Source organism: Streptomyces sp. NPDC002886, assembly GCF_042888445.1.
Lineage (GTDB): Bacteria > Actinomycetota > Actinomycetes > Streptomycetales > Streptomycetaceae > Streptomyces.
Map to the genome: position 1 here is coordinate 368,765 of NZ_JBIAPV010000005.1, position 54,788 is coordinate 423,552.

The following is a 54,788-nucleotide window of genomic DNA, read 5'->3' on the forward strand; positions in this document are numbered from 1 at the left end:
GCAGGGGGGTGTGATCGAGGACCCCGGAATGTTTGGTAATGTTTTCCACGTCGGAACGGCCCGCGAGGGACGCGAGACAGACACCTTGTCCGGGTGGCGGAATGGCAGACGCGCTAGCTTGAGGTGCTAGTGCCCTTTATCGGGCGTGGGGGTTCAAGTCCCCCCTCGGACACCAAGCGAAAACCCCACTTCACGTGGGGTTTTCTGCGTTTGGCGGCAGCTTCGGCGCGGAACGTCCTGGTGGGCGGTTCGGGATATTCTGTCCGGGTGAACGAGAATCTTCCCCCTTGTCCGAAATGTTCCTGCGCGTACACCTACGAGATGAACGCGCTCGTGGTGTGCCCCGAGTGCGGGCACGAGTGGGTGCCCGCCGAGAGTGACGCCGAGGGCGGCGGGGACAGCGGTGAGCAGGTCGTGAAGGACGCCGTCGGGAACGTGCTGAGCGACGGCGACACCGTGACCGTCGTCAAGGCGCTCAAGGTCAAGGGCAGCCCCTCCGGGATCAAGGCCGGCACCAAGGTGCGCAACATCCGGCTCATCGACGGCGTCGACGGGCACGACATCGACTGCAAGATCGACGGCTTCGGAGCCATGCAGCTGAAGTCCGGCGTGGTCAAGAAGGCCTGATCCGCGCCCGCGTACGGAGAAGCAGGAGAGGGGCCCCGCCGCGGCGGGGCCCCTCTCCTGTTGCGTACGTCCGGTACGGGTCAGCCGCGCGGGGCCGGGACGGCGGCCTCGGCGGACTCCGCCGCCTGGTCGAGGCGGAAGGCCTCGTTGCCCAGGCCGATGCGGGCGTGCGCCGCGGGGCGGCGGGAGCGCAGGAAGAGGCCGTACGCCAGGCCCACGAGGGCGGCGGCGGCGATGATGCCGGGCAGGGCCCAGCTCAGCGCGGAGCCCTCCGCGGCGCCGACCAGGACGCCGAAGTCCTTGACCGTGTAGACGGCGATGGCGAGCAGGGCGAGGCCGGCGAGGCCCGCCGAGCCGAGCCGCCAGACCTGGGCGCCGGCGGTGCCGCGGCGGACGAAGAAGGCGATGACCGCGAAGGAGGCGGTGGCCATGAGGAGGGTGATGCCGAGGGCGCCGACGTTGCCCATCCAGGTGAACAGGCGCAGGACGGGCACGGTCGGGTCCCCGGCCGGTGTGTCGTCGGTGAACGCGAAGGCCAGCACGACCACGGCGGAGATCACGGTCTGCAGGAGCGAGCCGGTGGCGGGGGCGCCGGTGCCCGCGTTGGTGCGGCCGAAGGCGGCCGGGAGCAGGCCCTCGCGGCCCATGGCGAAGGCGTAGCGGGCGACGACGTTGTGGAAGCTGAGCATCGCCGCGAACATGCCGGTCACGAACAGGAAGTGCAGGACGTCCGTGAAGGTGGTGCCCAGGCGGCTCTCGGCGAGCTGGAAGAGCAGGCCGGGGCCGGCCTCGGCGGAGGCCTTGACCACCTCGCCGGGGCCGGTGGCCACGGACAGGGCCCAGGCGCTGAGGGCGAAGAAGAGCGCGACGAAGCCGACGGCGAGGAACATCACCCGGGAGACGACGATGTGCGGCTTGCTGGTCTCCTCCGCGTACACCGGGGACTGCTCGAAGCCGACGAAGGCGGCGATGCAGAAGCACAGGGCGGTGCCGAGGCCCGCGCCGGTGAGGGTCTCGGGGTTGAAGGCGTGCAGGGAGAGGCCTTCGGGGCCGGGCTTGCCGATGGCGGCGACGTCGAAGACGACGACGAGCAGGACCTCGATGAGCAGGAGGACGCCGAGGACCTTGGCGTTGAGGTCGATCTTGAGCCAGCCGAGGGCGCCGGTGAGGACGACGGCGGTCAGGGCCGGTATCCACCAGGCCAGTTCGGTGTCGAGGTAGGTGGCGAAGAGGCCGGAGATCTCGAAGCCGAGGATGCCGTAGACGCCGACCTGCATGGCGCTGTAGGCGACGAGGGCGACGAACGAGGCGCCGGCGCCCGCGGTGGGGCCGAGGCCGCGCGCGATGTAGGCGTAGAAGGCGCCGGCGTTGTGGACGTGCCGGCTCATCTCGGCGTAGCCGACGCTGAAGAGGGCGAGGACGGCGCCGAGGATCACGAACAGCAGGGGCTGTCCGACGATGCCCATGACCCCGAAGGTCGTGGGCATGACGCCCGCGACGACCATCAGGGGCGCGCTCGCGGCGAGCACGGAGAGCAGCAGGCCCGCGGTGCCGAGGCGGTCGGCGCGCAGGGCGCGGTCCTGGCCCTTGTACGTACGGATCTCGGCCTGGCCGGCCGGGTCGGTGAGCGTGGTGGATCTGCCCGTCGGCATGGCGGGGCGTCCTTTCGGGGCGGGGACTGAGCGGCACTTGCTGAGCGGTACTGGCGAAGCGGTACTGGCGGAGCGGGGCGTACTGAGCGGTACTGACGAGCGGGACCTGCCGAGCCGGACGTGCGCGGTGGCGGCCGGGCCGGGGGTGGGTCAGGCGGTGCCGAGCGCGGCGCTGCGTGCGGCGAGGAAGGCCTTGTGCGGGTCACGGTCCGGGTAGGACCACGGGGCCTGGGTGGCGTGGCTGCCGATGCGCTGGAAGAGGGCGGCCGCCTCCGCGGGGCGGCCCTCGCAGAGCTTGGCGTGGGCGAGGAAGTTGAGGTCCACCCGGTTGCGGGGGTGGTCCTCGCGCTCCCACTCCAGCCACCAGTCGAAGGCGGAGCGCAGCACCTGGCGGGCGCGGCGCCCGGACCAGTGCTCGGCTCCGGCGTCCGGGCCGTGGCCCTGCCCGGCGGCGAGGACGCGGTAGCGCTCGGCGTGGGCGATGACGGGGAGGACGGCGAGCGGGGAGTCGGCCGGGGACTCCTCGGCGGCCCAGGCGGCGAAGTCGTAGACCTCGTGGAGCGGGTCGCGGCCGGCGGCCGGGGCCCGCTCGGCCAGCCGGGAGACCATCAGGTGGTGGGCGTGGTGGTGTTCGCGGTGGCGGGCCCTGACCTGGTCGAAATGGCGGCTGAACTCCTCTTCGGTGCCGAAGGCGCGGGTGAGGAGCAGCAGGCCGAGCCAGGGGGTGGGGTCGGCCGGGAGCAGGGCCGCGGCGCGGCGGCAGGCCTCCTCGGCGGCCTCGGGGGTGCCCTTGCGGCGCAGGGCGCCGAAGACGGACGCACAGGCGAGGAGGGTGACGGCGTCGGCGCTCTCCGGTTCGGCGAGGAGCCACTCGCGCGCCCACGCGGTCGCGGCCGGGGTTTCGGCGAGGACCACGAGGCGGTGCCCTCGGCGGTCCCAGTCGTCTCCCGTGGCGACGAGGAGGGAACGGGCCTTGGCCCAGCGGCCCTGGGTGAACTGGGCTCGGACGTCGACGAGTTCCAGGTCGCAGAGGGCGGGGTCGAAGAGCTGGGCGTCCCGCTTGCGGGCGCGGCCGAGGGGCGGCGGAGGGGGCGACATCCGCGGGTTTCCCTCCAGGACGCGGGCAGTTGGACGGTGTGGCCGGAAGATCACGCACAGCAAAGCGGTACGCACAGCTCCGCGTCAAGGTCCAGTCCACTGCGTGGCTCGTTTCAACTGGTCTTTCACACGGGTGAGTTGATGGGGTTGTTCCGGTTCGCGGCGGGTTGTCGGCAGGCCGGGGCCGCCCTCGGGCCGGATCGCGCGCAGGGTCGTAGGCTGGCCGCCATGACGGCCTACGAGGATCTCCCGCCCATCGAGTTCGCCTTCCCGGGTCCGCTGCGGGACGCGCTGGTGGCGGCCGTGCTGAGCGGCGCCAAGACCACGACCACGGCCGTCCTGGCCGACTACGAGGCGGCGGGGGACCCGCTGCCCGTGGCGGGCGAGCGGATGGTGATCGTGGACTCCGCCGGGCGTCCGGTGGGCGTCCTGGAGGTGACGGACGTAAGGATCCTGCGGCTGGCGGACGTGGACCTGCGGCACGCGCTGGACGAGGGCGAGGGATTCACGTCAGTGGCCGAATGGCGCTCCGGGCACGAGGATTTCTGGCACGGTCCGCAGATGCGGGAGGCCCTCGGCGACCCGCACTTCACGGTCGACGACGACACCCCGGTCGTGGCGGAGCGGTTCCGCCTGGTGACCCGGCTGCCCTGAGCGCGGGCCCGCCGCCCCTGGGCGCGGGCCGCTGCCCGGCGCGGGCCGGGTACGACGACGGCAGGGCCCGGACCGCGCGTCGCGGTCCGGGCCCTGGCCCGTGCTGCGCCGCCCTGCGGCGGCGGTGCTTCAGCTCTGCGCGGTGGCGTCGCCCGCCTGGGCGTCGCCCTCGGCCGCGCCCGCCTTCTCGCGCATCTTGCGCAGCAGCTCGGCCTTCCGGTCGGCCGCGCCGCTGCGGTCGAGGTTGCGGTGCGGGCCGTTGTTCTGGCGTTCGGCGCGCGACTGCCGCTTGCGCTGGCCGCCGCCCTGGCCCACGGGGTTGTTGATGTTCTTGCTGACGGTCATGACAAAGACGGTACCCCGTCCCGTCGGCCCCGCGGACCACCCCTTGTGCCGCCCCGGCAGCGGCCGCCCCGGCAGCGCCCGCGCCGAGGGGCGGGCCCGGCGCCGGTCAGGAGACGGCCGCGGCCGCCGCCCGGCCGGCCGCGCGGCCCGAGAAGATGCAGCCGCCGAGGAAGGTGCCCTCCAGGGCCCGGTAGCCGTGGACGCCGCCGCCGCCGAAGCCGGCCGCCTCCCCCGCCGCGTAGAGGCCCGGGAGGGGTTCTCCCGCGGCGGTCAGGACGCGGGAGGAAAGGTCGGTCTCCAGACCGCCCAGGGACTTGCGGGTCAGGATCGAGAGCCGGACGGCGATCAGCGGGCCCGCCGCCGGGTCCAGGATCCGGTGCGGGGCGGCGGTGCGGATCAGTTTGTCGCCGAGGTACTTGCGGGCGCCGTGGATCGCCGTGACCTGGAGGTCCTTGGTGAAGGGGTTGGCGATCTCCCGGTCGCGGGCGACGATCTCGCGGCGGACGGTCTCCTCGTCGAGCAGTCCGTCCTTGGTGATCGCGTTCATGCCCCGCACCAGCGCGGAGAGGTCCTTCTCGACGACGAAGTCGGCGCCGTTGTCCATGAAGGCCTGCACCGGCCCGGGGACCGCCTGGCGGGCCCGCTCGATGACCCCGCGGACCGATTTCCCCGTCAGGTCCGGGTTCTGCTCGGAGCCGGAGAGCCCGAATTCCTTGCCGATGATGCGCTGGTTGAGGACGAACCAGGTGTGGTCGTGGCCGGTCTTCATGATGTGGTCGAGCGTGCCGAGGGTGTCGAAGCCCGGGAAGAGCGGTACGGGCAGCCGCTTGCCGGTGGCGTCCAGCCAGAGCGAGGACGGACCGGGCAGGATGCGGATGCCGTGCTTGGACCAGATCGGGTTCCAGTTCTCGATGCCCTCGGTGTAGTGCCACATCCGGTCCTTGTTGATGTGGCTGGCGCCCGCCTCCTCCGCGATGCCCAGCATCAGGCCGTCCACGTGGGCCGGGACCCCGGAGAGCAGCCGCGCGGGCGGCGTGCCGAGCCGGGCCGGCCACTGGGCCCGCACGAGGTCGTGGTTGCCGCCGATGCCGCCGCTGGTCACGATCACGGCCTGGGCGCGCAGGGAGAACTCCCCGGTGGCCTCGCGGCCGCTCGCGGTGCCGCGGACGGCGTCGGAGGGGGCCAGGACCTCGCCGGTCACCGTGTCGAGGGTGCCCGCCGTACGGGAGAGCCCAGTGACCCGGTGGCGGAACTTCAGCTGGACCAGCCCGCGGGCCACCCCGGCCCGTACGCGGCGCTCGAAGGGCTCCACGAGGCCGGGTCCGGTGCCCCAGGTGATGTGGAAGCGGGGTACGGAGTTGCCGTGGCCGTTGGCGTCGTAGCCGCCGCGCTCCGCCCAGCCGACGACGGGGAAGAAGCGGACGCCCTGGGCGTGCAGCCAGGGGCGCTTCTCGCCGGCCGCGAAGTCCACGTAGGCCTCGGCCCAGCGGCGCGGCCAGGCGTCCTCCTCGCGGTCGAAGCCGGCGGTGCCGGCCCAGTCCTGGAGGGCCAGCTCACGGGTGTCCTTGATCCGCATGCGGCGCTGTTCCGGCGAGTCGACGAAGAACAGGCCGCCGAAGGACCAGTGGGCCTGGCCGCCCATGGACTGCTCCGGCTCCTGGTCGAGCAGGATGACCTTGCGGCCGGCGTCGACGAGCTCGGCGGTGGCCACGAGGCCCGCGAGCCCGGCCCCGATCACGATCACGTCTGCGTCGTACGTCATGTGGAACCCGTCCTCCGTCGGTGGTGGGGCGATCCTTTGCTACGGAGCGGTAACCAGTCAATGGGAGCGGAGGATCACGGCATGAGCGCGGCCGACGAGGTACTGGACGTGGTGGACCGGGAGGACCGGGTGACGGGGCGCGCCCCGCGGGGCGAGGTGTACGCGAAGGGGCTGATCCACCGCTGCGTTTTCGTCCTGGCCCGGGACGGGGAGGGACGGATCTTCACGCACCGGCGGACGGATTCGAAGCTGGTCTTCCCCTCGCACTACGACATGTTCGTGGGCGGGGTGGTCGGCGCGGGCGAGAGCTACGCCGAGGCGGCCCTGCGGGAGGCGGAGGAGGAGCTGGGGGTGGCGGGGCTGGAGCCGCCCGAGCCGCTGTTCAAGTTCCTCTACGAGGGGCCGGGCGGGGCTTGGTGGAGCTACGTGCACGAGGTCCGCTGCGAGCTGCCGGTGCGCCCGCAGGCCTCGGAGGTGGCCTGGCACGCGTGGCTGCCCGAGGGGGAGGTGGCGCGGCGGGTCGCGGACGGCTCGTGGCCGTGGGTGCCGGACGGGCTGGAGGCGTACCGGAGGCTGCGGGAGTTCCTCTCGGAGCGGGGGTAGGCCGGCTCCGTGCGGGGTGGGGGCGGCCAGGAGCGCCGGTGGGGCGGGTCCGGGCGGCGGTAGGCGTCCGGGAAACCCGCAGGTCGGCTCCGGGGGGCCTGCGGGGCGGCTCCGGGGGCCGCCCGCGCGGGGCGCCAGTAGATTGGGCGGGTGCTCGACTTCGTCAAGGACGTGCGGCTGTGGTTCGCGCCGGCTCGGGTGAGGGACGAGGGCGAGACCCCCGACTACCGCTTCTCGCTGGCCAACGAGCGGACCTTCCTGGCCTGGATCAGGACCGCCCTGGCCCTGATCGGCGGCGGGTTCGCCGTGGACCAGTTCCTGCCGGACCTGCGGTGGGCGGTGCGCGTGGCGATGGCCTTCGCGCTGCTCGCGGTGGGCGCGGCCTGTTCGCTGCGCGCGGTGAACCACTGGGTGCGGTGCGAGCGGGCCATGCGGCGCGGCGAGGACCTGCCGATGTCCCGGTTCCCGGTGGTGCTGAGCCTGGGGGTGGGGCTGGTCGCGATGGCGATGGTGGTGGTCGTCCTGCTGGGCTGGACGAAAGGGCGGTGACGGGCCGGTGAAGGGGCGATGAGCGCCTCGGCCGACGCCGCCGACCGCGAGGGCCCCGGCGGCCGTGACGCGGGACTGCAGCCCGAGCGGACCCGGCTCGCGTGGCGGCGTACGACCCTGTCCTGCGCGGTGGTGGCCGTACTGGCGCTGCGCCAGGCCCTGCACGGGTCCGGCTCCCTGGTGGCCGTCGCCGGGGTGGCGGTGATCGCGCTGTTCTGGCTGGCCTTCATGGGGGTGGCGCACCGGCGGGTGCGGGAGCTGGCGGCGGCGCGGCCGGCCGGGCTGGCGGTGGGCGCGGCGCTGGCGGCGACGGCCTGCACGGTGGGCCTGGCGGTGTTCGCGATGGCGCTCATCGTGTGAGGGACCGGCCCACCGGCCCCCTCGGGTCGGCGGGTCTGCGGGTCGGCGGGTCGGCGCCCCACGGTCGTCCGGCTCCCGGGCCGTCGGCCAGGGGACCGGCCTTTCCCGGCATATACCCCTAATGGCGAACACATCGGTGGATTCGGGGTGCATCTCCACTATCCTCGGCCGTCATGACGACCATGCACCAGGAACACCCCACGCACGAGCACTCCCACGGCGCCGACTGCGGGCACACCCCGGTCCAGCACGGCGACCACGTCGACTACGCGCACGACGGCCATCTGCACCGCGAGCACTCCGGCCACTGGGACGAGTGCGAGCCCGCCGGTCACGCCGAGCACGCCGCCCACGCGCACGCGCACGGCCCGGACTGCGGGCACGAGTCCGTCCAGCACGGCGACCACGTCGACTACCTGCACGACGGGCACCGGCACGCCCAGCACGACGGCCACGTCGACGAGCACTGACGAGCGCTGACAACCCGAACCCTCCCCCCGCGGCCCGGTGACTGGCAGGATGCCGAAAGCCCGTCACCGTGACCCGGGGAGAGACCGGATGCCCGCCGAAGAGCCGTACCTCGTCCAGCCCGCGCCCGGGGTGCACGCCTACGTGCAGCCGGACGGTGGCTGGTGCCTGAACAACGCCGGCTTCGTGACCGGCGGCGGCCGGACGCTGCTCGTGGACACGGCGGCCACCGAGCGGCGGGCGCTGGCCCTGCGCGCGGCGGTACTGGCCGCCGGGGCGCCGCTCCCCCGCACGGTGGTCAACACCCACCACCACGGCGACCACACCTACGGGAACGGCGTGTTCACCCCGGAGGCGCTGGTCCTGGCGCACGAGAACGCGCGCGCGGAGCAGCTCGCCGCCGGGCGCCAGCTGGAACTGATCTGGCCGGCGACCGACTTCGGCGCGCTGGACATCACCGCACCCGATCTGACGTACACCGACCGGATGACGCTGCACGTCGGGGAGACCGAGGTACGGGTCCTCCACCCGGGCGTGGCGCACACCACGGGCGACTCCGTCGTGTGGCTGCCCGGGCAGCGGATCGTCTTCACCGGCGACCTGGTCTTCGCGGAGGGCACGCCGTTCCTGGCGATGGGCTCGCTGGCCGGTTCGCTGCGGGCGCTGGAGCTGCTGCGCTCGCTCGACGCGGAGACGGTCGTGCCGGGACACGGCCCGCTGACGGACCCCGGCGCGTACGAGGCCACCGAGCGCTACCTGCGGTACGTGGCCGAGCTGGCCCGGGAGGGGCGCGCGAAGGGGCTGACCCCGCTGGAGGCGGCCCGGCAGGCCGATCTCGGCGAGTTCGCCGCCTGGCGGGAGAGCGAGCGGCTGGTGGCCAACCTGCACCGGGCGTACGCGGAACTGGCCGGGGAGCCCGAGGGGGTACCTCTGGACATCCTGGCGGTGCTGCGGGACATGACCGTGATGAACGGCGGGACGCCGATCCTCTGCCACGCCTGACCGGGCGGTACGACCGAAGACGCGCACTTCGCCGCCTCCACCCACTGGACGGCATACCGACTGGTCGGCATGATGGTGTGCGTCCGTTCCGTCGTCGTCAACTCCGCACGGAGGCGCGCACCATGACCTCAGCTCCCTCCCCTGACCCTTCCGGCGCCCCTTCCGGCCCGCGAGGGCTCGATCTGGAGCGGCTGCGCGGCCATCTCGACCGGGCGCTGCCGGGCCTGGTGGCCGGGGCGCTGACCGGCCGGCTGATCGAGGGCGGCCGCTCGAACCTCACGTACGAGGTGGGCGACGGGAGCTCCCGGTGGGTGGTGCGCAGGCCGCCGCTGGGGCACGTACTGGCGACCGCGCACGACATGCGGCGCGAGCACCGGGTCATCGCGGCGCTGCACGGCACCGCGGTGCCGGTGCCCGAGCCGCTGCTGCTGTGCGAGGACGAGGCCGTGCTGGGGGCGCCGTTCTACGTGATGGAGTACGTGGACGGGGTGCCGTTCCGCACGGCCGGGCAGCTCGCCGCACTGGGTCCCGAGCGGACCCGGCGCGCGGTGCTGGGCCTGGTGGACACCCTGGTCGACCTGCACGCGGTGGACCCGGAGGCGGTGGGTCTGGGGGACTTCGGGCGGCCCGAGGGGTTCCTGGACCGGCAGCTGCGCCGCTGGGGCAAGCAGCTCGCGGCCTCCCGGGGGCGGGAGCTCGCCGGGATCGACGAGCTGCACGGCGCCCTCGGGCGGACCCTGCCCGAGTCGCCCGCGCCCACGGTGGTGCACGGGGACTTCCGGCTGGACAACGTGCTCATCGGCGACTCCGGCGACGGTACGGACCGGATCCGGGCGGTGCTGGACTGGGAGATGTCCACGCTCGGCGATCCGCTGACGGACCTCGGGCTGCTGGTGATGTACAGCTCCGACCTGGGCCTGACCGACTCCCCGGTCAGCACGACCAGCGGGGCCCCCGGCCATCCGGCACCCGCCGAGCTGATCGAGCGGTACGCGGCCCGTTCGGGCCGGGACGCCTCGCAGGTCGCCTGGTACACGGCCTTCGCCTGGTTCAAGCTCGCGGTGATCCTCGAAGGCATCCACTACCGCTTCACGCTCGGGCAGACCGTCGGCGCGGGCTTCGACCGGATCGGCGAGCTGGTCCCGGTCTTCATCGAGCACGGTCTGACCACCCTTCAGGAAGGTTGAGGAACCCCCGATGGACTTCGCATTCGACGCCCGCACCGAGGAACTCCGCGGACGGCTCCTCACGTTCATGGAGGAGTACGTCTACCCGGCGGAACCCGTCGCCGCCGAGCAGCGCGCGCGGCTGGCCTCGCCCTGGGACACCCCGGCCGTGTTCGGTGAACTGAAGGCCGAGGCGCGCCGCCAGGGACTGTGGAACCTCTTCTTCGTGAACCAGCACGGCCTGCCGGATGCCGCGTACGGCGCCGGGCTGACCAACCTCCAGTACGCCCCGCTCGCCGAGATCACCGGCCGCAGCCCGCACCTGGCGCCGACGGCGACGAACTGCGCGGCTCCGGACACCGGGAACATGGAGCTGCTCGCGCAGTTCGGCAACGAGGAGCAGAAGAAGCAGTGGCTGGAGCCGCTGCTGGCCGGGGAGATCCGGTCCGCGTTCGCGATGACCGAGCCGGAGGTGGCCTCCTCGGACGCCACGAACATCGAGACCCGCATCGAGCGTTCGGCGAGCGGCGACGAGTACGTGATCACGGGCCGCAAGTGGTTCATCTCCGGGGCCATGAACCCGGACTGCAAGATCTTCATCGTCATGGGCAAGACCGACCCCGGGGGCGCCGACCCGCGCCGCCAGCAGTCCATGATCCTGGTCCCCCGGGACACCCCGGGGGTCGAGATCCGGCGCGCGATGACGGTGTACGGGTACGAGGACCACGACCACGGCGGTCATGCCGAGGTCGTCTTCGACGGGGCCCGGGTGCCGGCGGCGAACCTGATCGGCGAGGAGGGCGGCGGCTTCGCCATCGCCCAGGCCCGCCTCGGGCCGGGGCGGATCCACCACTGCATGCGGCTCATCGGCATGGCGGAGCGGGCCATCGAGCTGATGTGCCGGCGCGCGGTGGGACGTACCGCCTTCGGCAAGGAGCTGGCCGCGCAGGGCGTCGTACAGAACTGGATCGCGGACGCCCGGGTCACCGTGGAGCAGCTGCGGCTGCTGGTGCTGAAGACGGCCTGGCTGATGGACACGGCCGGCAACCGGGGCGCGCACACCGAGATCCAGGCCATCAAGATCGCGACCCCGCGGGCGGTGGTGCGGATCCTGGACGACGCGGTGCAGCTGCACGGCGCCGGCGGGGTGAGCCAGGACTTCCCGCTGGCGGAGCTGTGGGCGGCGGCGCGGACGCTGCGGCTGGCGGACGGGCCGGACGAGGTGCACCAGCGCTCGCTGGCGCACCGGGAGCTCAAGCGGTACCGGTAGCCTCCCGCGGGCACGGCGGGACGCGCTGCGGCGCGCGGGGCCGGGGACTTCGGCGGGCGTGGAGGGGGACTTCGGTCCCCCGGGACCGGACCTTTAATGGTCCAGACCACTAGGGAAGTCCGATATATTCGGTATTTCCCCCAGTGAAAGTGCCCTCTGCCATGCCCAGCTCCACCCTGGCCCCCGCCGCCGCGCCGCACGCCACGGCCTCCCCCGTCACCGCGCCGCAGGTCATGGCGAATCCCGGACCGCTCGGCCTGGCGGCGTTCGCCCTCACCACCTTCGTGCTCAGCCTCTTCAATTCGGGGCTGATCTCGAACACCGCGCTCAGCGCCGTCGTGCTGCCGCTGGCGCTGTTCTACGGCGGCCTCGCGCAGTTCGTGGCGGGCATCCTGGAGTTCCGCCGCGGCAACACCTTCGGGACCACGGCGTTCGTCTCGTACGGCGCGTTCTGGATGTCCTTCGCCGGCTACGTGAAGTTCGTCGTCCCCACGCTGCCGGCCGACCAGGCGCACGTGGCGACCGGCTGGTTCCTCGTGGGCTGGTTCATCTTCACCGCGTACATGTCGATCGCCGCCATGAAGCTGGACGTCGCGCACCGCGTGCTGTTCGTCTCGCTGGCGCTGACCTTCCTGTTCCTCGCCCTCGGCGACCTGGCGCAGAGCACGGCGCTGGGCCACACGGGCGGCTTCCTCGGACTCTTCACCGCGGGCGTGGCCTGGTACATCTCCTTCGCCGTGGTCGCCAAGGAGACCTGGGGCCGCGAGGTCGCACCGCTCGGCTAGGACCGCTCCGCGGTCGCGGGCGCGGCGTCCGGCACGGTGTTGCCCGAAGCCGCCTCGATGACCTCGTCCAGCACCTCGCGGGACCGGATCAGATCGGCGATCAGCCGGTCGATCCGGTCCCGTTCCGTTGCCAGCTCGGCGACGAGCGCGGGCGTGGCCCGTACGTCCGGCCCGCCGTCCGCGTCGCGCATGCAGGGCAGGATCTGCCCGATCTTCGCGCTGTGCAGTCCGGCCGCGTAGAGCTCCTGGATCCGGATGACCCGGTCCACCGCCCGCTCCGCGTAGTCGCGGTGGCCGCCGGGCGTCCGGTCGGAGACCAGCAGCCCCTGGGTCTCGTAGTACCGCAGCGAGCGCTCGCTGACCCCGGTGCGCGCCGCCAGTTCACCGATCCGCATGCCCTGCCCCCGCCGTCCCCGGACTTGAATCTGACATCCATGTCAGGTTTTAGGTTACGGGCATGACGCAGACGCAGCAGGTCCTTCCGTCCGTTTCCCGCCTCTTCGAGCCCGCCTCCCTCGGCGGGCTGGAACTCCCCAACCGCCTGGTGATGGCGCCCCTGACCCGCAACCGGGCCGGCGCCGACGGGGTCCCCGGGGAGCTGATGGCAGTCCACTACGCCCAGCGCGCCACCGCCGGCCTGATCATCGCCGAGGGCACCACACCGAGCGCCGTGGGGCAGGCCTATCCGAACATCCCCGGCATCCACACCCCGGAGCAGATCGCCGGCTGGCGCCGGGTCACCGACGCGGTGCGGGCGGGAGCCGGCGGCCGGGGCGGCGGCGCGGCGATGTTCCTCCAGCTCGAACACGGCGGCCGGGTCGGGCACCCCGACACCAGCGGTCACGTACCGCTCGCGCCGTCCGCCGTACGGCTCCCCGAGCGGCTGCAGACCCCCGGTGGGCTGCGGGACGCCCCCGTTCCGCGCGCGATGACGGCCGGGGACGTCCGGTCCGCCGTCGCCGACTTCGCCACCGCGGCCCGCAATGCCGTGGAGGCCGGGTTCGCGGGGGTGGAGGTGCACGCCGCCAACGGGTTCCTGCCCCACCAGTTCCTGGCGCGGGGCACCAACCTGCGGACCGACGAGTGGGGCGGCCCGGTGGAGAACCGGATCCGGTTCACCGTCGAGGTGGTCCGGACCGTCGCCGGGGCCATCGGCAGGGAGCGGGTCGGCGTGCGCGTCTCGCCCGGGGTCGGCGTCAACGGCATCGAAGAGGGTGACACCGAGGCGATCTACCCGGCGCTGCTGGCGGCCCTGGCCGAGATCGACCCGGTCTATCTCCACGTCCTCTACGCCCACGGGCAACGGCGCGGGATCGCGGAGCACCGCGAGGCCTGGCGGGGCACCCTGATCGCCAACCAGCAGCTCTCCCGGGAGGAGTTCGCGGCCGACGGCGGCAAGGCCGTCGCCGAACGGCTCCTGGCCGAGGGCGCCGACCTGGTCTCGCTGGGCCGGGGCTTCCTCGCCAACCCCGACTTCGTGGAGCGGCTGCGTGCGGACGCCCCGCTCAACGAGATCCGCTCCGAGTTCCTGATGCACGTACAGGGGCCGGAGGGGTACAACGACTACCCCGCCCTCCCCCCCGCGCCCGCTACGGGCGCAGCGCCCGCATCAGCAGGTCCGCGAGGTGATCGGCGACCTGCTGCGGCGTGAGCGGGCCGTCCTCGCGGTACCAGGTCGACAGGTGGTGGACGGATCCGAAGTGGTAGTCCACCACCAGGTCGGCCGGGGTCGCGTCGGAGAAGACCCCGGCGGCCTGGCCCTCCTCGACCAGGGCGCGGAAGCTCTCGTGGTAGCGCCGGCGCTCCGAGCGGACCTGCTTGAACTTCTCCGGGCTCAGCTGGTGCATGGAGCGGAAGAAGATCGCCGCGTCGTCCAGGTTCTCGATCGTGGTGACCACCACGTCGGCGGCCGCGGCGCGCAGCCGCTCCTCCACCGGGGCGTCGGAACCGGCCACCGCGTCGAGCCGCTGCTGCTGGAGCCGCAGCATGCGCGCGTACACCTCGTGCAGCAGATCGTCCTTGGATCCGAAGTAGTGGTAGAGCGCGCCCTTGGTGACCCCGGCCGCCTCGACGATCTCCTGGACCGAGGTGCGGTCGTAGCCGCGTTCGGCGAACAGCCTGGTCGCGACGGCGAGGAGCCGGCGCGGTACCGGGGCCTCGTGCGCCCCGACGGTGTCCGTCGTGGTCTTGGCGGCCATGGCTGTCGCCTCCCTTTCGTGGTGCTCGCGTGTGGGGCGCGGCGCGGACGGGGTCCGGCCGTTTTCAGCCGTGGTCGCGCATCCGTAGTTCCCGTCGCAGGATCTTGCCACTGGTCGTCTTCGGAAGGACAGGCAGGATCTCCACCCGGCGCGGGTATTTGTACGCGGCGAGGCGCTCGGCGCAGTACGCGGACAGCTCGGCCGGGTCCGCCTCCGTCCCGGGGCGCAGGCTGACGTAGGCCTTCACGCTCTCCCCGCGGTAGGGGTCCGGGATACCGACGACGGCCGCTTCGCGCACGGCGGGGTGGGTGTAGAGCACGTCCTCCACCTCGCGCGGCCAGACCTTGAAACCGGAGGCGTTGATCATGTCCTTCTTGCGGTCGACCACGTAGAGCCAGCCCTGCGGGTCCATGAACCCGACGTCTCCGGTGCGCAGTTCGCCGCCCGGGAAGGCCTTGGCCGTGTCGGCGGGCAGGCCCCAGTAGCCGGGGACGACCTGGGGTCCGCGGACGGCTATCTCACCGGTCTCGCCGAAGGGGACCTCGGCGCCGCTCTCGTCGAGGATCCGTACGAGGGTGTCGGCGCCGGGCACGCCCACGGAGAGGGTGCCCGAGGCGGGGTCCACGGGGGCTTCGAGGTGCGCGGGTACGGAGGCGCAGGGCGCGGTGCACTCGGTGAGGCCGTAGCCGTTGCGCAGGTAGAAGCCGTAGGCGACGCGCAGCCGCTCGACCAGGGCGGGCGGCAGCGGGGCGCCGCCCGAGGAGACCACCCGGAACGAGGCGAAGTGGTCCGGGGTGGCCCCGGGGTGCGCGGCGAGCGCCATGAAGGCGGTGGCCGGACCCACGGTGTACGCGGGGCGGTGTTCGAGGAAGGCGTCGAGGACGGCTCCGGCGTCGAAGCGGTGGGCGAGGACGAGGGTGCCGGCGTTGGTGAAGCAGGCGGCGAGTTCGCACACCATGCCGGTGATGTGGAAGAGCGGGGCGAGGGCGAAGTAGGAGGCGCCTTCGGGAAGGGGGTGGCCGGTCACCTGGCGGACGGCGTTGTGGGTGAGGGCGCCGTGCGGGTTCATGGCGCCCTTGGGGGTGCCGCTGGTGCCGGAGGTGTAGCTGATCAGGGCGGTGTCCGCGGCCGTGAGGTCCGGGTCGGGCGGGGCGGGGCGGCCCCGGCGGGCCACGGTGTGCAGGTCGGCGGCGTCGGCCGGCTGCTCCGGGCGGCCCGGCGCGAGGACCCGTACGTCGTCGCGGGTCTGGAAGTCCAGGTCGCAGGCGGTCAGGACGGTGCGTACGGCGGTCTCCCGCGCGGCCCCGCGCAGGTACGCGGACCAGGCGCGGGCCTCGCAGACCAGGGCGGTGGCCCCGGAGTCGCGCAGGATGTGGCCGACCTCGCCGGACTTGTACATGGGGTTGAGCGGGACCACGACCGCCCCGGCCTTCCAGGCGGCCAGGACGGCGAGCACGAAGTGCGGGGTGTTCTGCAGCATGACCGCGACCCGGTCCCCGCGGCGGATGCCGTCTGCGGCGAGGTGGCCGGCGAGGGAGTCGGAGAGGGCGTCGGTCTCGGCGTAGGTGAGGCGGCCGTCGAAGTAGGCGAGGGCGGTGTGGCCGGGGGCGCGGGCGACGGCGGCGCGGAAGGCGTGCAGCACGCTGGGCGGGGGCGCGATCGGGGCCCGCTGGACCGGGCTGAGCAGGCCGAGCCAGGGCTTGGCGGCATAGGGGGAGGTCGGGGCGGGGGCGGACGGGTCCGGGTCCGAGGGGAGGGCCGGGGGCGTGGTGTCTGCGGTCACCGGGTCTCCCACTTGCGCTGGAGGTGGTTCATGCCGCTCAGCCAGCGGTCCGGGTCGGTGGCCCGGGACGCGTAGAAGTCCGCGACCTCGGGGTGCGGGAGGATCAAGAACCGGCCCTTCTCCATGCCGTCGAACAGGGCGTCCGCGACCGCTTCCGGCGTGATCGCGGTCGGCGCGAGGACCAGCTCGCCCGCCGATCCGGCCGCGGTGAGCATGTCGGTCCGGACCCCCTGCGGGCAGATGGCGTGGACCTGGAGCCCGCGGTGGCGGTAGGTCAGCGAGAGCCATTCCGCGAAGGCGAGCGCGCCGTGCTTGGTGACACTGTACGGGGCCGCTCCGATCATGGTCAGCAGACCGGCGGCCGAGACGGTGGACACGAAGCGGCCGCTCCCGCGCTCCAGCCAGTCAGGCAGCAGCAGCCGGGCGGCGCGGACGTGGGCCATGACGTTGGTGTCCCAGGCCGCCTCCCAGACGGCCTCGTCGGCGAAGGCGTCGCCACCGGAGGCGAGGCCCGCGTTGGCGCAGTAGACGTCCACGGTGCCGCCGAGCGCCTCGCGCGCCTGCGCGGCCACGGCGGAGGCGTCGCCGGGCACCGCGACGGCGCGGGCGCCGATCGCCTCCGCGACCGAGGCGGCCTTGGCGGCGTCGAGGTCGTTGACCGCCACGGTCGCCCCCTCGGCGGCGAAGCGGTGGGCGAGGGCGGCGCCGATGCCGCCGCCCGCGCCGGTGACGACGACTCGCTGGTCCTGGAACGCGTTCACGGGTCCGCCCTTCGTGGTGGTGGTGCCTTGCCTTGGTTGCCCCGGCGCCCTGGGTGCCCTGTGCGCCCGTGCCGCCTGCCGGGGCCTCGGTCTCGGGCAGACTAACCAGTCGGTATGTCCGGGCGGAAGGGTGCGGAGCCCTACTTTGGCGCGATGACGCTGTCGCGACGCGGGTTGCTGGGTCTGGCCGGGGCGGCGGGCGCCGCGGGCGCCCTGGGGGCGGGAGCCCCGGGAACGCAGGTGCCGGGGACGCAGGTGCCGGGGACGCAGGTGCCGGGCGCGCCCGGCGGCCGGGTGCGGACCGGGTTCGAGGGGCTCTCCGCGGACGGGTACGCCGTACTGGCCGGGCAGCGGGTCGGGGTGATCACCAACCCGACGGGGATCACCGCGGACGCCCGCCACCTGGTCGACGTCCTGCACGCGGACGCCGCCGACGGACACTTCGACCTGGTCGCGGTGTTCGGCCCCGAGCACGGCTTCCGGGGCACGGCCCAGGCGGGCGGTTCGGAGGGGGCCGGGCGGGATCCGGCGACCGGACTGCCCGTGTACGACACGTACGACAAGAGCGGGCAGCGGCTCGCGGACGTCTTCACGGCGGCCGGAGTCGACACGGTCGTCTTCGACATCCAGGACGTCGGCGCCCGCTTCTACACCTACATCTGGACCCTCTACGACTGCATGCGCGCGGCCGCCCTCGCCGGCAAGGCGGTGGTGGTGCTGGACCGCCCCAACCCGGTCGGCGCCCGGCGGGCGGCCGGGCCCGTCCTGCAGCGCCCGTACGCGAGCTTCGTGGGCCGCGAGCCGATCGCGCTGGCGCACGGGATGACGGCGGGCGAGCTGGCCGGGCTCTTCGCGGGCGAGTTCCTGCGGGAAGCCGGCGCCGCGCCGCGGCTGGAGGTGGTGCGGATGGCCGGCTGGCGGCGGGCGTCCTTCTTCGAGGAGACCGGGCTGCCCTGGGTACCGCCGAGCCCGAACATGCCGACGCCGGGCACGGCCCTCGCGTACGCCGGGACCTGCCTGTTCGAGGGGACGAACCTGTCGGAGGGGCGCGGTACCACCACCCCCTTCGAGCTGGTCGGCGCGGAGGGCGTGGACCGGCGCTGGGCCGAGGCGGCGAACGCGCTGGAGCTGCCCGGGGTCTGGTTCCGGGAGGCCTATTTCACGCCTTCTTTCTCCAAGTACTCCGGGAAGACCTGCGGCGGCGTCCGGCTGCTCGTCCACGACCGGGAGGCCTTCGATCCGGTACGGGCCGGGATCGGGCTGCTCGTCACCGCGCGGCGGGTGTGGAGCGGCTTCGCGTGGCGCTCCGACCAGTGGATCGACCGGCTGACCGGCTCGGACCGGGTCCGGCGGATGGTCGACGCGGGGGCGGGCGTGGAGGAGGTCGCGGGCGACTGGGCGGCCGGGCTGGCGCGGTTCGCGGCGGTGCGGGAGGAGTACCTGCTGTATCCGTGAACCGGCTGGTGCGCGGGGGCTGGCCGGGCGGCCTGTTCCGCAGGATGCTGCGGAACAGGGACACGGCGTGGAGGGGGACGTCATGGTGCACATCGGCGGGGCGGTGCCCGCGGCGGCTACGGGGACGGCGGCGGGGATCGGGGCCCGGCCGTACGTGGAGCTGACCTTCGACGCGCAGGGCGACGCGGGCCCGGGCGCGCGGGAGGCGGTCTTCGGGATCGAGGCGACGGACCTGCTGGTCTTCGCCCACGGATGGAACTCCGACCGCTCCACCGCGATCCGGCTCTTCGACCGGTTCTACGCCCCCTTCGCGGATCTGGTGGGGACCGGGGTGCGGCTGGGGTACGTGGGGGTGGTGTGGCCCTCGATCCGGTTCTCGGACGAGCCGATACCCGACTTCGACGCCCGTGGAGCCGTGGGCGGCTCCGGGGCCGGGGCCGGAGAAGTGGCCGGAGAAGGGACCGGGTGCGTGGGGATCGCCGGTGAGCCGGGCCACGGTACGGCCCTGGATCCCGTCACCCGGCGGGCCCTCGGCGCGTTCTGGCCCGGCCGGGCGGCGGAGCTGGACCGGATCGCCGAGCTGCTGGAGGAGCGGCCCACGCACGACGGCGGCTTCACCGAGTTCGGCGCGCTGGTACGGGAGCTGGCCGGCGTGGACGGCGTGGGCACGGGCGACGATCTCGCGGCGGCCTTCGCCCCGCGCGAGGTGCCGGACTTCCTCAGCGGGGACGTCCTGCGGGTGTGCCGGGAGTTCACCGAGGCCCTGGCCGAGGCGGGCGCCACGCTCCCCGGGGACTCCGGGGACTCCCCCGGCTTCTCGGCCGGCGGCGGGGCGCGGACGCTGTGGAACGGTGCCAAGGAGGTGCTGCGCCAGGCCACGTACTACCAGATGAAGGCCCGGGCCGGGGTCGTCGGCGAGCACGGCCTCGGGCCGCTGCTGGCGGAGCTGGCCGGCCGCCGCCCGGCCCTGCGGGTGCACCTCATCGGTCACAGCTTCGGCGGCCGGGTGGTCTCCTTCGCGCTGCGCGGGCTGCCGTCCGGGGCGCGGAACGTGAAGTCCCTGACCGTCCTCCAAGGGGCCTTCTCCCACTACGCGTTCGCCGACAGCCTGCCGCACGACCGGGGACGCGGGGGCGCCCTGCGCGGACTGCAGGACAGGATCGACGGGCCGCTGACGGCCTGCCACTCCCCCTACGACTCCTCCCTCAAGGTGTTCTATCCGCTCGCCTCCCGGATGGCCGGCGATTCGGCCGGTCTGCTCGGTTTCGACGAGCGGTGGGGCGCGATCGGGCACGACGGGGTGCGCGGGGTGCCGGGAACCCCCCGGCTGACCCTGGACGCGGCGCTGCGGGGCGGCCTGCCCGCGGCGGGCTGCGTGAGCGTGGACGCGGGCTCCGTGGTCCGGCGCGGCGGTGCCCCCTCGGGGGCGCACAGCGACATCTGCCACGAGGAGCTGGCCCGGCTGGTGGTGGCCGCGGGGCGCATGGGGCGCTGAGTTCCGGCCATGTGCCACCCGTACGCCTCGACCGCCCCCGCATGCGCCCGCACCAGGCCGGGCATGTTGGGCACACGGCGCCGGTCCTGTGGGGAACACAGCGCGGCGGGCACGGCGCCCGGTGCTGGGCGCTCGGCGGAGGTGAAGGTGTGATGGCGGGATTCCGGAGTCTGGCCCATCAGGTGCGCGACGCGCGCAACGACAGGGCCCTGCGGCGCCATTCGCTGCGCCGCTGCCTGGAGCGGTTCGCTCCGTACGGACACCGCGCGACGTGGTGGCACCTGTGCGACCGGCACGGGATCGGCCCCGAGGACCGGGCCGCGGACCCGTCGCGGCTGGTGGCCGCGCTGGAGGAGCTGGAGGAGGCGCGGGCGGTCTGGCTGGCGTACGAACGGCAGTTCGCGGAGCGCCGGCGGCGCGAGAAGCACGACGGGCTGCGGCAGCCCGAGTGGGCCTGGAGCGGCAGCGGGGACGCGGTGGTGCGGTGCGCCGATCCGGGCGTACGGCCGCAGGGGGCGCTGGGCGAGGTGTTGAGACGGCTGGTGGAGGCGCTGGAATCGGAGCCGGGGACGGGCTGTCCGGTGTGCGGGGCGCGGGAGTTGCACTGGCCGGTGCGGGTGCCTCCGGCGGTGGCGGCGAAGGCAGTGGCACGGGCGTCGGGCCCTGCCACGGCCGACGGGCCCGGCGGGCCGGCCGGGCCGTCCCACGCCGGATGGGCGTGGGACGGGCCGGTATGCGCGGGCTGCGGAATCGTGGTGCCTAGACCGGCGCTCGCGCAAACGGCGCTGCGGGGGGCGGATCTGGCGGGGGCGGCGTGAGCCGGGCAGGGGCAGGGAGCGGAGCGGGAGGTGGGGCGGGATCTCGGGCGGGAGCGGAGCCGACTCTGGTGGCGTCGCTGAACGGGTCCCGGGGCGCCGCCGACGGGGCTGCGGTCCCCATGAGCCCCGAGGACCTGGTGGAGGCCGCGCTGGCGGCGGTGGCCGCCGGAGCCGGGGAGGTGCTGGTCCACGCACGCACCCCGTGCGGCCGCGAGAGCCTCTCGCCCCGGGTGGTCGGACCGCTGCTGGAGGCCCTGCGTGCGGCGGGTCTCGGAAGCGGGCCCCGGGTGCCGGGCGGTCCCGGGCCCGGCGGCGGCCCGGCGGTCTCCGCGGCCGTGGGGACGGGCATGGGGGCGGCCCTGGGGGCGGCCGTGGGCGTGCCCGTGAGTGTGGCCGCGAGTGTGGGGTCCGAGCCGGATCAGGCCGGGCGGCTGGCGCGGGTGCGGAGCTGGACGGTGCTGCCCGACCGGGCGGTGGTGCGGTTCGCGGAGCCGGGAGCCCGGGAACTCGCCGAGGCGCTGCTGGAGCGCGGGGTGGCCGTGGACGCGGAGGTCCCGGTGGGCGGGGATCCCGGCCCGCCCGCGCGGTTCCTCGCCTGGCCGGTACGGGATCCCGCGCGGGTCCGGCTCGTCGCCGAGCTGGGCTCCGCGGGCCCGGGGCCAGGGCCGGTCGCGGAGTTGCTGCGCCGGCTGCCGCCGGTGCCGGTGCTGCTGTTCGGGCGGGAGGCGGCGGCCTGGCCGGCGGTGCGGCTGGCCGCGCGGTACGGCACCGGGGCGCGGATCGGCGTAGGAGACGTGCTGCACCTGCCGGACGGGCGGGTGGCGCGGTCGAACGCAGAGCTGGTCGCGGCGGCGGCCCGCGCCAGGGAGGTCACAACAGCCGGGAACCGGTGAGGCGTTCACCGAAGACGTCGTCCGGGTTGGAGAGCGCGCAGTTCTCCAGGGACAGGCATCCGCAGCCGATGCAGTCGGTCAAATGGTCGCGCAGGCGACCGAGTTGGGCTATGCGGTGATCGAGCTCGGCGCGCCAGCTCTCGGAAAGCCGGGCCCAGTCCTCGCGGTTGGGGGTGCGGCCTTCGGGGAGCTGGGCGAGTGCGTCGCGGATGCTGGCGAGCGGGATGCCCACGCGCTGGGCGGCCCGTACGAACGCCACGCGGCGCAGCGCGTCACGGGTGTAGCGGCGCTGGTTTCCGGAGGTGCGGCTGCTACTGATCAGGCCCTTGGCCTCGTAGAAGTGCAGGGCGGAGACGGCCGCGCCGCTGCGGGCGGACAGCTGGCCGACGGTGAGTTCGTGGACCTTCTCGGGAATCTGCGGCACACCGCCGAGGGTAATCGGCCGGGCCGGGATTCGGGGCCGGGGACGGCACCGAGAGTCGCTGACAGTCGTTGACAGATCCATGACGGCCCCAGCATGCTGAGCAAGCGCTTATTCGCCAGGGAGAGGTACGGGTATGTCCGAGCCGAGGATCTTCACGTCCGCCGAGGAGCTCACCGCCGGGATCGGCGCACCGCTCGGCCCGAGCGACTGGCTGGAGGTGGACCAGAAGCGGATCGACCTCTTCGCGGACGCCACCGGGGACCACCAGTGGATCCACGTGGACCCGGAGCGGGCGGCGTCCGGACCCTTCGGCTCCACGATCGCGCACGGATACCTCACGCTGTCGCTGCTGCCGAGCCTGGTGCCGCAGATCATGCGGGTCGAGGGCATGCGGATGGGCATCAACTACGGGGTCGACAAGGTGCGTTTCCCCGCGCCGGTGCCGGTCGGTTCGCGGCTGCGGGCGACCGCGCTGATCACCGAGGTCGTGGAGGCGGGCGGCGGCGTCCAGGTGTCGGCCACGGTGACCGTCGAGCGCGAGGGCGGCGAGAAGCCCGTGTGCGTGGCGCAGTCGGTGTCGCGCTACTACTTCTGACCAGCCGCTACTTCTGGCCCGCTCGCGGCCCGCTCGCGCCCACCATGCGGAGCACGAGACCGGCGTAGAGCGCGCCGACCTCGTCGGGCGTGCGACTGCCGTCCGCGCTGAACCAGCGGGCGACGTCGATGCAGAGCGACAGCACGGCGAGGGTGGTGCCGGGGACGTCGGGGACGAAGAACTCCCCGGCCTCGACACCGTCGGCGAGGATGCGGCGGATCGCCGCGTCGCTCCGCCGGCGCAGGGCCACGATCTCGGAGCGGTGCTCCGGAGCGAGAGCATCGAGCTCGTACTGGACCACGCGCGCGGTGGTGTGATGGGCCGCGTGCCACCGCACGAAGGACCGTACGGCCGCGTCGAGCCGCTCGGCGGCACTGCCGGGCCCGGAGGCCGCGGTGTCCAGGATCTGCAGGGCCTTGTCGTGGCCGATCCGGCTGATCCGGTGGAGCAGCTCTTCCTTGGTCTTGTAGTGGATGTAGAGCGCGGCCGGGCTCATGCCGGCCCGCCCCGCGATGTCCCGCGTGGTGGTGGCGTGGTACCCGCGCTCCGCGAAGGCCTCCACGGCGGCGACGAGCAGCCGCCGCGCGGCGTCGGGGGTGACCTCCGACCACGGCCGGTAGCCGCCGATCTCCTCCACGCTGTCCATCGCTCGCCCACCCTCTTCGGCCCGTAGGAATGAACAACACCTTACCGGAGGGTGAGCAAGCGCTTAGCGATCCTGCGGGGCGGGCTGCTTCGGAGGGGCGAAGGGGTCGTAGCTGGTCATGATCTTCTCCATCCGGGCCTGGTCGACCCGGCTGACGATCTGGGTGACCTCCTGGCGGTCGCGGACCACCTTGGCGAGGGTGAAGGCCGAGGTGGTGAGGTAGAGGACCGCGATGCCCAGGAAGGCGCGGACCCAGCCGTCGGCCTCCATGTTGTAGATCCCCAGGGAGACCGCCCCGATGGCGATGCCGAAGGAGGCGACGGCCTGGCCGTAATAGGCCCCGGTGTTCTGCTGCTTGACCTGTGTCTCGTTCATGGGTCCAGCTTCGGACGGGCCGGACACCGGCACATCCGCGCGCGTACTCACGTACGTACTCAGAAACTTCGGGGCCTCAGACGCTGTCTCCATTCTCCAGGTGCTCGCGGTGGGGACGCCTGGTGGGTCGCGGGTCAGTCCCACCAGAGCACGACGAGCAGGTGGCGCTTGGCTGCGTCGAGGTAGAAGTTGCGCAAGGCGTTGAAGTGCTCCAGCAGGTACGCCCTCGACCCGCCGGTGATGGGGCCGCCCATCTGGCCAATCGAGGATTCGGCGTCCCGCTCGTCGGCCGGCAGGGCGGCAAGAAGGGCGGGCATGTCGATCTGGCCGAGCAGTTCGGAGACGCGCGCCACTTCAGAGACGCCCAGGCCGGTGGGGGTGCCCCCGAAGGGGGCTATGGCGTGTGGGTGAGCCTTGAGGAAGCCCAGGTCAAGGCCAGTGTCGCCGTCGGTGGCCCGGCGCAGAGCATCGAGCTGCGCCTCTTCGAGTCCGGCCACCTCGCCGACGCGTTTCAGCAGCGCCGGTGCCCAGTCCAGGTCCAGGACGTCGTACGCCGGTGGATCCCAGTGGGGATCGCGGTCCGATGACGCGGCGGCGGACTGACGGCATGCGGCGAGATAGCCCTCGGGGATGCGCGCGAGCTGCTGAGTAACGGCCATCTCGGCAGTATCTCTGCCGCGCCTACCGGATTTCGGGCTGCGGGATGCGGGCTGCGGGCTTGGCGGCGCACACAGTCACCGCGCCCATGGGGACTCGTGACCGCCAAGGTGGGGAATTACGTGACGCTCAGATCCCGAAGCCTGGGGAAATGACATGCCCGCTCACAATGATCGCTGCCAGTGCCTCACGGCCGCCCGCCCGACGGCGGCCGCCACCTTGCGGACGCAAAACTTCCGTCGGTGGCACCACCCACCGAAACAGAACCCACAACTCGTCCTGCACCAGCCGCTCGACCAGATCCGTCATGCACGGTTCAGTGAACGATCACGCCATAAGAAGCGGCGTCTAAGTAGAACGCCGTCCTGGTACGTCAGGGCCTGAGTCGGTTCTGCTGAGGATCGAAGCAGACCAGCCCCATCGAAGCAGCAAGAGCTGCCGCATAGGCCGATGCCTCTTCGGCCCTGTCCCAACGCAACGCGAAGTAGATGATCGGCCCACGGCCCTCACCCATCAGCGGGCCGGCCGCCCAGGGTGAGGTCTCGTCCACGTCCTCGGTGATGTCACACCATCGCTCAAGGAGCGCGGCGACATAGGCCTCGATGCTCTCGGCCCGCGGGTGCTCCACCTCCGTGTCGAGGTAACGGTCATATAGGTCAGTCAAGACTCGGGAGGCGGACCTGTCGTCCGCCGGCCGTTCCCCTTCCCAGACAGCCAGGTCATAACTCATCCCGGGAGGCTCTCACATCCCACCGACAGTCACCTGAGCCGGTCGACAGCAGCACCGCCGACGCCCAAAAGAAGCGACCTCTTAGAAACTCTTGGGCCTCAGAAAGCCGAAACCCCCGTGTGGGCGCGGCCGATGAGGAGCTTTTGGATTTGGCTGGTGCCCTCGTACAGGGTCATCACGCGGGCGTCGCGCAGCAGCTTGCCGGCCGGGTATTCGTCGATGTAGCCGTAACCGCCGTGCACCTGGAGGGCGTTGCTCGCGGCGCGGACGGCGGCCTCGGAGGCGAAGAGCTTGGCGGTGGAGGATTCGGTGGCGAAGGGCAGTCCCCGGTCGATCAGATCGGCGACCCGCCAGGTCAGCAGCCGGGCCGCGTCCACGTCGACGGAGATGTCGGCGATCAGCTCCTGGACCAGCTGGTGGTGCGCGATCGGCTTGCCGAACTGCTCGCGCTGGGCCGCGTACGAGACGGCCGCGTCCAGTGCGGCCTGGGCGATGCCGACACAGCCCGCGGCGACGGACATCCGGCCCTTCGCGAGGGCCGACATGGCGACGGAGAACCCCTTCCCCTCGGGGCCGAGCATCGCGGAGGCGGGCACGCGCACTCCGTCGAGGACGAGCTCGGCGGTGGCCTGGCCGCGCAGGCCCAGCTTGCCGTGGATCTCGCGGCGGGTCAGGCCGGGGGCGTCGGCGGGCACGAGGAACGCGGAGATCCCGCGGTGACCGGGGTCCTCGCTCGTGCGGGCGAAGAGGAGGACCACGTCGGCCCAGGTGCCGTTGGTGATGAACATCTTGCTGCCGCTGATCACGTACGTGTCGCCCTCGCGCCGGGCGCGGGTGGTGAGGGCGGCGGCGTCGGAGCCGGTGCCGGGCTCGGTGAGGCCGAAGCAGCCGAGGGCTTCGCCGGAGCACAGGCGCGGCAGCCAGGCGCGCTTCTGCTCCTCGCTCCCCCAGGAGGCGACGGTCTTGGCGACCAGCCCCAGCGAGACGGAGACGATGCCGCGCACGGCGGAGTCCCCGCGGCCGAGTTCTTCTGTGACCAGGACGTAGGAGAGGTGGTCCCCGCCGGAACCGCCGTACTCCTCGGGGACGGTCAGGCCGAGGAAGCCGACGGAGCCGAGCTTCTTCACGATGGCCCGGTCCACGCTCTCGGCGCGGTCCCACTCGGCCGCGTACGGGGCGATCTCGCGCTCGGTGAACGCGCGGGCGAGATCACGGACCGCGGACTGCTCCTCGCTGAGCTCCAGGTTCACCGGGCACCTCCGGGTGGGGACGAGACGGGAAGGGAAGGGACGGGGTCGGGCGTTAATTACCACCGCTAGTTTAATTGCGGCAGGCCTTACTATGTGGCGCATGGCCAGACCGCGCAAGCCCCTCCTCAGCAGATCCCGCATCGTCGAGGCGGCGGGCGTCCTGGTGGACGGCGAGGGGCTGGAGGCCGTCTCGACGCGGCGGCTGGCGGCGGCGCTGGGCGTCAGCGGACCGTCGCTGTACAACCACTTCCGCACGAAGGACGAGATCCTGGACGCGGTCGCGGACGCGGTGAGCGCGCGGGTCGACCTGTCGATGTTCGAGGCCGGGGACGGCCGGGAGTGGCAGGTCGCGCTGCGCGACTGGGCGCACTCGTACCGGGCCGCGTTGTCCGACCATCCGAACATCGTCCCGGTGCTGGCGCGCGGACCGGGCCGCAGGCCGGCCGGACTGCGGGTGGCGGACGCCGTCTTCGGGGCGATGACCGCGGCCGGCTGGCCGCCGGCGCAGGCGACCCGGATCGGCGCGCTGATGCGGTACTTCATCCTCGGTTCGGCGGTGGGTTCCTTCGCCCGGGGTTTCGTGGACGACGAGACGGCATACGACCCGTCGGACTATCCGCACCTGGGCCAGGCCCACCTGCTGGCGGAGCGCCAGCGGGAGGTGGACGAGGGCGCCTTCGAAACGGGCCTGGCGGCGCTGCTGGACGGCCTCGCCCTCCAGTACGCGGCGCTGCGGGAGACCACCGCCTGACGGGATCCCGAAGCTGACGGGACGGCGGCCTGGCGGAGACCGCCCGGCGGGAGGCCCGGTGGGAGGCCCGCGGTCGGCGGGCCTCCCGGACGGACGGGCGGACGGGTCGGCCGGACGGCCGCTAGAAGATCACCAACGAGCGGCCGCCCTTGCCCGCCAGCATCGCGTCGAAGGCCGCCGGGATGCCGTCGAGGGTGATGCGGTCGGTGACGAGGGCGCCGAGGTCGAGGCGGCCCGCGCGGACGTGGGCGGCGATCACCGGGAGGTCGCGGGCGGGGTCGCTGTTGCCGTAGACGCAGCCGGTGAGGGTGCGGGCGAAGTGGAAGATCTCCAGGGCGTTGAAGGTGACCTGCTGCTCCTTGCCCCCGATGCCGACCACCGTCGTACGGCCGCCGCGCCGGGTGGACTCCCAGGCCGCCCGGATGCTCGCGGCCCGGCCGGCGCATTCGACGGCGACGTCCGCGCCGTGGCCGCCGGTGAGTGCGCGGATCTCCTTGGCGGTGGTCTCGGAGGCGAGCAGGAACTCCGTGGCCCCGGCCGCCCGGGCCAGTTCCTCCTTGTCCGGGGAGACGTCCACGGCCACGATCGGGCCCGCCATCGCGATCCGGGCCGCCTGGAGGGCCGCCAGACCGACGCCGCCGACCCCGAAGACGGCCACCGACTCGCCGGGACGGACCTGGGCGCTGTGGTGGACGGCTCCGTACCCGGTCAGGACCGCGCAGCCGAGCAGTGCGGCCTCGGCGAGCGGGATTCCGGCCGGGGCCGGCAGGACGCAGTTGGCCGCGACGACCGTCTCCTCGGCGAAGGCGGCCACGTTCAGCCCGGGGTGCAGTTCGGCGCCCAAGGCGTCGTGGGCATATACCGCCCCGACCCCGGTGAGGGCCTTGGCGCAGAGCCAGACCTCGCCGATCGAGCAGTGGTGGCACTGCCCGCAGGACGGGGCCCAGTTCAGCACCACCCCGTCGCCGGGCGCGACATGGGTGACCCCTTCGCCGACGGCGAGGACCGTGCCCGCGCCCTCGTGGCCGAGGACGGCGGGTACGGGGACCCGCATGGTGCCGTTGGTGAGGGAGAGGTCGGAGTGGCAGACCCCGGCGGCGGCGAGCCGCACCCGGACCTGGCCGGGGCCTGGTTCGGGCAGGAGGATGTCCCGTATCTCCAGGGGGGCTCCGACGGCGGGCAGGATGGCGGCGCGGACCATGATCGTCGTCTCCGTGTGTACGAGGGGATGGGCTGGGTCGTCCTAGAACTGAAGGGACTTGGTCTGGAGGTACTCGGCGAGGCCGTGCGGGCCCAGCTCGCGTCCCACGCCCGACTTCTTGTACCCGCCGAAGGGTGCGAGCGGGTTGAAGCGGCCCCCGTTGATGTCCACCTGGCCGGTGTCCATCAGGCGCGCGAAGGCCACGGCCGTCTCCTCGTCCGCCGCCCAGACGGCCCCGCCCAGCCCGTAGTCGGTGCCGTTCGCGATGGCCAGGGCCTCGTCCTGGTCCTCGTAGGACAGGATCGACAGCACCGGGCCGAAGATCTCCTCCTGGGCGATGGTCATCCCGGGCGTGACGTCGGCGAAGACGGTCGGGGCGATGAAGTACCCCTGCTCGTGCGGCGCCTCGGGCCCGCCCGCGACGAGGCGCGCGCCCTCCTCCACGCCCTTGGTGATGAACCCGCGGACGCGGTCGCGCTGCTTGGCGCTGACGACCGGGCCGAGGCGGGTGCCCGGGGCGAGGGGGTCGCCGGAGGCGTACTTGGCCGCGGCGGCGGCCGCGAGGGAGACCGCCTCCTCGTACTCGTCCCGGTGGACGAGCATGCGGGTGAGCGCGTTGCAGCTCTGGCCGGCGTTGTTCATGACGTGGCCGACGCCCGCGGCGACGGCCTTGGCGAGGTCGGCGCCGGGCAGGATGACATTGGCCGATTTGCCACCCAGTTCCAGGGCGACCCGCTTGACGGCGGCGCCGGCCGTGGCGCCGATCTGCTTTCCGACGGCGGTGGATCCGGTGAAGGAGACGAGGTCGACTCCCTCGTGCGCCGCCAGCGCCTGGCCGGTGACCGGGCCGGTACCGGTGACCAGGTTGAAGACCCCGGCGGGGATCCCCGCCTCGTGCACGGCTTCGGCGAAGAGCTGCGCGGTCAGCGGGGTGTCCTCGGCGGGCTTGAGGACGATGGTGCAGCCTGCGGCGAGAGCGGGTGCCACCTTGGCAACGATCTGGTGCAGCGGGTAGTTCCAGGGGGTGATCGCCCCGACGACGCCGACCGGCTCCAGCAGCACGGTCGAGTTCCCGATCCGCTCCTCGAAGGCGTACGAGGCCCCGAGCTCGGCGTAGGAGGAGGCCACGGCGATCGGCGCCCCGACGTGGACCATCTCCGAGAACCCCAGCGGCGAGCCCAGCTCGGCGGTGATGGTCTCGGCTATCTCCCCCTTGCGGGCGACCAGTACGTCGCGCAGGGCCCCGATGAGGGCGGCCCGCTCGGCCGGAGCCGTGGCCGCCCAGGCCGGGAAGGCCGCGCGGGCCGCTCGTACGGCCGCGTCCACATCCTCGGCCGTACCGGCCGGAACCGAGCCGATGGGCCTCTCGTCCGCCGGGTTGAGGACCTCGATGCGGCCCTGGCCGAGGGCGGCCCGCCACTCGCCGCCGATGTACATCCCGTCATGGGCCTTCATGGCATTCCTCCCGAGCACGCACGAACCTGACGTCGCCAACACCCTACAAACTAGCGTCGGTAGTTTTGTGTGCGCCAGGGGCGTCGGGGGTCAGATGATGCCGAAAAGCATTCCTGCCCCCAGGACCACCAGGGACGTCAGGGCCGCCCACTTCACGGTGAACCGGGTGTGGTCGCCGAACTCGACCTTGGCCATGCCCACGAGGACGTAGACGGCCGGAACGAGCGGGCTCGACATGTGCAGGGCCTGCCCGACCAGGGAGGCGCGGGCGATTTCGAGGGGGGAGACCCCGTGGGCGGCGCCGGCCTCGGCGAGGACCGGCAGGACGCCGAAGTAGAAGCCGTCGTTGGACATGAAGTAGGTGAGGGGGAGGCTGAGCAGGCCGGTGACCAGGGCCATGTGCGGGCCCATGCCCTCGGGGATGGCGCCGACGAGCCAGTCGGCCATGTGCTTGACCATGCCGGTGCCGGTGAGGACTCCGGTGAAGACGGCGGCGGCGAAGACCATCCCGGCGACGTTCAGGACGTTGTCCGCGTGGGCGGCGATCCGGGCCTTCTGGTCGGGCATGTGGGGGAAGTTGACGGTGAGGGCGAGGGCGGCGCCGAGGAGGAAGAGCACCGGGATCGGGAGCAGTTCCATGATCATGGCGGTGAGCAGGGCGACGGTGAGGCCCGCGTTGAACCAGTAGAGGCGGGGACGCAGGGTCGGGCGGTGCGGGTCGAGGCCCTGGAAGCCGTCGTCCGCGGCGGGGTCCGCTGCGGGGGCTGCGGCGCGGGCGGATTCCCCGGCGTGGCCGGCGTCTCCGGCGGAGCCGGTGCCCCCTGCGGAGCCGGACGGAGCGGAGCCGGTGGAGCCGGTACCCGCGCTCCCGGCGGCGGCCGAGCCCGCGCCTGCCACGACCAGGAGTTCCCCGGCCGGCTCGGCCGACCGCTCGGTGTCGCCGGGAAGGGTCAGCAGGCCGAGGCGGCGGCGTTCCTTGAGGCCGAGGACGTAGGCCAGGCCGAAGACGAAGAGCAGGCCCACCGCGAGCGCGGGGATCATCGGTACGAAGATGTCGCCGGCGTCGAGCTTGAGCGCGGTCGCGGCGCGGGCGGTCGGGCCGCCCCAGGGCAGGGTGTTCATGACGCCGTTGGCGGTGGCCGCGACGCCGGTCATGACCACCAGGCTCATCCCGAGGCGCTTGTAGAGCGGGTACATCGCCGAGACGGTGATCATGAAGGTGGTCGAGCCGTCGCCGTCGAGCGAGACGACGGCGGCGAGGACGGCGGTGCCGACGACGACGCGCATCGGGTCGGCCCTGCAGAAGCGCAGGATGCCGCGGACGATCGGGTCGAAGAGGCCGACGTCGATCATCACGCCGAAGTAGACGATGGCGAACATCAGCATGGCGGCGGTCGGCGCGAGCTTGCCGACCCCGTCGATGACGTAGCCGCCGAGCTGCGCGCCCTGGCCGGCGAACACGCAGAACAGCGCGGGGATGAGGACGAGCGCCGCGATGGGCGACATTTTCTTCAGCATGATCAGGACCAGGAAGGTGGCGATCATGGCGAAGCCGAGGAAGGTCAGCATGGGGGGAACCTAGGTGCCTCCTCCTGGGGCCAACAAGATGTCCACGCGTGAGCAATACGAGCAAAACCCCAGCTCAGGGGATGGGTGTCAGTTCGACGGGGAAGCCGTTGAGCACGGCCGTGCCGGAGAGCGGGTCGAGTCGGCTGCCGTCGAGGAGCTGGTTGACGTTGACTCCGGGCGCGGCCGCGGCCACGGACAGGCGGGTGCCGGGGCGGTCGTGGCCCCAGCCGTGCGGGAGGCTCACGACTCCGGTACGGAGGGTGTCGGTGACCTCCACCGGAACCTCCAGGCTGCCTCCGTCGGCGGTGATCCGGGCCGGGCGTCCGTCGGTGAGGCCGAGCCGGGCGGCGTCGTCCGGGTGGACCTGGAGGGTGCAGCGGTTGGAACCTCCGGCGAGGGCCGGGACGTTGTGCATCCAGCTGTTGTTGGACCGCAGGTGGCGGCGGCCCACGAGCACCAGGGCGGCGGGGCGCTCGGCCAGCGTCCCGCGCAGCCTGGGGAGCTCGGCCGCGATCGGGTCCGGCAGCAGCTCGATCCTGCCGCTGCGCGTCCTGAGCAGGCCGGGGAGCCTGGGCCGCAGCGGGCCCAGGTCGATTCCGTGCGGGTGCGCGCGCAGCCGCTCCAGCCCGAGTCCGCCCGGAGCGCCGGGGGTTGTGGGGGGCGTGGGGGGCGTGGGGGCGGCAGGGTGCGGGGCGGGGCCCGGGCCCGCCGCGCCGTCGGGCGCGCCTGCGCCGGTTCCCGTGGCGGCGCTCCCGGGCAGGTCCGCGGGCGCGGCGAACCGGTCTCCGTAGGGTCCCAGTCGGAGCATCAGGTCGAGGCGGCGCTCGGGGCCGCTGCCGCCCGAGAGCAGTCCGGCGAGGCGCGCCGGATCCTGGCCGCGCAGCGGCGAGACCGGGTCGGCGCACTCCCTGGCGAGGGTGGCCCCGATGGCCAGGTCGTCCACGGCGACCGGGTCGGTTCCGTGCATGCCGGAGACGGCGAGCACGAGACGGGCCTGGATCTCGCACTCGTCCATGCGCCCGTCTTCGAGCGGGACGGCGGGCGGCGAATAGCGGACCTGGTTGCGGATGGCGAAGGTGTTGAAGGAGAAGTCGAAGTGGGCGCTCTGCGAGGGCGGCGGCGGGGGCAGGACCACGTGGGCGTGGCGTGAGGTCTCGTTGAGGTACGGGTCGACGCTAACCATGAAGTCGAGCCCGGCCAGGGCCGCGTCGAGGCGCCGGCCGTCGGGGGCGGAGAGTACGGGGTTCGCCGCGATGGAGACGAGGGCCCGGATCCGCCCCTCCCCCGGGGTGTCGATCTCCTCCGCCAGCGCGGACAGGGGGAATTCGGCCTTGGCCTCGGGGTGACCGCTGACCCGGCTGTGCCAGCGGCCGAGGCCGAAGCCCTTGCCGGGTCCGGCCGGCCGGGGTGCGCGGTCGGTCGCGGACAGCGGGAACAGGGCTCCGCCCGGCCGGTCGAGATTGCCGGTCAGGACATTCAGCACGTCGACCAGCCAGCTGGCGAGCGTGCCGTACTCCACGGTGCAGCTGCCGATCCGCCCGTAGACGGCGGCGGTCGGCGCGGCCGCGAGATCGCGGGCGAGGTCGCGGATCTCTTCGGCCGTGAGGTCGCAGGCGGGGGCGACGGCCTCAGGAGTGAAACCGACGAGCGCCTCGCCGAGTTCCCCGATTCCCTGCGTGTGTTCCGCGAGCACGCCCGGATCGGCCAGCTCCTCGGCGAGCAGGGTGTGGGCCAGGGCCGCGAGCAGCAGCGCGTCGCTGCCGGGGCGCGGTGCGAGGTGGCGGTCGGCGAGTTTGGCGGTGCGGGTGCGGCGCGGGTCGACGACGACGAGGGTGCCGCCCCGTGCGCGCAGCGCCTTGAGTCGCCCGGGGAAGTCGGGTGCGGTGCACAGGGAGCCGTTGGACTCGACCGGGTTCGCCCCGAGCAGCAAGAGGAAGTCGGTGCGGTCCAGGTCCGGGACGGGGATGGCGAAGGGATCCCCGAAGAGCAGCCCGCTGGAGACGTGCTTGGGCATCTGGTCGAGGGTGCTGGCGGTGAAGAGGTTGCGGGTGCCGAGGGCCTTGAGCAGCAGCGGAGGGTAGAGCTGGCCCGCCATGGTGTGGACGTTCGGGTTGCCGAGGACGACGCCGACGGACTGGGGCCCGTACGTCCGCACGAGCGCGGGGACCGCGTCGGCGATGGCCTGGAAGGCCTCCTCCCAGGTGGCTTCGCGGAGCCGGCCGTCGCGCCGTACGAGGGGGGTCCGCAGCCGGTCGGGGTCGGCGTCGAGGCCACCGAAGGCGGCGCCCTTGGGGCAGATGAAGCCGCGGCTGAACACGTCGTCGCGGTCCCCTCTGGCCCCGGTGACGGTGGTGCCTTCGATGGTGAGCGTGAGGCCGCAAGTGGCTTCACAGAGGGGGCAGATGCGCAGGGCGGTGCGGGGCATGGGCCCTCCAGGGGCAGCGGGCTGCGGCGCGGGGCACGGGCACCGGGCCCGCACGAGCGGCACCGAGCATACCGACCGGTAGGCACGGTGGGGAGGGTCCACGCCCTACGGAATCCGGGGGCGGGGGGGCGGCCGGGTTCCGCCGGGGTGTCGGCGGGTACCGCCGGGGCGGCCGGGGCAGGACGAAGCCGCGAGCCGGGCCGCCTCCGCCTGGAGCAACGCCGATTCGGCCCGGAGCCACCCGGAACCACGCCCATTCCGCCCGGAGAACGGCGCGAGCCGACGGGCGGGAAAACGCCTCCGCTTGGGCACCTCAGCAAGCAGCCGACCGGGCCGCCCATACCCGCGGCGCAGGCCCCCGCATTCCCGCCCGCCACCGCACACGTAGACCGTTCTCCCAGGTCAGCAGCCCGCATTGGTCCTTCTGCTGACGCAATTCAGCGCCCTTGGTCGGGAAAGCGCATTGCCCCTGGGGGTGGGGACGGATTGGATCGCCGAATGACATCCATGCTCGACGGCTGTACGCCCTGGCCCGAGGAATTCGTCGACTACTACTGGGCGTCCGGCCACTGGCGGGGCACCACTCTGGACAACCTGCTGCGCGGCTGGGCCGTGCAGTTCGGGCCGCGGACCGCGCTCGCCCACGGCGACACCCGCCTGACGTACGCGGCCCTGAACCGCCGGGTGGGCCGGATGGCCGCCGGGTTCCGGCTGCGCGGCCTGCGGCCCGGGCAACGGGTCATCGTGCAGCTGCCCGACATCCCCGAGCTCGTCGTCACCGTGTTCGCCCTGATGCGCGCCGGCGCGGTCCCCGTGCTCTGCCCGATCTCGCACCGCGCGCCCGAGGTGTCCCACGTCGTCCAGGTCTCCGAGGCCACCGGCTACATCGGCCCCGCGACGTACCGGGGCTTCGACCACACGGCGATGGCCGCCGACATCGCGGCCCAAGGCCCCTTCCTGCGCAGGGTGTTCACCTTCGAGGCACCGGGCACCTCGGACCCGTACGGCGGTTTCACGACCGACACCTCGGGCTGCCACTACTTCCCGCTGCACTCCCTCGACTCGCCGCCCGAGCCGGCGCTCGCGTTGAGCGCCGGGCAGGTGGCGTTCTTCCTGCTCGCGGGTGGCGCCGGCGAGGCGCCCCAGCTGGTGCCGCGCACCCACAACGACTACGCCTACCAGGCGCGGGCCGCGGCCGAACTGGTTTCACTCACCCAGGAGGACGTGTACCTCGCCGCGCTGCCCGGCGACCTCAACCTCGCCTTCGGCGGCCCCGGCATCATCGGCACGCTGACCGTCGGTGGCACCGTCGTCCTGGTCGAGGACCCGGAGCCCGCCGCACACCTGGCGGCCGTCGAACGCGAGCGGGTCACCGTCGCCGCGCTGACCGCGGACACCGCCCTGCTCTGGCTCGACGCACGTCCCGAGGTCCAGGCGGACGTGAGCAGCCTGCGCCTCGTACAGATCGGCGGCAGCGCCCCGGCCCTGGACCGCGCGACCGCCGAACGGGTGGGATCCGAGTGGGGCTGTCGCCTCCAGCAGGCCTTCGGTACGGACGAGGGGCTCCTCACCCTCACCCGGCCCGGCGATCCGGACGAGACCGTGCTCACCACGCAGGGCCGCCCGCTCTCCCCCGACGATCAGATCCGCGTCGTCGACGCCGACGGCGAGCAGGTCCCCGACGGGGAACCGGGCGAACTCCTGGCCCGCGGCCCCTACACCGCGCGCGGCTACTACCGCTCGCCCGGCCTCAACGCGCGCGCCTTCACCGCCGACGGCTACCTGCGCACCGGCGTCCTCGCCCGGCGCACGGCGGACGGCAACCTGGTGGTGACCGGTCGCGTCGGGAGCGCCGCACGATGAGATGAAACGGCGGCCTCCTCCCGGGCGTGGGAGGCCGCCGCGATGGCCGGACGCGCCCGCTCCGCCCCCTCCGCCCGTTGATCCCGGTCAGTCCAGGACGCGTGCGAGGTAGGCGTGCATCATCGCGCGGGTTTCGGCGACGATGCCGGGGTCGCCTGCCGGGTCGTTGCGGAAGGCGAGCTGGATCAGGGCGTCGGTGGCCTCGACCGCGACCAGGACGGCCCGCTCCAGAGTGGCGTCCGGGGTGAGGGCGAGATGGGCGCCGAGCAGCTCGGTGAGGCGTACGGCGACCAGGTGGTTGGGGTCGGAAGCGGGCCCCTCGGACGGTGGCGCGGGCACCCCGAAGTCGACGAGGGCGAAGCCGGGCACGCTCCGCTTCATGACCAGGTACTCGTCCAGCACCGCGTCGACGACCGGGCGCCAGTCCGTGTCCGGGAGGTCCGCGAGCCGCTGCTCGATGCCGTCGGCGTACCGGTCGAGATTGCGGTGGGCCAGGGCGATCGCCATGGCCCGCTTGTTGCCGAAGAACCGGTAGACCGAGCCGATCGGCACGCCGGCCCGCAGGGCCACGGCCCGGGTGCTGAGGTTCTCGTAGCCGGTCTCGTCGAGGAGTTCCGCACAGGCGTCGAGGATCCGGGCGAGGCGGTCGGCGCTGCGCTGCTGGATCGGCGTCCGGCGCAGGGGGTGGGCTGGGGGCACGGGGTCCATCATGCCGCTCCTGGGTTCACGGGTCGGCGGCGGTACCGGTTCGGCCGTGTCAGTTCAGCAGGAGGCTGAGGCCGCCCACCGTGTACGTGATCATCAGCGCGAGCAGCGGCAGTTGCCCGGCGACGGCTTTCGCGGGCGGGAAGAGGCGTACGGAGCGGTCGTGCGCGGCGATCACTCCGAGTACGTGGCCGGTCACGACCGCGATCACCTGGAGGGCGGCGAGAGTCCCGGGACCCAAGGGGGACATGGGTTCGGGGGCGTTGTCAGTGCCCACTGCCATGATTACTGTGCGTGGTCCTTCGGTGACGAGGAGGGAGAAGTAGTGGGCGACGAGATAGCCGAGGGCGATCGGTACGAGTGAGTGCGCGAAGGCGGTCAGCGGGCCGGGGTGCGGGCCGCAGACGAGGCGGGTGACCGCCGCGCAGAGGCAGTAGAGGACGGCGACGAGTGCGATGGCTCCGAGCAGTCCGAGGGTGGCCGCCGCGGTGCGGCCGAGGGGGGAGGTCTGGATCGCGTTGATCCACGAGGGGTTGTCGGAGAAGCCGTCGTAGGCGGTGGATCCGAGCAGGACGCAGACGGTGGCGACGAGTCCGGGCCGCTCGGGCGTCGCGTCGAGTCCGTGGAAGGGGTTACGGAGGACCAGGCGGCCGTCGCTGCGACGGCCGAGGGGGGAGAGCCGGGCGAGGAGGGCGGAGTACGCCTCGAAGGCGTCTCCTTCGGCGAACCAGCCTTCGCCGTAGCGGGCGGCGAACAGGAGCTGGAGGGCGGCGTAGCCGGTCAGGGCGACGAGGAGGGTGGCGGTCGAAGCGGGATCGGGAGAGACGAGTTCGAGCCAGGTGAAGGCGAAGAGGCCGGCGGCGGCCGGCCATTGCCCGAGCCGGGCGGGGAGCGGCCGGTGCGGTCGGGACTCCGGGCTGGAGGGATCCGGCACCGCTGCGAGGTGCGGTGCCGGGGGGCGCGGGCTCCGGGAGGAGGGCGCGGCCGCTACCGCGGCGTCGGTGGCGGTGGCGGTGGCGGTGGCGACCACGGTTGCCGTCCGGGCCGTCCGGAGCCTCCCCGACAGCCGGGCGAGCAGCCGGTGCAGGGTGCGGAGCGGGTTGAGGAGGCGCCAGACGGGACCGAACAGGAGGGAGGCGGGGACCAGTCCGACCCAGAGCAGGACGTAGACGGCGCCGGGTGCGGGGTTGCGGGCGGGGTCGTCGGGGCCGAGGAGGAGGTACAGGAGGACGGCGAGCGCGGCCCCGAGGCCGAGCCCGCGCAGGGCATTGCGGGTGGCCGGCGCGTCGGCCACCCGCTGGAGCCCGGCGGGCAGGGCCAGGCCCGAACGGTCACCGCGGAAGCGGGAGGCGGACCAGAGGAGACCCAGCGCGAGGAAGGAGAGGAAGAGCGCGGTGAAGGCGCCGGCGAAGGCGTAGAACGGCGAGATCGGCAGATCGTGCTGCGATCCGATGCCGTGCGCGAGCACGGTGAGCGGGTCGGCCGGGTGAAGGACCACGCCCTGGCCGGAGCCGCCACCGGGCACCGCGCACGGGAGGCCGCCCTGCGGCCCGCGCACGGTCACCACCGGACCACCGGGACAAGCCTCGGGGCCGGGGTCCGGGCCGGGGCGGGGGTCCGGGCCGGGGCCGGAGCCCCAGCCGGAATCGGGGTTCGGGCCGACGCCGGAGCCCCGGGTGGAGCCGGAGTCCCGGCCGGAATCGGGGTTCGGGCCGACGCCGGAGCCCCAGCCGGAATCGGGGTACGGGCCGAAGCCGGAGTCCCGGGCGGAGTCGGAGTTCCCGCTGGAAGCGGGGGCCGGGCCGAAGCCGGGGGCCCCGGCGGAGCTGCGGAGCCGGGCGGGGCCGGCGTCCCGGTCGGGGGTGCGGGCTCGGGCCGGGTTCGGGGCGGGTTGGGGAGGGGATGTGGTGGGGTCATCGGACGAGGAGCTGGGTCAGGACGAGGTTGGACTCGTGGGTTTCGACCTCGAAGAGGCCCGTACGGTCGGCCAGCAGGATCAGGGTGGCCTCCTGGCCTGCCGGCAGGGCGAGTTCCTTGTCGAAGCCGTGGACGTGGAGGGTGTCCGCGCGGTCGCTGGTGACCCGTAGGGCCACGCGTTCGCCGCGGGTCACCTCCACCCGCCCCGGGGCCGGGGCGACCTTGCCGTCCCGCACGGTGATCGTCACCGTGCGGTCGGCCCGCTCCGCCTCCGGGGTCGCGGAGGGCGGTGCGGCCGGGGTGTGGGTGTGGGTGGACTGGCCGGATGCGGCGGCGAGTTGGAGAGTCGCTTCGACCGGCTTGCCCGCCACCGCCCAGGCCGTGTGGTCGTCCGCGTAGAGGCGGACGGTCAGGTTGTGTGTGCCCTCCGGCACCTGCGCGGCGGGCAGGTGGAACCACGGGCCGTACAGGCGCGCCAGTTTGCGGCCGTCCAGCTCCAGGTGCGCGTGGCCGGCACCCGGGAGGGCGGCGCCGCCGGTGCTGTCGGGGGTGAAGTGGAAGTTCGTCACCGCCAGTTGGAGGTTCCATCCGTCCTCGGAGTCCGGCCGGGCGGTGAGGCGGACTTCCGGCGCGCCCTCGGCCGGGACCTCGCGGAGCCGGTGGCCCGCGCCGTCGTCTGTGGTGAGCAGGGTGCCCGCCTTCCCGGAGGCCTGCTCGTGGGTGGTGCCGGGCTTGTGGTGGGTGGTGGCCCGCCCCCCGCAGCCCGTAGCCGCGCCGCCGGCCAGGAGCAGGGCCAGGGCGAGCAGCGCCGCCGCGCGGCCCGTCCGGCGGGACAAGGGGGACCTGCGCGGGGGCGTGCCGCAGAGGTCGCACCAGGTCCGGCGTTCGGGGCGGTCGCCGCCCGGGTGCCCCGTCACGGCCGGTCTCCCATGTCGGCGCCCCGCTCCGCACCGGCGCCGGTACCGGGGCTGGTGCCGGTGCCGGTGCCGGGGCTGGTGCCGGTGCCGGGGCTGGTGCCGGTGCCGGGGCTGGTGCCGGTGCCGGGGCTGGTGCCGGTGCCGGGGCTGGTGCCGGGGCCGGGGCTGGTGCCGGGGCTGGTGGTGGTGCCGGGGCCGGGGCTCGTGCCCGCGCCGGAGCCGGTGGTGGTGCCGGCGCCGGAGCCGGTGGTGGTGCCGGGGCCGGAGCCGGTGGTGGTGCCGGGGCCGGAGCTGGTGCCGGGGCTGGTGGTGGTGGGGCTGGTGCCAGCCTCGGCTCCCGCTGCGGCCTCCGTGTTGCGGGTCGGGGCCGGGCCTGCCGGGACGGGGACCCGGTCGCCCGCCGGGTCTCCGCCCGGGCCTGCCGGGCGGGCCGGCGTGCCGCCCGGGCGGGCGGCGGCGATGACGGCCCAGAGGACCCAGACCACCGCGACGAGGGACCGGATCCAGGCGGGGCTGAGCGGGATCCAGGGGACCATCAGGACGGCCTTGTCGAAGGCGTCGAGGAGGGTGAGCCCACCAAGCAGCAGGGTCAGGCGGGCCAGCCAGGGCCGGGTGGGGCGCAGGGCGAGTCCGGTGCCGGTCCACCACAGGCCGAGGCAGAGCAGGGCCAGCGCCGGGACGAAGGTGCCGACCAAGGCCATCGTGGAGCCGGCCACGTCCAGGGCCAGGCCCGCGAGGCCGAGCAGGGCCGCCACCCCGGCCGGGCGGGAACCTCGCAGGCGGCGCCACCACAGCAGGCCGCCGACCAGGAGGAGGACCGCCGCGACGGCGAGGGCGAGCTGGGTCTCCACCCGCTGGAGGCCCCGGGAGCCGTACCAGTCGCAGCCGGCCGGGAGTTTGCGCGCCTGCACGCTGTAGTCGGCGCAGACCAGGAGCTGGGCCAGCTTCACCGGTTCACCGGCCAGCCGGGCCGAGGCGCCGGAGACCGCGCCGCGGCGGTCGCCGCACTGCGGGAGCGTGCCCGGGGTGGAGCCGTCCGGGCCCTGCTGCCAGCAGTTGCCCCGGCCCTGGCCGTCCCACCACACGTCCATGCCGTTGGGGCGGGAGGCGCCGGACTTGTCCTTGCCCAGGATGTTGCCGGCGTAACGGTTGTGGTGGGAGGTGTCGGCCTGCTTGGACAGCTCCTCCTCGCCGCGGATGAAGGCGGGCACGGCCGAGAGGAAGAAGCCCGCGCGCTGGTGCCCGTACACCCAGTTGTTCTCGTACAGGTTCCAGTTGCCGCCGGCGGTGATGATGCCGGTGCCCGGGGGCATGGAGATCTGCGGGCAGACGACGCCCTGCTCGTATCCGCGCTCGACGGGCGGTTTGGCGCAGGTGCCGTCCGCGACGTAGTGGTAGTAGTCGGCGTTGTTGTCGTGGATCAGGTTGCGTTCGAAGCGGGCGTGGTTCTGCGGGAGTCCGGGGTGGCCGGGGAAGGCGCTGTCCATCGAGGCGCCGCCCATGTTCTGGTCGAACTCGTTGTCGTGCACGTACACGGAGTCGCCCGCGGTACCGGAGTAGCCGACCATGTTGTGGTGGCTGCGGCAGCCGGTGATCTCGATGGAGTAGCGGGGGACGTCGTAGCCGCGGCCGTCGTTGATGTTCGAGGCGCTGCCGGGGTAGATGCCGGAGTCGCCGTTGCCGTAGGACTCGCAGTTCTTGTACAGGCCGTGGTCGCTGGCGAAGGTCAGGAAGCCGTACTCGTCGTTCCAGCGGGTCAGCACGTCGTCGATGACGAAGCCGTCGCCCGCGAGGACGTAGAGCGAGTTGAAGGTGGTGCGCTGGGCGGTGAAGTTGCGGAAGTAGATGCCGTTGGACTTGTCCGCGCGGATCCCGTTCAGCTTCTGGTACTTGGCGTCGATGACCACGTCCTGGCGGGAGGCCCCGGTGCCTTCGATCTGGAGGTCGGTCTTGCCGAGGATGGCGACGAGGTTCTGGTTGTGGCGGCAGGCCACCTGCTGCTCGTAGGTCAGGATCTGGTAGCCGAGCGAGGAGTTGGGGGCCTTGAGCGAGGCGCACTCCCCGGTGGGCTTGGGGAGCGAGGGCTCCTCCTCGTAGAGGCCGGGGAGGATCGCGATGTTCATTCCCGGGTGGTCCACGGCGTCGACCGCCGCCTGGAGGTCGCGGAAGCCGTTCTTCTCGCAGCGCTCGTAGAGGGCGAGGTTGCGCTGCCTGAGGGCGTCGGGGAAGGCGGATATCCGGCGCTCGAAGGCGGGCCGGTCGGTCTTGCAGACGATCAGGTCGGGCTCGCCCGTGCGGTAGGCGGGTACGGAGCCGGTGCCGTCGGGGAGCTCGACGGGGCGCTCCTCGTGCGCGGTCGCGGCGGGCGCGGCGACGAGGAGTGACAGAAGCGCTAGGAGGGCGGCGAGGAGCGCCGCCGGCACGGCAGGAAACCTGCGGGTCCACGACATGCGCGTGAGAGTAGAGGAATGTTCACCTTTTGGGATCCCCTCGCGCAGGAATGGGCCCCTGGCGGGCCAAGTCGTGACCCGGGCCCGCCCCGGACCCCACTCCGACCGCCGCCCCGGCCATGACCACGACCACCGCTCCGCCTGCCGAGCCAACGCCTCCCCGGGCCCGCCCCACACGCCGCACCGACGCCTCCCCGGGCCCGCCCGACGCCCGCCCAAGCCCATCCGGACCCCACCCGACGCCCGCCTGAGCCCCGCGCAACGCCCGCCCGGGCCGCCCAACGCCTGCCCGTGCCCTGCCCGTGCCCTGCCCGGGCCCTCCCCGGCGCCCGCCCGGGCCCACCCGACGCCCATCCGACGCCCATCCGACGCCCGCCCGCCCCCCACCCGGGCCCATCCGACGCCCACCCGAGCCCGCGCAACGCCCGCCCGGGCCCTGCGCAACGCCCGCCCAGGCCCCACAACGCCTGCCCTGACCCTCCCCGGCGCCCGCCCGGGCCCACCCGACGCCCATCCGACGCCCGCCCGGCCCCCACCCGGGCCCATCCGACGCCCACCCGACACCCGCCCGGGCCCTGCGCAACGCCCGCCCGGGCCGCCTAACACCTGCCCAGACCCTCCCCGGCGCCCACCCGGGCGCATCCGACGCCTGAATGAGCCCATCCGACCCCCGAGCGGGCCCCCCAACGCCCATCCGGCGCCTGCGCGGGCCCCACCCGAGCCCACTCGACGCCCGCCCGACCCCCACCCGGACCCATCCGACCCACTCTCGGGCCCGCCCGGTTCCAGCCGACGCCTGCTCGGGCCCTGACAGACACCCACCCGGGCCCTGCGCAACACCCACCCAGGCGGCCCAACGCCAGCCCGGGCCCTCCGGGCGCCTACCCGGGCCCATCCGACGCCTGCTCGGGCCCTGACAGACACCCGCCCAGGCCCTACACAACGCCCACACAGGCCACCCAACGCCAGCCCGGGCCCTCCCCGGCGCCCGCCCGGTCCCATCCGAGGCCCACCCGAGCCCATCCGACCTCTGCCCGGGCCTACCCGACGCCTGCCCGGGCCCCACCCGAGCCCACCCGACCCCCGCCCAGGCCCCTCCGACGCCCACCCGAGCCCACCCGACACCCGCCCGGGCCCTCCCCGGCACCCGCCCGGACCCTCCCCGGCACCCGCCCGGGCCCACCCGACGTCCGCCAGAGCCTTGCCCGCCCCACCCGAGCCCACCCGACGCCCGCGCCGGGCCCCGCCCGACCGCCACCCGGGCCCCGCCTCGGCCCCACGCCCACCCCGGCCCACCCGCACCCCGACCCTGCCCCACCACGGCCCACCCCGACCCGGCCCCAACCCCTCCCCGCACCGCCTACCGGTCGACTGACCGGAATCCCCCGTTGACGCATGAGCCCAGGAATCCTACTGTCAGGCATAGGATTCCTTCGGCAGACCGGGAGCGTGCAATGAGTGGCGGCAGCGAGCAGGCCAGGAAGACGGCGGAGGGGCTGGAGTACCTCACCGGCTTCGGCAACGAGCACAGCTCGGAGGCCGTGCCCGGGGCGCTGCCGATCGGGCGGAACTCGCCCCAGCGCTCCCCCCTCGGGCTCTACGCGGAGCAGCTCAGCGGCAGCGCGTTCACCGAGCCGCGTGCCCACAACCGCCGCTCCTGGCTCTACCGGATCCGCCCCTCGGCCGCGCACCCGCCCTTCGCCCGGACGGACAACGGCGCCCTGCGCTCCGCGCCCTTCACCGAGGCCCCGGCCGACCCGAACCGGCTCCGCTGGAACCCGCTGCCCGACCCGGCGCCCGGCACGGACTTCCTGGCCGGCCTGTGGACCCTCGGCGGCAACGGCGACGCCACCCAGCGCTCCGGCATGGCCATCCACCTCTACTCCGCCAACGCCTCCATGACCGACCGGGTGTTCAGCGACTCCGACGGCGAGCTGCTGATCGTCCCGGAGCGCGGCGGCCTGCTCCTGCGCACCGAGTTCGGCCTGCTCAGCGCCCGGCCGGGCGAGATGGCGCTGATCCCGCGCGGGGTCCGCTTCCGCGTGGAACTCCAGGACGAGACCGCCCGCGGGTACGTCTGCGAGAACTACGGCCGGCCCTTCGAGCTGCCCGACCTGGGCCCCATCGGCGCCAACGGCCTCGCCGCCGCCCGCGATTTCCGCGCGCCGGTGGCCTCGTACGAGGACGGCGAGCGTCCGACCGAGGTCGTGAACAAGTTCTGCGGCAACCTCTGGACCGCCACCTACGACCACTCCCCGCTCGACGTGGTCGCCTGGCACGGCACGCACGTCCCGTACGTCTACGACCTGCGCAGCTTCAACGTCCTGGGCTCCATCAGCTACGACCACCCCGACCCGTCCATCTTCACGGTGCTGACCTCGCCCTCCGACACGGCGGGCCTGGCGGGCGTGGACTTCGTGGTCTTCGCGCCGCGCTGGCTGGTCGGCGAGGACACCTTCCGTCCGCCGTACTTCCACCGGAACGTGATGAGCGAGTACATGGGGCTCATCGACGGCGCCTACGACGCCAAGGCGGAGGGCTTCGTGCCCGGCGGCGGCTCCCTGCACAACATGATGTCCGCGCACGGCCCCGACCGGGAGACCTTCGACCGGGCGAGCGCCGCCGAGCTGAAGCCGCAGAAGATCGACGACGGCCTGGCCTTCATGTTCGAGACCCGCTGGCCGATCACCGCCACCGCCCAGGCGGCCGGCGCGGACCATCTGCAGAGCGGATACGACGACGTCTGGCAGGGACTCCAGCGCCACTTCCGCGCCTAACATCACGAGCATGCCGCGCGGCGCCGCCGCCGCGCCCACCCCGTCCTACGGAGATCCACCCGTGACCGCCTTCGCCCCCGACTCGCTGGTACTGAACCGGAAACTGCCGCTCTGGTACCAGGTCTCCCAGTCGCTGCGCGCCTCGATACTCGGGCGCACCGCGGACGCCTCGCTGCGCCTGCCCACCGAGGAGCAGCTCGCCGAGCACTACGGGGTGAGCGTGCTGACCATGCGGCAGGCGCTCAAGGAACTGGAGACCGAGGGCCTCATCAGCCGCCACCGGCGGCGCGGGACCTTCATCGAGCCGACGGCGCTGCGCGGGGCGCCGGTCCAGCTGCTCGGCTCGGTCGACGCGATCGTGGCGCAGCAGTCGGGCGACCGTACGACGATCCTCGGGCACGAGCGGACGGCGGTGTCCGGGGAGCTGCTGGAGCACTTCCCGGACACTGCCGAGGTGGTCACGTACCGCAGGCTCCGTCACGACAGCGAGAGCGGCGAGCCGACCAACTGGGCGGAGAACGCGGTGCGTCCGGAGCTCGCCGACTCCATCGACCTGGCGGATCTGGTGCGTTGGCCGATGACCAAGGTGCTGCGGGACATCGTGAAGGTGGACATCAGCCGGATCACCGACACCGTGGAGGCGCGGCTCGCCGACCCGCTCACGGCCGAGCTGCTCCAAGTACCGTTGCTGAGCCCGATCCTGCACTACACGGGCGTCACCTATGACGGCTCCGGCCGGGTGGTCGACGTGGCGCGGATCCGGTACCGCGGGGACCGGTTCTCCTTCACCGTGACCGTCGACGCGCACTGAGGCGGCGCACCCCAGGCGGCTCCCAATCAGCCCTCAGGCGGCCCTCCGGCGGCGCACCCCCAGGCGGCCCCGAGCCGGCGCACGCGCTACTTCTGGTCGTCCTCCGTTCCGCGCTCGCCCTCCGCCTGGGACGGCGTGGTCCGCTGCGTCTGCGCGTGGCGGAGCTTCTTCTGCTTCGCGTCCAGGTCCTCGTCGAGCCGCTCCCCCTCGGCCTGCGACGGGGTCGAGTACTCGTCGTACTGGCTCATGTCCGCCTCCCGGTTCGGTCGCCCGCTTCGGCCCGGCTCCGTCCGGATCCGGGCAGATCCCTACATAGGGAGCCTAACTCTCCGGCCTGGACGCGGCCCGGTCACCGGGTGGCGTCGCTACCATCGGCCGGGTGAGCGCTGACGCATCCCCGCGGGACCCGCTGCTGGACGATCTGATGCCTTGGGCCGTGGGCTCCCTGCGCCTGGGCCGGGCCTGGGTCGCGGCCCCCGATCCGGCGACCCTGCGGGCCCGGTGGGCCGCCTTGGCGGCCGCCGAGGGCCCGGAGCGGGAGCGGTTGTTCCGCCCGACCCGGGCGCGGACCCCGGGTGCCGGGGCGGCGGCGCTGCCGGGTCAGCGCGCGGGTTCCACGGCCCGCTTCGCGGACACTCCCGGGCCGCGCCCCGACCCCGTACGGATCCTGCGCGAGCCCTTCGACGAGCAGTGGCTGCTGCCCGACCAGCGGCTCATCGACCTGGCCCGCCCGGAGCTGTGGCGGGTGCTGGACGAGCACCAGCTGTTCGTCCTGGAGCCCGCCCAGCCGGCGGAGCTGCTGGTCACCGCGTACCTCCCGGCCGGCCGGCTCGGCCGGATCCGCCCGCTGCACCGCCGCCCGGGCGGCGCCGAGCCCAATCTCGCCCCCGGGCTGCAGCACCTGCTCGGTGAGCGGTACGGCACCTGGGTCACCCCCGAGGACGTGCTCTGCTGGATCCTCGCCGCCGGCCGCCCCGGCCCCCGGGGGTACGAGGTCCCCCTCACCGCCGACGCCGCGCGCTGGCGGGCCGGGCTGGAGCTGGGCCACCGGGTGCTCTCCGTCCGGCTGCGCGGGGCCCGCGGCGGCGAGGCGCCCCGGCTGCCCGGCGGGCGCCGGCCGTACGTCCGCTCGGCGCTGCCGGCGTGGCCGCGCGAGCTCTCGTACGACCCGGGGAGCGAGACCCTGACCGTCGGGGGAAGCGGGGGCGGCGAGGGCGGCACCGTGTCGCCCGTACCCGCCGGGGCGTGGGAGTACGAGGTCCAGGGGGGCCGCGTCCTGGAGTCCTGGTTCGCCGCCCGGCTCGCGCACCGGGACCCGGAGGCCGAGGGACTGGACGCGGTGGGCCCGGCGGAGTGGCCGCAGGGCTGGACCTCGGAGCTGCTGGAGCTGGTGACGACCCTGGCGCTGCTGGCCGAACTGGAGCCGGAGCGGGCTGCGTTCGAAGTGGGCCCGGCGCTGGGCGCAGCCGAGCTGCGGGCGGGCGGGGTGCTGCCGGCTCCCGGCTGGGCCCGGCGGCCGGCCTCGGTCCTGGACCACCAGGAGGAGGGGCCGGGCGGGCAGTTCGCGCTGCTCTGAGCCGCTGGGGCGGCCCCGGTGGCGGGTGGCCCCGCGGGGCGGAGTCCCCCTCCCTGCCCTGCCACCGTTGCCCGGGCTCTGCCCGGACCCCGGTCCTTGAACGCCGAACGGGCTGAGAAGGGGTCCCGGGCTGCGCCCGGACCCCCTGAGCCCCCCAGACCCCGCGCCTCAAGCGCCGGACCGCCGAAAGGACACACCCCGGCCGGAACGGCCGGTCCCCGTGTCCGGGCAGGGGTTCCGCGTGACAGTCCGGGGTGGGATCGAGTAGTCAGGGGGCATGGCTACCGAATCGTTCACCGAGCCGCTTCCCCTCGACGGGGTCACCGTCGTCTCCGTCGAGCAGGCCGTCTCCGCGCCCTTCGCCACCCGTCAGCTCGCCGACCTCGGGGCCCGGGTGATCAAGGTCGAGCGGCCCGACGGCGGGGACTTCGCGCGCGGCTACGACACCGCCGCGCACGGACTCGCCTCGCATTTCGTGTGGGCCAACCGGGGGAAGGAGTCCCTCGCGCTCGACCTCAAGGACCCGCGCGGCCGCGAGGTCCTGCACGCGCTCCTCGAAGGGGCCGACGTGTTCGTGCAGAACCTCGCCCAGGGGGCCGCCGCCCGGCTCGGGCTCGACTCGGCCGCGCTGAGCGCCCGCTACCCCCGGCTGGTCGCCGTGGACGTCTCCGGCTACGGCCCCGAAGGCCCGTACGCCCACAAGCGCGCCTACGACATGCTCGTCCAGTGCGAGGCGGGCCTGGTGTCGGTGACCGGCACCCCGGAGCAGCCGGTCAAGGCGGGGATCCCGGCGGCGGACATCGCGGCCGCCATGTACGCCTTCTCCGGCGTGCTCGCCGCCCTGCTGCGGCGCGGGACCACCGGGCGCGGGGGCAGGGTGGAGGTGTCGATGCTCGACGCGCTCGCCGAGTGGATGGGGCATCCGCTGCACCACACCATGCACGGCGGGGAGCAACCGGTGCGGACGGGCCTGGCGCACGCCGTGATCGCCCCCTACGACGCCTACCCGACGGCGGACGGGGACCGGGTGCTGCTGTCGGTGCAGAACGACCGGGAGTGGCGGCGGCTCGCCGAACAGGTGCTGGAGCGGCCGGACTTGGCACAGGACCCGGGGTTCGCGACGAATGCGGCGCGCACCGCGAACCGGGAGAAGACCGACGCGGTGGTGGCCGAAGCGCTGGGCCGGCTCGGCGCGGACGCGGCGATCGGGCGGCTGGAGGAGGCGGGCATCGCCTGCGCGCGGCTGAACTCGGTGGCTCAGCTCGCCGCGCACCCGCAGCTGGAGGCCCGGGACCGCTGGCGGGAGGTGGGCTCACCCGCGGGCCCTTTGCGTGCTCTGCTGCCGCCGATCGTGCTGCCCGGCGGCGCGGCACCGCACATGGGTGCGGTGCCCGCGCTCGGCGAGCACACCGAAGCCCTGCTGCGCGCCCTGGGGATGACGGGCGAACAGATCACGGCGTTGCGCCGGGACGGCGTGGTTCGCTGACTGGACAGGGTTGACCGGGCCGGGAACGGAGCGGCGGCGCTGCGGGAGCGGGACACGCCCCGCAGAGCTGCCGACTACGAACGGCGGCTGCCGAAGAGGGTCCGCCGCAGCCTGCGCAGCGGTGCGAAGAGCGAGACGCGCGCGCTCCGGCTCCGCAGCCGGTGCGTGTGGTCGCGCGAGGTGAGCTCACGCATGAGCAGCGTCGCCTCGGCCGTCTCGCGGTGCGGGACGGCGGGACCGCCGAGCACGGCGAGGTGGCGGTCGAGGCGCGAACTGGTCGCACCGCTCCCGCATGTGATGGCAGGCACGCGAGGCGGCCTGCTGCGCATTGCTATCTGTTCCATGTCTCTCCCCACCCGTACGAGGGCACCCGGCCCACCGGGCAGGGTAACCCTATCGTCCCCACGTCGCGCACGGGTATCCCGGTGGTGTGAATTGCCCGTGTGGCGAGCGGGAGTTGACGATTACTCAGCGGAGTCGATCGCCACTCTCCGTGAAATTCGGCGGGGTTCGGGGGACACGGAACCGCGGCGGCACCGACTGCGTGACTCCTGTCGCGACCGGAGCCACGGCGCACGCTCTGCGCTAACTTGGAGTGATCGTCCGGTAACGCTCTTGGGGGCGCGCGTGAATGAGGCTTTCGGTGACTGAGTCGGCGGCGGACGGGGACGGCGCCGGCGGGAGGGTCATCGCCGGACGGTACCGCCTGCTGGGCCCGCTCGGCCGCGGCGGAATGGGCATGGTGTGGCGGGCCCTGGACGAGGTCCTGGGGCGCGAGGTCGCCATCAAGGAAGTGCGCGCACCCGCCGGGATGGACGAGGCCGAGGTGGCCCGGATGTACCGGCGCCTGGAGCGGGAGGCCTGGGCCGCGGCCCGCGTCTCGCACCGGGGCGTGGTCACCGTCTACGACGTGGCCACCGAGGACGGCCGGCCCTGGATCGTGATGGAGATCGTACGGGGCCTCTCGCTGGCGGAGGTCCTGGAGGGCGACGGGCCGCTCACCCCGCAGCGGACCGCGCACATCGGGGAGCAGGTGCTGGCCGCACTGCGCTCCGCGCACGAGGCGGGGGTGCTGCACCGGGACGTCAAGCCGGGCAACGTGCTGATCGCCAACGACGGCCGGGTGGTGCTCGGCGACTTCGGGATCGCGAGCCTGGAGGGCTCCAGCGCCATCACCATGACGGGCGAGGTCGTCGGATCTCCCGAATTCCTGCCGCCCGAGCGGGCGTTGGGCCGCGAGCCCGGTCCCGCGTCGGACCTGTGGGCGCTCGGGGTGACGCTGTACCTGGCCGTGGAGGGGGTCCCGCCCTTCCACCGGGAGTCCCCGGTGGCCACGCTGCGCGCGGTGGTGGACGAGGACTTCCCGCCGCCGCGGCGGGCCGGACCGCTGGCGCCCGTGCTGGAGGGGCTGCTGGTCAAGGATCCCGAGGAGCGGCTGTCCGCGGCGGAGGCGGCCCGGATGCTGCGCATCGTCGGCGCGGGCGGGACCGTACGGGCCTCCGGCGGGCCGGTGTCGGGTCCCGCGGCGGCTCCGGTGCCGGGCGCCGAAGACCCGACCTCCGTGGCGCACCACGGGTACGGTCTCCCCACTCCGCCGCTGCCTGCGTCCGGGACCGGCACCGGGCAAGGGCGGACGCTTCCCCCCGAGCCCGAACGGAACGCGGCAGGAATGGTGCTGGCCGGCGGGATCGTGGTGCTGCTCGCGGTGGTGGTCCTGCTGGGATGGCTGCTGCTGAAGGGCCGCGACACGGGCGGGGACGGCGGTGACGGACCGACGACCGGCCCGACCGTCACGCAGAGCGCTTCGCCTTCGCCGACCCCCTCGCCGAGCGCGTCCCCCTCGCCCTCGCCGTCACCCTCCGCCTCCCCTTCGGCCACGCCGCCGCCCGGCATCACCCTGTCCGCCGTCCAGGCCGTCCGGGACGGCTACAGCGGCACGTGCCCGGCTCCCGCGGCCAAGGCGCCCGCCTTCACCGCCACCGTGGCGGTGGACCGCACCCCGGCGGTGGTGCAGTACCGGTGGGCCACGCGCAGCGGGCAGACCTCGGGCCCCGGCTGGCAGACCCTGACGTATCCGGCGGGCGGGCCCGGGAGCGTGAAGCTGGACCACACGGAGCTGACGCACTATCCGGACGCGACCTTCGAGGACGCGGTGCGCCTGGAGATCCGGACTCCGTCGGAGGCGGCTTCGGCCTGGCTGGAGTTCTCGGTGACGTGCGAGGAGGAGACCCCGACGGGCGGGGCCTCCTCCCCCGGTCCTTCCGGTGGCACGTCCGGACCGACCGCTTCCCCGTCACCGAACCCGGGGCCCACGGCCAGTCCGTGACGGGTCAGGGCCCAACCGTCGAGCCCTGACCGTCAAGCCCTGGCCGTCAAGCCCTGACCGTCAAGCTCTGACCATCAAGCTCCGACCGTCAACCCCTGTCGGATCAGGCCGCGCCGGTGAAGACCGGCAGGTAGCCGCCGGACTGTCCGGCGGCGGTCGGGTGGTAGGACTCGCCGATGTTCAGCCAGTTGAGGCTGTGCAGCCACTCGCTGCCGGAGCAGATCTCGTGCCCGGTGAAGGCGCCGGCGACCGAGGCGAAGGCGAAGCCGTGGTCGGCGGCGCGTTTGGCGATGGCGGCGTTGAGGTAGTCGGAGGCGCCGTTGATGGCCTTGCGTTCGCCCTCCGACAGCCCGGCCACGCAGGTGCCGTTGAGCTTGTAGAAGCGGGGATAGCCGAGGACGACCACGCGGGCGCCCGGGGAACGGCTGTGGATGGCGTTGTAGACCGTGTCGAGCTGGCCGGGGAGGGTGGAGTCCACGTACGCCTTGGCCTGGTTGACCCGGCTGACGCAGGTGGCTTCGGACTGGAGCACGCAGGTGGTCATGACGTCGGAGAATCCGGCGTCGTTGCCGCCGATGGTGATGCTGACGAGGTCGGTGCCGGCGTTCAGCGGTGTGAGCTGGCCGCTCATCACATCACCCGTACGAGCACCCGAGCAGGCGGCGAAGGAGAAGGTCTGGGGGGCGTGTGCGGCGGCCCAGAGGGCCGGGTAGGCGCGGGGGGTGCGCTTGCAGTTCCCGCTGGCGCTGTCGTAGTTGCCGGCGCCGACGCCGGAGGAATAGGAGTCGCCGAGGGCGACGTAGCCGAAGTCGGCGGCGGCGTTAGCCTGACCGGCTCCGAACAGGGCCGCGCCCGCGGCGAGTAACAGGGCAGAGGCCAAAGCGGCGAAACGAGGCATTCTCATGCTCATGTGTGCGGCTCCTCGTGGGGGGAGTTACTGCGGAGTTACTCCTGAGTCCGTGGTACAAGGAACCGAGGCCCGCTGGAAGTGTCCATGCCAAGAATGTTCGGGGCGGACATGCGTCGCGAATCTTCACCCGCACGGCGTTTGAAGAGGGAATCCCGCCACTCGATCCGGCGAAACACGGGTGCAGGAGGCCAGTTCGTGCCGGATCATGGGCGCCATGCCAGCCAACCCTCAAGACGCACTGCCGATCCGGCTCAACGTCGACGACAGCGACTCCCCGTCGGACGTCGTCGACGCGCTGTTCCTCGGCCGCTTCGCGTCCGGCGAGCAGCCCCACTCGCACAGCGTGTCGATCGACCGGGTCAAGCCGGGCGCGACCCTGCTGCCGTCCGGGGCCGCGGTGTTGCGCTCGGCCCGCGACAGCGACCGCAGCGCGACGCTCGCCGAGGGCGAGGGCTGGACCATGCTCGTCTCCCGCTGGAGCCGGGGCGCGGACGTCACGGTGACGGCGGTCAGTGAGGAACTCGCCGCCGAGGTGCTCGGCGAGGCCACCGAGGACGCGCAGGACGAGCCCGAACCGCAGCCCGAGAACGTGGCGATGGGCTTCTGGTACGTCTCCCCGCGCCGCGGCCCCTACCGCACGACCCGGCAGATCGCGGCCGGCACCTGGGAAGAGGTGCGGCCCAACTACACGGCTCCGGTGGCCGGGGCGATGGACCGGCTGATGAAGGTCACCCCGGACGACATCGCCGGCCGGCTGCTCCTGCTGCACGGCCCTCCGGGCACCGGGAAGACCTCCGCCCTGCGCACGCTCGCCCGGTCCTGGCGGGACTGGTGCCAGGTGGACTGCGTCCTGGACCCCGAGCGGCTGTTCAACGACATCGGCTACCTGATGGACATCGCGATCGGCGAGGACGAGGGCACCGCCAAGAGCCGCTGGCGGCTGCTGCTGCTCGAGGACTGCGACGAGTTGATCCGCGGCGAGGCCCGGCACACCGCCGGGCAGGCGCTGTCACGGCTGCTGAACCTCACCGACGGGCTGCTCGGCCAGGGCCGCAACGTCCTGGTCGGCGTCACCACCAACGAGGACCTGGAGCGGCTCCACCCGGCCGTGGTCCGGCCGGGGCGCTGCCTCGCCCGCATCGAGATCGGCCGGCTGACGCACCGTGAGGCGGTGGACTGGCTCGGCACCGACGAGGGCATCTCCCGCGAGGGGGCGACGCTGGCCGAGCTCTACGCCCTGCGCCGCGGCGCGTCGGGCCCCGCCGCGCTGCTGCCGCCGCAGGGCCAGGACACGGAGGCGGGGATGTACCTGTAGGTGCGGGGCCGCAGGTCGGCGGGGGTCGGCGCCCGGCGGCGAGGACAATGGGGCGCGGCCGAAGGCCCCCACCGGCCGTACGCACCTCCGGGGGACCCACGAACAGGAGAACGCACCGTGCTCGAACCGGCGCAGGAGAATCCCTACCCCGACAGCCACGTCCTCGGAGAGGGACCCGAACCGCACCCGCAGCTCCAGCCGGTGCTCGGCCTCATCGGACGCTGGCACGGCCGGGGCAGCGGCGAGTACCCGACCCTGGAGCACGGGTTCCGGTACGAGCAGGAGATCACTTTCGCCCACGACGGCCGGCCCTTCCTCGTCTACGAGTCCCGCGCGTGGCTGATCGACGACTCCGGCAAGGCCGTGCGCCCGGCGGGCCGGGAGACCGGGTGGTGGCGCATCCTCCCGGACGCCTCGGTCGAGGTCACGCTCGCCCACCCGACGGGCATCGTCGAGACGTACGTCGGCCAGGTCTCCCGTGCGGACGGTGCGGACGGCGCTGACGGTGCGGGCAGCACTGACGGTGCGGTACGCGCTGACGGTGCGGACGGCACGCGGATCGAGATGGCCACCGACACCGTGGGGCTGACCCCGCGGGCCAAGGAGGTCACCGGCATGCGGCGCCGGTACGCGCTCGAGGACGGCGGGCTGACGATCGTGCAGGAGATGGCCGCGGTGGGCCGGCCCATGCAGCACCACCTCCAGGCGCGGCTCTTCCCGCGCAAGGACTGACCGGCAGCGGCATCGCGCGGGGGCGTCGTACCGGCGGTACCGACCCGGCGGAGCGGGCCCCGTCCGGCCCGCCCGGGTGTCAGTCCGCGTACCGCGCGCGCAGCGCGTCCAGCGCCGCCGCGGTCGCCTCGTCGAAGGTCAGTCCCAGCCGCCGCGCCCGCTCCGCGTAGGCCTGCGCGGCGGTGGCCGCCTCCCGGGCGGGCCCGTCCCCCACCGCCGCGACGAACGTGCCGTTGCGGCCGCGCGTCTCGATCACGCCGTCCGACTCCAGCGCCCGGTAGGCCTTCGCGACCGTGTTCGCCGCCAGCCCCAGCTCTTCCGCGAGCCCGCGCACCGTCGGCAGTTTGAACCCGGCGGGCAGTCGGCCCGCCCGTGCCCCGGCGGCGATCTGGGCACGCAGCTGCTCGTACGGGGCGGCGGCGCCCGCCGCGGCGTCGATGCGGATCTTCAGGTGCGGAGAGGTCGAGGTCACGCGGCCGATTGTCCCCCATCCGCCGGGAAATTCGCAGGCGCGGGGCCCCCGCCGGCCCCTACCGTCGCCACGTGATCACAACCATCCGGGACCTGCACCCGAACGACCCGGCCGACGCCGAGAGCGTCGTACGGGTGCGCCGCGCCGCCCTGCCCTTCATGATCAGCACTGCCCGCGGGGTCGCCTTCGAGGTGGCCTCCGCCCACCCCGACAGACGCTTCCGCCTCCTCGTTGCCGAGAACGCCGACGGCCTCGTCGTCGGCACCGCCCAGGTCGGCATCGTCCACGACAGCCCCGAGCCCGGCCAGGGCTTCGTCAACGCCTACGTCGATCCCGCCCACCGCGGGCTCGGCGCCGGAACCGCCCTGCTGGGCGCGGCCGAGGAGCATCTGGGAGCCGAGCGCGCGAAGGACGCGTACGCCTGGGTCCTCGACGAGCCGCCGCACCGCGCGTTCGCGGAGCGGCACGGCTACCGCGCCTCCCGCTCCGCGCACTTCCTGCGCCTCGACCTCACCACGGCCACGCTGCCGCAGCTTCCCGGGACGCTGCCCGACGGGGTCGAGCTGCGCGCCGGCTCGGCCTTCGCCGCCGATCCGCGCCCGCTGTTCGAGGCCGACGCGGCGGGGACGCTGGACGAACCGGGCGATGTTCCGGTGGAGTTCGACGACTACGAGAACTGGCTGCGGAACACCTGGGAGCACCCGTACCT

52 protein-coding genes, 1 tRNA gene and 1 pseudogene (1 of these 54 cut by a window edge) are annotated in these 54,788 nt (G+C 73.6%); 27 read left to right on the forward strand and 27 right to left on the reverse strand.

Translation table 11 applies throughout. From position 1 onward, the window contains the following. Window positions 1-87 precede the first annotated feature (87 nt). A tRNA-Leu gene (locus ACFYYB_RS25220) sits at window positions 88-175 on the forward strand. A 92-nt stretch (window positions 176-267) separates the two neighbouring features. After that, window positions 268-627, forward strand: coding sequence for a zinc ribbon domain-containing protein YjdM (locus tag ACFYYB_RS25225; RefSeq protein WP_389437581.1), 360 nt, complete (start codon window positions 268-270; stop codon window positions 625-627). Window positions 628-707: 80 nt separating this feature from the next. Here ACFYYB_RS25225 and ACFYYB_RS25230 read toward each other — a convergent pair whose 3' ends face one another. Beyond that, the gene (locus tag ACFYYB_RS25230; RefSeq protein ID WP_389437582.1) at window positions 708-2,279 is read right to left on the reverse strand and encodes an APC family permease; all 1,572 of its coding nucleotides are present in this window, start codon (window positions 2,277-2,279) and stop codon (window positions 708-710) included. 150 nt (window positions 2,280-2,429) lie between these two features. Continuing rightward, a complete protein-coding gene (locus ACFYYB_RS25235) occupies window positions 2,430-3,377 on the reverse strand; it encodes a hypothetical protein (protein WP_389437584.1) in 948 nt (315 codons plus the stop codon). 228 nt (window positions 3,378-3,605) lie between these two features. On the opposite strand from ACFYYB_RS25235, the gene ACFYYB_RS25240 reads away from it, so the two are divergent. Next, window positions 3,606-4,031, forward strand: a complete 426-nt coding sequence (locus tag ACFYYB_RS25240) for an ASCH domain-containing protein (protein ID WP_389437586.1) — start codon at window positions 3,606-3,608, stop codon at window positions 4,029-4,031. A 129-nt stretch (window positions 4,032-4,160) separates the two neighbouring features. On the opposite strand, the gene ACFYYB_RS25245 is transcribed toward ACFYYB_RS25240, so the two are convergent. Continuing rightward, the gene (locus ACFYYB_RS25245) at window positions 4,161-4,376 is read right to left on the reverse strand and encodes a DUF6243 family protein (RefSeq protein ID WP_389437587.1); all 216 of its coding nucleotides are present in this window, start codon (window positions 4,374-4,376) and stop codon (window positions 4,161-4,163) included. A 106-nt stretch (window positions 4,377-4,482) separates the two neighbouring features. Next, the gene (locus ACFYYB_RS25250) at window positions 4,483-6,138 is read right to left on the reverse strand and encodes an FAD-binding dehydrogenase (RefSeq protein WP_389437591.1); all 1,656 of its coding nucleotides are present in this window, start codon (window positions 6,136-6,138) and stop codon (window positions 4,483-4,485) included. Window positions 6,139-6,219: 81 nt separating this feature from the next. On the opposite strand from ACFYYB_RS25250, the gene ACFYYB_RS25255 reads away from it, so the two are divergent. From ACFYYB_RS25255 to ACFYYB_RS25290, 8 genes are all read left to right on the forward strand, one after another. Beyond that, window positions 6,220-6,741, forward strand: a complete 522-nt coding sequence (locus tag ACFYYB_RS25255; protein ID WP_389437594.1) for an NUDIX domain-containing protein — start codon at window positions 6,220-6,222, stop codon at window positions 6,739-6,741. A gap of 150 nt (window positions 6,742-6,891) precedes the next feature. Next, on the forward strand, window positions 6,892-7,290 hold the full coding sequence (locus tag ACFYYB_RS25260; RefSeq protein WP_389437598.1) for a YidH family protein: 399 nt from the start codon (window positions 6,892-6,894) through the stop codon (window positions 7,288-7,290). An 18-nt stretch (window positions 7,291-7,308) separates the two neighbouring features. After that, window positions 7,309-7,650 (forward strand): DUF202 domain-containing protein, encoded by a 342-nt coding sequence (locus tag ACFYYB_RS25265; RefSeq protein ID WP_389437602.1) that lies wholly within the window; start codon window positions 7,309-7,311, stop codon window positions 7,648-7,650. Between the two features lie 173 nt (window positions 7,651-7,823). After that, entirely contained in the window at window positions 7,824-8,120 is a 297-nt protein-coding gene (locus ACFYYB_RS25270; protein WP_389437603.1) for a hypothetical protein, read from the forward strand. Between the two features lie 88 nt (window positions 8,121-8,208). Continuing rightward, window positions 8,209-9,120 carry an MBL fold metallo-hydrolase gene (locus ACFYYB_RS25275; RefSeq protein ID WP_389437605.1) on the forward strand — a complete coding sequence of 304 codons (912 nt, stop codon included), beginning with the start codon at window positions 8,209-8,211 and terminating at the stop codon, window positions 9,118-9,120. A 122-nt stretch (window positions 9,121-9,242) separates the two neighbouring features. Next, entirely contained in the window at window positions 9,243-10,307 is a 1,065-nt protein-coding gene (locus tag ACFYYB_RS25280) for a phosphotransferase family protein (protein ID WP_389437607.1), read from the forward strand. A 10-nt stretch (window positions 10,308-10,317) separates the two neighbouring features. After that, the gene (locus ACFYYB_RS25285) at window positions 10,318-11,556 is read left to right on the forward strand and encodes an acyl-CoA dehydrogenase family protein (RefSeq protein ID WP_389437608.1); all 1,239 of its coding nucleotides are present in this window, start codon (window positions 10,318-10,320) and stop codon (window positions 11,554-11,556) included. Window positions 11,557-11,717: 161 nt separating this feature from the next. Next, complete coding sequence (locus tag ACFYYB_RS25290; protein ID WP_389437609.1) at window positions 11,718-12,341, forward strand: acetate uptake transporter; 624 nt, start codon at window positions 11,718-11,720, stop codon at window positions 12,339-12,341. Here the strand turns inward: ACFYYB_RS25290 and ACFYYB_RS25295 are convergent. Beyond that, complete coding sequence (locus ACFYYB_RS25295; RefSeq protein ID WP_389437611.1) at window positions 12,338-12,736, reverse strand: MerR family transcriptional regulator; 399 nt, start codon at window positions 12,734-12,736, stop codon at window positions 12,338-12,340. The genes ACFYYB_RS25290 and ACFYYB_RS25295 overlap by 4 nt on opposite strands. Before the next feature lie 62 nt (window positions 12,737-12,798). Between ACFYYB_RS25295 and ACFYYB_RS25300 the strand changes: the two genes are divergently transcribed. Next, complete coding sequence (locus tag ACFYYB_RS25300) at window positions 12,799-13,992, forward strand: alkene reductase (protein WP_389437614.1); 1,194 nt, start codon at window positions 12,799-12,801, stop codon at window positions 13,990-13,992. Here ACFYYB_RS25300 and ACFYYB_RS25305 read toward each other — a convergent pair. The 3 genes from ACFYYB_RS25305 to ACFYYB_RS25315 form a co-directional block, all read right to left on the reverse strand. Further along, entirely contained in the window at window positions 13,931-14,539 is a 609-nt protein-coding gene (locus ACFYYB_RS25305) for a TetR/AcrR family transcriptional regulator (protein WP_389437616.1), read from the reverse strand. The two genes, ACFYYB_RS25300 and ACFYYB_RS25305, sit on opposite strands and share 62 nt — an antisense overlap. A gap of 64 nt (window positions 14,540-14,603) precedes the next feature. Next, window positions 14,604-16,322, reverse strand: a complete 1,719-nt coding sequence (locus ACFYYB_RS25310) for a class I adenylate-forming enzyme family protein (protein ID WP_389437620.1) — start codon at window positions 16,320-16,322, stop codon at window positions 14,604-14,606. Continuing rightward, entirely contained in the window at window positions 16,319-17,083 is a 765-nt protein-coding gene (locus ACFYYB_RS25315; protein ID WP_389437623.1) for an SDR family oxidoreductase, read from the reverse strand. Before ACFYYB_RS25315 ends, ACFYYB_RS25310 begins: the two co-directional genes overlap by 4 nt. A gap of 153 nt (window positions 17,084-17,236) precedes the next feature. Here ACFYYB_RS25315 and ACFYYB_RS25320 point away from each other — a divergent pair, with 153 nt between their 5' ends. The 4 genes from ACFYYB_RS25320 to ACFYYB_RS25335 all read left to right on the forward strand — a co-directional run bounded on the left by ACFYYB_RS25320 (window position 17,237) and on the right by ACFYYB_RS25335 (window position 21,744). Then, a complete protein-coding gene (locus tag ACFYYB_RS25320) occupies window positions 17,237-18,538 on the forward strand; it encodes an exo-beta-N-acetylmuramidase NamZ domain-containing protein (protein WP_389437625.1) in 1,302 nt (433 codons plus the stop codon). 82 nt (window positions 18,539-18,620) lie between these two features. Beyond that, the gene (locus ACFYYB_RS25325; protein WP_389437628.1) at window positions 18,621-20,033 is read left to right on the forward strand and encodes a serine-threonine protein kinase; all 1,413 of its coding nucleotides are present in this window, start codon (window positions 18,621-18,623) and stop codon (window positions 20,031-20,033) included. Between the two features lie 152 nt (window positions 20,034-20,185). Continuing rightward, on the forward strand, window positions 20,186-20,851 hold the full coding sequence (locus ACFYYB_RS25330; protein ID WP_389437631.1) for a hypothetical protein: 666 nt from the start codon (window positions 20,186-20,188) through the stop codon (window positions 20,849-20,851). Window positions 20,852-20,919: 68 nt separating this feature from the next. Continuing rightward, entirely contained in the window at window positions 20,920-21,744 is an 825-nt protein-coding gene (locus tag ACFYYB_RS25335; RefSeq protein WP_389437635.1) for a 3-keto-5-aminohexanoate cleavage protein, read from the forward strand. Here the strand turns inward: ACFYYB_RS25335 and soxR are convergent. After that, complete coding sequence (gene soxR, locus ACFYYB_RS25340) at window positions 21,722-22,168, reverse strand: redox-sensitive transcriptional activator SoxR (protein ID WP_389437638.1); 447 nt, start codon at window positions 22,166-22,168, stop codon at window positions 21,722-21,724. The genes ACFYYB_RS25335 and soxR overlap by 23 nt on opposite strands. Before the next feature lie 133 nt (window positions 22,169-22,301). Between soxR and ACFYYB_RS25345 the strand changes: the two genes are divergently transcribed. Continuing rightward, complete coding sequence (locus tag ACFYYB_RS25345) at window positions 22,302-22,763, forward strand: MaoC family dehydratase (protein WP_327307527.1); 462 nt, start codon at window positions 22,302-22,304, stop codon at window positions 22,761-22,763. Between the two features lie 7 nt (window positions 22,764-22,770). On the opposite strand, the gene ACFYYB_RS25350 is transcribed toward ACFYYB_RS25345, so the two are convergent. The 6 genes from ACFYYB_RS25350 to ACFYYB_RS25375 all read right to left on the reverse strand — a co-directional run bounded on the left by ACFYYB_RS25350 (window position 22,771) and on the right by ACFYYB_RS25375 (window position 26,421). Next, window positions 22,771-23,409, reverse strand: coding sequence for a TetR/AcrR family transcriptional regulator (locus tag ACFYYB_RS25350; protein ID WP_389437644.1), 639 nt, complete (start codon window positions 23,407-23,409; stop codon window positions 22,771-22,773). Window positions 23,410-23,472: 63 nt separating this feature from the next. Further along, window positions 23,473-23,784: a YiaA/YiaB family inner membrane protein gene (locus ACFYYB_RS25355; protein WP_389437647.1), complete on the reverse strand. Its 312-nt coding sequence runs from the start codon at window positions 23,782-23,784 to the stop codon at window positions 23,473-23,475. 134 nt (window positions 23,785-23,918) lie between these two features. Further along, a complete protein-coding gene (locus ACFYYB_RS25360; protein ID WP_389437649.1) occupies window positions 23,919-24,443 on the reverse strand; it encodes a DUF1877 domain-containing protein in 525 nt (174 codons plus the stop codon). Between the two features lie 127 nt (window positions 24,444-24,570). After that, window positions 24,571-24,750, reverse strand: coding sequence for a hypothetical protein (locus ACFYYB_RS25365; protein WP_389437652.1), 180 nt, complete (start codon window positions 24,748-24,750; stop codon window positions 24,571-24,573). 64 nt (window positions 24,751-24,814) lie between these two features. Next, window positions 24,815-25,171, reverse strand: a complete 357-nt coding sequence (locus ACFYYB_RS25370) for a hypothetical protein (RefSeq protein WP_389437655.1) — start codon at window positions 25,169-25,171, stop codon at window positions 24,815-24,817. A 98-nt stretch (window positions 25,172-25,269) separates the two neighbouring features. After that, window positions 25,270-26,421, reverse strand: a complete 1,152-nt coding sequence (locus tag ACFYYB_RS25375; RefSeq protein ID WP_389437658.1) for an acyl-CoA dehydrogenase family protein — start codon at window positions 26,419-26,421, stop codon at window positions 25,270-25,272. 100 nt (window positions 26,422-26,521) lie between these two features. Between ACFYYB_RS25375 and ACFYYB_RS25380 the strand changes: the two genes are divergently transcribed. Next, window positions 26,522-27,172 (forward strand): TetR/AcrR family transcriptional regulator, encoded by a 651-nt coding sequence (locus ACFYYB_RS25380; protein ID WP_389437661.1) that lies wholly within the window; start codon window positions 26,522-26,524, stop codon window positions 27,170-27,172. A 121-nt stretch (window positions 27,173-27,293) separates the two neighbouring features. On the opposite strand, the gene ACFYYB_RS25385 is transcribed toward ACFYYB_RS25380, so the two are convergent. From ACFYYB_RS25385 to ACFYYB_RS25400, 4 genes are all read right to left on the reverse strand, one after another. Beyond that, the gene (locus tag ACFYYB_RS25385; protein ID WP_389437664.1) at window positions 27,294-28,373 is read right to left on the reverse strand and encodes a Zn-dependent alcohol dehydrogenase; all 1,080 of its coding nucleotides are present in this window, start codon (window positions 28,371-28,373) and stop codon (window positions 27,294-27,296) included. Window positions 28,374-28,415: 42 nt separating this feature from the next. Further along, window positions 28,416-29,828 (reverse strand): aldehyde dehydrogenase family protein, encoded by a 1,413-nt coding sequence (locus ACFYYB_RS25390; RefSeq protein WP_389437667.1) that lies wholly within the window; start codon window positions 29,826-29,828, stop codon window positions 28,416-28,418. Between the two features lie 90 nt (window positions 29,829-29,918). Next, on the reverse strand, window positions 29,919-31,397 hold the full coding sequence (locus tag ACFYYB_RS25395) for a CitMHS family transporter (RefSeq protein ID WP_389437670.1): 1,479 nt from the start codon (window positions 31,395-31,397) through the stop codon (window positions 29,919-29,921). 73 nt (window positions 31,398-31,470) lie between these two features. After that, window positions 31,471-33,822, reverse strand: coding sequence for a molybdopterin oxidoreductase family protein (locus ACFYYB_RS25400; RefSeq protein WP_389437672.1), 2,352 nt, complete (start codon window positions 33,820-33,822; stop codon window positions 31,471-31,473). 498 nt (window positions 33,823-34,320) lie between these two features. Here ACFYYB_RS25400 and ACFYYB_RS25405 point away from each other — a divergent pair, with 498 nt between their 5' ends. Continuing rightward, window positions 34,321-35,685, forward strand: a complete 1,365-nt coding sequence (locus ACFYYB_RS25405) for an AMP-binding protein (RefSeq protein WP_389437676.1) — start codon at window positions 34,321-34,323, stop codon at window positions 35,683-35,685. Between the two features lie 87 nt (window positions 35,686-35,772). Here the strand turns inward: ACFYYB_RS25405 and ACFYYB_RS25410 are convergent, their stop codons facing one another. From ACFYYB_RS25410 to ACFYYB_RS25425, 4 genes and pseudogenes are all read right to left on the reverse strand, one after another. After that, window positions 35,773-36,393 carry a TetR family transcriptional regulator gene (locus ACFYYB_RS25410; protein ID WP_389437899.1) on the reverse strand — a complete coding sequence of 207 codons (621 nt, stop codon included), beginning with the start codon at window positions 36,391-36,393 and terminating at the stop codon, window positions 35,773-35,775. Between the two features lie 49 nt (window positions 36,394-36,442). Next, window positions 36,443-37,888 (reverse strand): hypothetical protein, encoded by a 1,446-nt coding sequence (locus ACFYYB_RS25415; protein ID WP_389437900.1) that lies wholly within the window; start codon window positions 37,886-37,888, stop codon window positions 36,443-36,445. Between the two features lie 415 nt (window positions 37,889-38,303). After that, on the reverse strand, window positions 38,304-39,143 hold the full coding sequence (locus ACFYYB_RS25420; protein ID WP_389437901.1) for a hypothetical protein: 840 nt from the start codon (window positions 39,141-39,143) through the stop codon (window positions 38,304-38,306). Between the two features lie 476 nt (window positions 39,144-39,619). Next, a pseudogene (locus ACFYYB_RS25425) lies at window positions 39,620-41,674 on the reverse strand (right-handed parallel beta-helix repeat-containing protein); the annotation flags it as partial. Between the two features lie 1,454 nt (window positions 41,675-43,128). On the opposite strand from ACFYYB_RS25425, the gene hmgA reads away from it, so the two are divergent. Further along, entirely contained in the window at window positions 43,129-44,451 is a 1,323-nt protein-coding gene (hmgA, locus tag ACFYYB_RS25430; RefSeq protein WP_389437679.1) for a homogentisate 1,2-dioxygenase, read from the forward strand. Window positions 44,452-44,461: 10 nt separating this feature from the next. Then, window positions 44,462-45,262 (forward strand): GntR family transcriptional regulator, encoded by an 801-nt coding sequence (locus ACFYYB_RS25435; RefSeq protein ID WP_389437683.1) that lies wholly within the window; start codon window positions 44,462-44,464, stop codon window positions 45,260-45,262. Between the two features lie 86 nt (window positions 45,263-45,348). On the opposite strand, the gene ACFYYB_RS25440 is transcribed toward ACFYYB_RS25435, so the two are convergent. After that, on the reverse strand, window positions 45,349-45,510 hold the full coding sequence (locus ACFYYB_RS25440) for a hypothetical protein (protein WP_266876718.1): 162 nt from the start codon (window positions 45,508-45,510) through the stop codon (window positions 45,349-45,351). A 176-nt stretch (window positions 45,511-45,686) separates the two neighbouring features. On the opposite strand from ACFYYB_RS25440, the gene ACFYYB_RS25445 reads away from it, so the two are divergent. Beyond that, the gene (locus ACFYYB_RS25445; protein WP_389437903.1) at window positions 45,687-46,838 is read left to right on the forward strand and encodes a type ISP restriction/modification enzyme; all 1,152 of its coding nucleotides are present in this window, start codon (window positions 45,687-45,689) and stop codon (window positions 46,836-46,838) included. 277 nt (window positions 46,839-47,115) lie between these two features. Beyond that, the gene (locus ACFYYB_RS25450) at window positions 47,116-48,324 is read left to right on the forward strand and encodes a CaiB/BaiF CoA transferase family protein (protein WP_389437686.1); all 1,209 of its coding nucleotides are present in this window, start codon (window positions 47,116-47,118) and stop codon (window positions 48,322-48,324) included. A gap of 74 nt (window positions 48,325-48,398) precedes the next feature. Here ACFYYB_RS25450 and ACFYYB_RS25455 read toward each other — a convergent pair whose 3' ends face one another. Further along, a complete protein-coding gene (locus tag ACFYYB_RS25455) occupies window positions 48,399-48,668 on the reverse strand; it encodes a hypothetical protein (protein WP_030720225.1) in 270 nt (89 codons plus the stop codon). Window positions 48,669-48,955: 287 nt separating this feature from the next. Between ACFYYB_RS25455 and ACFYYB_RS25460 the strand changes: the two genes are divergently transcribed. Next, on the forward strand, window positions 48,956-50,650 hold the full coding sequence (locus ACFYYB_RS25460; RefSeq protein ID WP_389437687.1) for a serine/threonine-protein kinase: 1,695 nt from the start codon (window positions 48,956-48,958) through the stop codon (window positions 50,648-50,650). A gap of 103 nt (window positions 50,651-50,753) precedes the next feature. Here the strand turns inward: ACFYYB_RS25460 and ACFYYB_RS25465 are convergent, their stop codons facing one another. Further along, window positions 50,754-51,554, reverse strand: coding sequence for an SGNH/GDSL hydrolase family protein (locus ACFYYB_RS25465; RefSeq protein ID WP_389437905.1), 801 nt, complete (start codon window positions 51,552-51,554; stop codon window positions 50,754-50,756). A 220-nt stretch (window positions 51,555-51,774) separates the two neighbouring features. Here ACFYYB_RS25465 and ACFYYB_RS25470 point away from each other — a divergent pair, with 220 nt between their 5' ends. Then, window positions 51,775-52,875, forward strand: coding sequence for a DUF5925 domain-containing protein (locus tag ACFYYB_RS25470; RefSeq protein ID WP_389437689.1), 1,101 nt, complete (start codon window positions 51,775-51,777; stop codon window positions 52,873-52,875). Between the two features lie 117 nt (window positions 52,876-52,992). Continuing rightward, the gene (locus ACFYYB_RS25475) at window positions 52,993-53,607 is read left to right on the forward strand and encodes an FABP family protein (RefSeq protein ID WP_389437691.1); all 615 of its coding nucleotides are present in this window, start codon (window positions 52,993-52,995) and stop codon (window positions 53,605-53,607) included. 79 nt (window positions 53,608-53,686) lie between these two features. On the opposite strand, the gene ACFYYB_RS25480 is transcribed toward ACFYYB_RS25475, so the two are convergent. After that, complete coding sequence (locus ACFYYB_RS25480) at window positions 53,687-54,079, reverse strand: GntR family transcriptional regulator (RefSeq protein ID WP_389437694.1); 393 nt, start codon at window positions 54,077-54,079, stop codon at window positions 53,687-53,689. A 71-nt stretch (window positions 54,080-54,150) separates the two neighbouring features. Here ACFYYB_RS25480 and ACFYYB_RS25485 point away from each other — a divergent pair, with 71 nt between their 5' ends. Continuing rightward, a protein-coding gene (locus tag ACFYYB_RS25485) for a GNAT family N-acetyltransferase (RefSeq protein ID WP_389437696.1) crosses the window boundary here: on the forward strand, window positions 54,151-54,788 show its 5' portion. The gene runs 316 nt beyond the window's last position; the window shows 638 of its 954 coding nt (coding positions 1-638); the start codon lies at window positions 54,151-54,153; its stop codon lies beyond the right edge, outside the window.

Excerpts from the sequence above, each read along its gene's own strand:
- ACFYYB_RS25305 (WP_389437616.1), bottom strand. The coding sequence starts at position 14,539 with ATGGCCGCCAAGACCACGACGGACACCGTCGGGGCGCACGAGGCCCCG.
- ACFYYB_RS25270 (WP_389437603.1), top strand. The coding sequence starts at position 7,824 with ATGACGACCATGCACCAGGAACACCCCACGCACGAGCACTCCCACGGC.
- ACFYYB_RS25440 (WP_266876718.1), bottom strand. The coding sequence starts at position 45,510 with ATGAGCCAGTACGACGAGTACTCGACCCCGTCGCAGGCCGAGGGGGAG.
- ACFYYB_RS25250 (WP_389437591.1), bottom strand. The coding sequence starts at position 6,138 with ATGACGTACGACGCAGACGTGATCGTGATCGGGGCCGGGCTCGCGGGC.
- ACFYYB_RS25235 (WP_389437584.1), bottom strand. The coding sequence starts at position 3,377 with ATGTCGCCCCCTCCGCCGCCCCTCGGCCGCGCCCGCAAGCGGGACGCC.
- ACFYYB_RS25355 (WP_389437647.1), bottom strand. The coding sequence starts at position 23,784 with ATGAACGAGACACAGGTCAAGCAGCAGAACACCGGGGCCTATTACGGC.
- ACFYYB_RS25385 (WP_389437664.1), bottom strand. The coding sequence starts at position 28,373 with ATGGTCCGCGCCGCCATCCTGCCCGCCGTCGGAGCCCCCCTGGAGATA.
- ACFYYB_RS25445 (WP_389437903.1), top strand. The coding sequence starts at position 45,687 with ATGCCTTGGGCCGTGGGCTCCCTGCGCCTGGGCCGGGCCTGGGTCGCG.
- ACFYYB_RS25320 (WP_389437625.1), top strand. The coding sequence starts at position 17,237 with ATGACGCTGTCGCGACGCGGGTTGCTGGGTCTGGCCGGGGCGGCGGGC.
- ACFYYB_RS25245 (WP_389437587.1), bottom strand. The coding sequence starts at position 4,376 with ATGACCGTCAGCAAGAACATCAACAACCCCGTGGGCCAGGGCGGCGGC.
- ACFYYB_RS25285 (WP_389437608.1), top strand. The coding sequence starts at position 10,318 with ATGGACTTCGCATTCGACGCCCGCACCGAGGAACTCCGCGGACGGCTC.
- ACFYYB_RS25450 (WP_389437686.1), top strand. The coding sequence starts at position 47,116 with ATGGCTACCGAATCGTTCACCGAGCCGCTTCCCCTCGACGGGGTCACC.
- ACFYYB_RS25280 (WP_389437607.1), top strand. The coding sequence starts at position 9,243 with ATGACCTCAGCTCCCTCCCCTGACCCTTCCGGCGCCCCTTCCGGCCCG.
- ACFYYB_RS25380 (WP_389437661.1), top strand. The coding sequence starts at position 26,522 with ATGGCCAGACCGCGCAAGCCCCTCCTCAGCAGATCCCGCATCGTCGAG.
- ACFYYB_RS25470 (WP_389437689.1), top strand. The coding sequence starts at position 51,775 with ATGCCAGCCAACCCTCAAGACGCACTGCCGATCCGGCTCAACGTCGAC.
- ACFYYB_RS25390 (WP_389437667.1), bottom strand. The coding sequence starts at position 29,828 with ATGAAGGCCCATGACGGGATGTACATCGGCGGCGAGTGGCGGGCCGCC.
- ACFYYB_RS25295 (WP_389437611.1), bottom strand. The coding sequence starts at position 12,736 with ATGCGGATCGGTGAACTGGCGGCGCGCACCGGGGTCAGCGAGCGCTCG.
- ACFYYB_RS25435 (WP_389437683.1), top strand. The coding sequence starts at position 44,462 with ATGCCGCGCGGCGCCGCCGCCGCGCCCACCCCGTCCTACGGAGATCCA.
- ACFYYB_RS25370 (WP_389437655.1), bottom strand. The coding sequence starts at position 25,171 with ATGAGTTATGACCTGGCTGTCTGGGAAGGGGAACGGCCGGCGGACGAC.
- ACFYYB_RS25325 (WP_389437628.1), top strand. The coding sequence starts at position 18,621 with ATGGTGCACATCGGCGGGGCGGTGCCCGCGGCGGCTACGGGGACGGCG.
- ACFYYB_RS25345 (WP_327307527.1), top strand. The coding sequence starts at position 22,302 with ATGTCCGAGCCGAGGATCTTCACGTCCGCCGAGGAGCTCACCGCCGGG.
- ACFYYB_RS25240 (WP_389437586.1), top strand. The coding sequence starts at position 3,606 with ATGACGGCCTACGAGGATCTCCCGCCCATCGAGTTCGCCTTCCCGGGT.
- ACFYYB_RS25255 (WP_389437594.1), top strand. The coding sequence starts at position 6,220 with ATGAGCGCGGCCGACGAGGTACTGGACGTGGTGGACCGGGAGGACCGG.
- ACFYYB_RS25365 (WP_389437652.1), bottom strand. The coding sequence starts at position 24,750 with ATGACGGATCTGGTCGAGCGGCTGGTGCAGGACGAGTTGTGGGTTCTG.
- ACFYYB_RS25405 (WP_389437676.1), top strand. The coding sequence starts at position 34,321 with ATGACATCCATGCTCGACGGCTGTACGCCCTGGCCCGAGGAATTCGTC.
- ACFYYB_RS25330 (WP_389437631.1), top strand. The coding sequence starts at position 20,186 with ATGGCGGGATTCCGGAGTCTGGCCCATCAGGTGCGCGACGCGCGCAAC.
- ACFYYB_RS25275 (WP_389437605.1), top strand. The coding sequence starts at position 8,209 with ATGCCCGCCGAAGAGCCGTACCTCGTCCAGCCCGCGCCCGGGGTGCAC.
- ACFYYB_RS25400 (WP_389437672.1), bottom strand. The coding sequence starts at position 33,822 with ATGCCCCGCACCGCCCTGCGCATCTGCCCCCTCTGTGAAGCCACTTGC.
- ACFYYB_RS25265 (WP_389437602.1), top strand. The coding sequence starts at position 7,309 with ATGAGCGCCTCGGCCGACGCCGCCGACCGCGAGGGCCCCGGCGGCCGT.
- ACFYYB_RS25460 (WP_389437687.1), top strand. The coding sequence starts at position 48,956 with ATGAGGCTTTCGGTGACTGAGTCGGCGGCGGACGGGGACGGCGCCGGC.
- ACFYYB_RS25455 (WP_030720225.1), bottom strand. The coding sequence starts at position 48,668 with ATGGAACAGATAGCAATGCGCAGCAGGCCGCCTCGCGTGCCTGCCATC.
- ACFYYB_RS25360 (WP_389437649.1), bottom strand. The coding sequence starts at position 24,443 with ATGGCCGTTACTCAGCAGCTCGCGCGCATCCCCGAGGGCTATCTCGCC.
- ACFYYB_RS25350 (WP_389437644.1), bottom strand. The coding sequence starts at position 23,409 with ATGGACAGCGTGGAGGAGATCGGCGGCTACCGGCCGTGGTCGGAGGTC.
- ACFYYB_RS25410 (WP_389437899.1), bottom strand. The coding sequence starts at position 36,393 with ATGGACCCCGTGCCCCCAGCCCACCCCCTGCGCCGGACGCCGATCCAG.
- ACFYYB_RS25290 (WP_389437609.1), top strand. The coding sequence starts at position 11,718 with ATGCCCAGCTCCACCCTGGCCCCCGCCGCCGCGCCGCACGCCACGGCC.
- ACFYYB_RS25230 (WP_389437582.1), bottom strand. The coding sequence starts at position 2,279 with ATGCCGACGGGCAGATCCACCACGCTCACCGACCCGGCCGGCCAGGCC.
- hmgA (WP_389437679.1), top strand. The coding sequence starts at position 43,129 with ATGAGTGGCGGCAGCGAGCAGGCCAGGAAGACGGCGGAGGGGCTGGAG.
- ACFYYB_RS25395 (WP_389437670.1), bottom strand. The coding sequence starts at position 31,397 with ATGCTGACCTTCCTCGGCTTCGCCATGATCGCCACCTTCCTGGTCCTG.
- ACFYYB_RS25465 (WP_389437905.1), bottom strand. The coding sequence starts at position 51,554 with ATGAGAATGCCTCGTTTCGCCGCTTTGGCCTCTGCCCTGTTACTCGCC.
- ACFYYB_RS25300 (WP_389437614.1), top strand. The coding sequence starts at position 12,799 with ATGACGCAGACGCAGCAGGTCCTTCCGTCCGTTTCCCGCCTCTTCGAG.